Source organism: Polaribacter sp. (assembly GCF_039939415.1).
Taxonomy (GTDB): Bacteria; Bacteroidota; Bacteroidia; order Flavobacteriales; family Flavobacteriaceae; genus Polaribacter.
This window is the reverse complement of the sequence record NZ_JBDVJE010000064.1, coordinates 1-57,671: the sequence shown is the minus strand read 5'-3', so window position 1 is coordinate 57,671 and position 57,671 is coordinate 1. Positions and strand designations below refer to the sequence as shown.

The 57,671-nt window shown below is 27.3% G+C and carries 63 protein-coding genes and 1 riboswitch (1 of these 64 running past the window's edge); of the genes, 33 read left to right on the top strand and 30 right to left on the bottom strand.

Annotated elements, in window-relative coordinates; genetic code table 11:
- The 4 genes from ABJG40_RS10640 to ABJG40_RS10625 all read left to right on the top strand — a co-directional run.
- Nucleotides 1–316, top strand: the final stretch of a protein-coding gene (locus ABJG40_RS10640) for an ion transporter (RefSeq protein ID WP_348024594.1). 518 nt of this gene lie to the left of the window's left edge; 316 of the gene's 834 nt are visible here — the last part of the coding sequence; its start codon lies beyond the left edge, outside the window; the stop codon is at nt 314–316.
- A 3-nt stretch (nt 317–319) separates the two neighbouring features.
- The gene (gene miaA, locus ABJG40_RS10635; protein ID WP_348024558.1) at nt 320–1,243 is read left to right on the top strand and encodes a tRNA (adenosine(37)-N6)-dimethylallyltransferase MiaA; all 924 of its coding nucleotides are present in this window, start codon (nt 320–322) and stop codon (nt 1,241–1,243) included.
- Nucleotides 1,244–1,299: 56 nt separating this feature from the next.
- Nucleotides 1,300–1,818 carry an OmpH family outer membrane protein gene (locus ABJG40_RS10630; protein WP_348024557.1) on the top strand — a complete coding sequence of 173 codons (519 nt, stop codon included), beginning with the start codon at nt 1,300–1,302 and terminating at the stop codon, nt 1,816–1,818.
- Between the two features lie 278 nt (nt 1,819–2,096).
- Nucleotides 2,097–2,930 carry a hypothetical protein gene (locus ABJG40_RS10625; RefSeq protein ID WP_348024556.1) on the top strand — a complete coding sequence of 278 codons (834 nt, stop codon included), beginning with the start codon at nt 2,097–2,099 and terminating at the stop codon, nt 2,928–2,930.
- Nucleotides 2,931–3,317: 387 nt separating this feature from the next.
- Here the strand turns inward: ABJG40_RS10625 and ABJG40_RS10620 are convergent, their stop codons facing one another.
- From ABJG40_RS10620 to ABJG40_RS10595, 6 genes are all read right to left on the bottom strand, one after another.
- Nucleotides 3,318–5,384: a hypothetical protein gene (locus ABJG40_RS10620; protein WP_348024555.1), complete on the bottom strand. Its 2,067-nt coding sequence runs from the start codon at nt 5,382–5,384 to the stop codon at nt 3,318–3,320.
- Nucleotides 5,385–5,461: 77 nt separating this feature from the next.
- Nucleotides 5,462–6,244, bottom strand: a complete 783-nt coding sequence (locus ABJG40_RS10615) for an MBL fold metallo-hydrolase (protein ID WP_348024554.1) — start codon at nt 6,242–6,244, stop codon at nt 5,462–5,464.
- Nucleotide 6,245: 1 nt separating this feature from the next.
- Nucleotides 6,246–6,659 (bottom strand): thioesterase family protein, encoded by a 414-nt coding sequence (locus ABJG40_RS10610; protein ID WP_348024553.1) that lies wholly within the window; start codon nt 6,657–6,659, stop codon nt 6,246–6,248.
- 59 nt (nt 6,660–6,718) lie between these two features.
- Nucleotides 6,719–7,105: a NifB/NifX family molybdenum-iron cluster-binding protein gene (locus ABJG40_RS10605; protein ID WP_348024552.1), complete on the bottom strand. Its 387-nt coding sequence runs from the start codon at nt 7,103–7,105 to the stop codon at nt 6,719–6,721.
- Between the two features lies 1 nt (nt 7,106).
- The gene (locus tag ABJG40_RS10600; RefSeq protein WP_348024551.1) at nt 7,107–7,280 is read right to left on the bottom strand and encodes a DUF5320 family protein; all 174 of its coding nucleotides are present in this window, start codon (nt 7,278–7,280) and stop codon (nt 7,107–7,109) included.
- A 3-nt stretch (nt 7,281–7,283) separates the two neighbouring features.
- Complete coding sequence (locus ABJG40_RS10595; protein WP_348024550.1) at nt 7,284–7,691, bottom strand: DUF134 domain-containing protein; 408 nt, start codon at nt 7,689–7,691, stop codon at nt 7,284–7,286.
- A gap of 169 nt (nt 7,692–7,860) precedes the next feature.
- Between ABJG40_RS10595 and ABJG40_RS10590 the strand changes: the two genes are divergently transcribed.
- Nucleotides 7,861–9,096: a DEAD/DEAH box helicase gene (locus tag ABJG40_RS10590; RefSeq protein WP_348024549.1), complete on the top strand. Its 1,236-nt coding sequence runs from the start codon at nt 7,861–7,863 to the stop codon at nt 9,094–9,096.
- Nucleotides 9,097–9,182: 86 nt separating this feature from the next.
- On the opposite strand, the gene ABJG40_RS10585 is transcribed toward ABJG40_RS10590, so the two are convergent.
- The 5 genes from ABJG40_RS10585 to ABJG40_RS10565 form a co-directional block, all read right to left on the bottom strand.
- Nucleotides 9,183–10,706 (bottom strand): ATP-binding protein, encoded by a 1,524-nt coding sequence (locus ABJG40_RS10585; protein ID WP_348024548.1) that lies wholly within the window; start codon nt 10,704–10,706, stop codon nt 9,183–9,185.
- A 6-nt stretch (nt 10,707–10,712) separates the two neighbouring features.
- Nucleotides 10,713–11,198, bottom strand: a complete 486-nt coding sequence (locus ABJG40_RS10580; protein WP_348024547.1) for a Rab family GTPase — start codon at nt 11,196–11,198, stop codon at nt 10,713–10,715.
- A gap of 19 nt (nt 11,199–11,217) precedes the next feature.
- Nucleotides 11,218–12,027 carry a cell envelope biogenesis protein OmpA gene (locus ABJG40_RS10575; protein WP_348024546.1) on the bottom strand — a complete coding sequence of 270 codons (810 nt, stop codon included), beginning with the start codon at nt 12,025–12,027 and terminating at the stop codon, nt 11,218–11,220.
- Nucleotides 12,028–12,381 (bottom strand): hypothetical protein, encoded by a 354-nt coding sequence (locus ABJG40_RS10570; RefSeq protein ID WP_348024545.1) that lies wholly within the window; start codon nt 12,379–12,381, stop codon nt 12,028–12,030.
- Nucleotides 12,382–12,484: 103 nt separating this feature from the next.
- On the bottom strand, nt 12,485–13,267 hold the full coding sequence (locus ABJG40_RS10565) for an MBL fold metallo-hydrolase (protein WP_348024544.1): 783 nt from the start codon (nt 13,265–13,267) through the stop codon (nt 12,485–12,487).
- A 77-nt stretch (nt 13,268–13,344) separates the two neighbouring features.
- Between ABJG40_RS10565 and ABJG40_RS10560 the strand changes: the two genes are divergently transcribed.
- From ABJG40_RS10560 to ABJG40_RS10545, 4 genes are read left to right on the top strand one after another with little or no spacing between them, the layout of a single operon-like run.
- On the top strand, nt 13,345–14,793 hold the full coding sequence (locus ABJG40_RS10560) for a TonB-dependent receptor (RefSeq protein ID WP_348024543.1): 1,449 nt from the start codon (nt 13,345–13,347) through the stop codon (nt 14,791–14,793).
- 49 nt (nt 14,794–14,842) lie between these two features.
- Nucleotides 14,843–15,391, top strand: a complete 549-nt coding sequence (locus ABJG40_RS10555; RefSeq protein ID WP_348024542.1) for an RNA polymerase sigma factor — start codon at nt 14,843–14,845, stop codon at nt 15,389–15,391.
- Between the two features lie 33 nt (nt 15,392–15,424).
- Complete coding sequence (locus ABJG40_RS10550) at nt 15,425–15,964, top strand: hypothetical protein (RefSeq protein WP_348024541.1); 540 nt, start codon at nt 15,425–15,427, stop codon at nt 15,962–15,964.
- Nucleotides 15,965–15,976: 12 nt separating this feature from the next.
- A complete protein-coding gene (locus ABJG40_RS10545; RefSeq protein WP_348024540.1) occupies nt 15,977–16,438 on the top strand; it encodes a sensor of ECF-type sigma factor in 462 nt (153 codons plus the stop codon).
- A gap of 39 nt (nt 16,439–16,477) precedes the next feature.
- Here ABJG40_RS10545 and ABJG40_RS10540 read toward each other — a convergent pair whose 3' ends face one another.
- The 6 genes from ABJG40_RS10540 to idi form a co-directional block, all read right to left on the bottom strand.
- Nucleotides 16,478–16,675, bottom strand: a complete 198-nt coding sequence (locus tag ABJG40_RS10540; RefSeq protein WP_348024539.1) for a hypothetical protein — start codon at nt 16,673–16,675, stop codon at nt 16,478–16,480.
- Nucleotides 16,676–16,803: 128 nt separating this feature from the next.
- Entirely contained in the window at nt 16,804–17,064 is a 261-nt protein-coding gene (locus tag ABJG40_RS10535; RefSeq protein ID WP_348024538.1) for a hypothetical protein, read from the bottom strand.
- 41 nt (nt 17,065–17,105) lie between these two features.
- Nucleotides 17,106–17,807, bottom strand: a complete 702-nt coding sequence (locus ABJG40_RS10530; protein ID WP_348024537.1) for an HAD family hydrolase — start codon at nt 17,805–17,807, stop codon at nt 17,106–17,108.
- 2 nt (nt 17,808–17,809) lie between these two features.
- Nucleotides 17,810–18,541, bottom strand: coding sequence for a 3-deoxy-manno-octulosonate cytidylyltransferase (gene kdsB, locus ABJG40_RS10525; RefSeq protein WP_348024536.1), 732 nt, complete (start codon nt 18,539–18,541; stop codon nt 17,810–17,812).
- A 46-nt stretch (nt 18,542–18,587) separates the two neighbouring features.
- Nucleotides 18,588–19,001, bottom strand: coding sequence for a 6-carboxytetrahydropterin synthase (locus ABJG40_RS10520; RefSeq protein WP_348024535.1), 414 nt, complete (start codon nt 18,999–19,001; stop codon nt 18,588–18,590).
- Entirely contained in the window at nt 18,994–19,512 is a 519-nt protein-coding gene (idi, locus tag ABJG40_RS10515) for an isopentenyl-diphosphate Delta-isomerase (protein ID WP_348024534.1), read from the bottom strand. Before idi ends, ABJG40_RS10520 begins: the two co-directional genes overlap by 8 nt.
- 116 nt (nt 19,513–19,628) lie before the next feature.
- Between idi and ABJG40_RS10510 the strand changes: the two genes are divergently transcribed.
- Genes ABJG40_RS10510 through ABJG40_RS10495 form a run of 4 tightly spaced genes read left to right on the top strand, consistent with a single transcriptional unit; the run spans nt 19,629 to nt 24,490 of the window.
- Nucleotides 19,629–20,312: a peptidylprolyl isomerase gene (locus ABJG40_RS10510; RefSeq protein WP_348024533.1), complete on the top strand. Its 684-nt coding sequence runs from the start codon at nt 19,629–19,631 to the stop codon at nt 20,310–20,312.
- Between the two features lie 44 nt (nt 20,313–20,356).
- Nucleotides 20,357–21,949: a peptide chain release factor 3 gene (locus tag ABJG40_RS10505; protein ID WP_348024532.1), complete on the top strand. Its 1,593-nt coding sequence runs from the start codon at nt 20,357–20,359 to the stop codon at nt 21,947–21,949.
- Nucleotides 21,950–21,953: 4 nt separating this feature from the next.
- Entirely contained in the window at nt 21,954–23,540 is a 1,587-nt protein-coding gene (locus tag ABJG40_RS10500) for a hypothetical protein (RefSeq protein ID WP_348024531.1), read from the top strand.
- A gap of 20 nt (nt 23,541–23,560) precedes the next feature.
- Nucleotides 23,561–24,490 (top strand): peptidylprolyl isomerase, encoded by a 930-nt coding sequence (locus ABJG40_RS10495; RefSeq protein WP_348024530.1) that lies wholly within the window; start codon nt 23,561–23,563, stop codon nt 24,488–24,490.
- A gap of 93 nt (nt 24,491–24,583) precedes the next feature.
- Here the strand turns inward: ABJG40_RS10495 and ABJG40_RS10490 are convergent, their stop codons facing one another.
- Together ABJG40_RS10490 and ABJG40_RS10485 are read right to left on the bottom strand one after the other, a co-directional pair.
- Nucleotides 24,584–24,808, bottom strand: a complete 225-nt coding sequence (locus ABJG40_RS10490; protein ID WP_348024529.1) for a hypothetical protein — start codon at nt 24,806–24,808, stop codon at nt 24,584–24,586.
- Nucleotides 24,795–26,180: an MATE family efflux transporter gene (locus tag ABJG40_RS10485; RefSeq protein WP_348024528.1), complete on the bottom strand. Its 1,386-nt coding sequence runs from the start codon at nt 26,178–26,180 to the stop codon at nt 24,795–24,797. Before ABJG40_RS10485 ends, ABJG40_RS10490 begins: the two co-directional genes overlap by 14 nt.
- Nucleotides 26,181–26,312: 132 nt before the next feature.
- Between ABJG40_RS10485 and tpx the strand changes: the two genes are divergently transcribed.
- The 6 genes from tpx (at nt 26,313) to ribB (ending at nt 33,020) form a co-directional block, all read left to right on the top strand.
- Nucleotides 26,313–26,810, top strand: coding sequence for a thiol peroxidase (gene tpx / locus ABJG40_RS10480; RefSeq protein WP_348024527.1), 498 nt, complete (start codon nt 26,313–26,315; stop codon nt 26,808–26,810).
- A 3-nt stretch (nt 26,811–26,813) separates the two neighbouring features.
- Complete coding sequence (locus ABJG40_RS10475; protein ID WP_348024526.1) at nt 26,814–27,194, top strand: diacylglycerol kinase family protein; 381 nt, start codon at nt 26,814–26,816, stop codon at nt 27,192–27,194.
- 41 nt (nt 27,195–27,235) lie between these two features.
- A complete protein-coding gene (locus ABJG40_RS10470; RefSeq protein WP_348024525.1) occupies nt 27,236–29,698 on the top strand; it encodes a DNA translocase FtsK 4TM domain-containing protein in 2,463 nt (820 codons plus the stop codon).
- Between the two features lie 5 nt (nt 29,699–29,703).
- Nucleotides 29,704–30,360, top strand: coding sequence for an outer membrane lipoprotein carrier protein LolA (locus tag ABJG40_RS10465; RefSeq protein ID WP_348024524.1), 657 nt, complete (start codon nt 29,704–29,706; stop codon nt 30,358–30,360).
- 62 nt (nt 30,361–30,422) lie between these two features.
- Nucleotides 30,423–31,868, top strand: coding sequence for an LptF/LptG family permease (locus ABJG40_RS10460; protein WP_348024523.1), 1,446 nt, complete (start codon nt 30,423–30,425; stop codon nt 31,866–31,868).
- 6 nt (nt 31,869–31,874) lie between these two features.
- Nucleotides 31,875–33,020: a 3,4-dihydroxy-2-butanone-4-phosphate synthase gene (ribB, locus tag ABJG40_RS10455; protein WP_348024522.1), complete on the top strand. Its 1,146-nt coding sequence runs from the start codon at nt 31,875–31,877 to the stop codon at nt 33,018–33,020.
- Nucleotides 33,021–33,132: 112 nt separating this feature from the next.
- On the opposite strand, the gene pepE is transcribed toward ribB, so the two are convergent.
- Entirely contained in the window at nt 33,133–33,834 is a 702-nt protein-coding gene (pepE, locus tag ABJG40_RS10450; protein WP_348024521.1) for a dipeptidase PepE, read from the bottom strand.
- A 60-nt stretch (nt 33,835–33,894) separates the two neighbouring features.
- Between pepE and ABJG40_RS10445 the strand changes: the two genes are divergently transcribed.
- The 8 genes from ABJG40_RS10445 (at nt 33,895) to ABJG40_RS10410 (ending at nt 42,694) form a co-directional block, all read left to right on the top strand.
- Entirely contained in the window at nt 33,895–34,428 is a 534-nt protein-coding gene (locus tag ABJG40_RS10445; RefSeq protein ID WP_348024520.1) for a lipocalin family protein, read from the top strand.
- A gap of 117 nt (nt 34,429–34,545) precedes the next feature.
- Entirely contained in the window at nt 34,546–35,328 is a 783-nt protein-coding gene (locus tag ABJG40_RS10440; protein WP_348024519.1) for a hypothetical protein, read from the top strand.
- Between the two features lie 9 nt (nt 35,329–35,337).
- Complete coding sequence (locus ABJG40_RS10435; RefSeq protein WP_348024518.1) at nt 35,338–36,144, top strand: carboxypeptidase-like regulatory domain-containing protein; 807 nt, start codon at nt 35,338–35,340, stop codon at nt 36,142–36,144.
- 3 nt (nt 36,145–36,147) lie between these two features.
- Nucleotides 36,148–36,948 carry a hypothetical protein gene (locus ABJG40_RS10430; RefSeq protein ID WP_348024517.1) on the top strand — a complete coding sequence of 267 codons (801 nt, stop codon included), beginning with the start codon at nt 36,148–36,150 and terminating at the stop codon, nt 36,946–36,948.
- Nucleotides 36,949–36,977: 29 nt separating this feature from the next.
- On the top strand, nt 36,978–37,475 hold the full coding sequence (locus ABJG40_RS10425; RefSeq protein WP_348024516.1) for a DUF6702 family protein: 498 nt from the start codon (nt 36,978–36,980) through the stop codon (nt 37,473–37,475).
- A 60-nt stretch (nt 37,476–37,535) separates the two neighbouring features.
- The gene (locus ABJG40_RS10420) at nt 37,536–39,659 is read left to right on the top strand and encodes a M1 family metallopeptidase (RefSeq protein WP_348024515.1); all 2,124 of its coding nucleotides are present in this window, start codon (nt 37,536–37,538) and stop codon (nt 39,657–39,659) included.
- 160 nt (nt 39,660–39,819) lie between these two features.
- Complete coding sequence (locus ABJG40_RS10415) at nt 39,820–42,021, top strand: M1 family metallopeptidase (protein WP_348024514.1); 2,202 nt, start codon at nt 39,820–39,822, stop codon at nt 42,019–42,021.
- 133 nt (nt 42,022–42,154) lie between these two features.
- Nucleotides 42,155–42,694 carry a hypothetical protein gene (locus tag ABJG40_RS10410; RefSeq protein ID WP_348024513.1) on the top strand — a complete coding sequence of 180 codons (540 nt, stop codon included), beginning with the start codon at nt 42,155–42,157 and terminating at the stop codon, nt 42,692–42,694.
- Here the strand turns inward: ABJG40_RS10410 and ABJG40_RS10405 are convergent.
- Nucleotides 42,691–43,509 carry a lysophospholipid acyltransferase family protein gene (locus ABJG40_RS10405; protein WP_348024512.1) on the bottom strand — a complete coding sequence of 273 codons (819 nt, stop codon included), beginning with the start codon at nt 43,507–43,509 and terminating at the stop codon, nt 42,691–42,693. The genes ABJG40_RS10410 and ABJG40_RS10405 overlap by 4 nt on opposite strands.
- Nucleotides 43,510–43,566: 57 nt before the next feature.
- Nucleotides 43,567–44,220: a CoA pyrophosphatase gene (locus ABJG40_RS10400; RefSeq protein WP_348024511.1), complete on the bottom strand. Its 654-nt coding sequence runs from the start codon at nt 44,218–44,220 to the stop codon at nt 43,567–43,569.
- A gap of 71 nt (nt 44,221–44,291) precedes the next feature.
- Here ABJG40_RS10400 and ABJG40_RS10395 point away from each other — a divergent pair, with 71 nt between their 5' ends.
- Entirely contained in the window at nt 44,292–44,555 is a 264-nt protein-coding gene (locus ABJG40_RS10395) for a hypothetical protein (protein ID WP_348024510.1), read from the top strand.
- Here ABJG40_RS10395 and ABJG40_RS10390 read toward each other — a convergent pair.
- The 7 genes from ABJG40_RS10390 to ABJG40_RS10360 all read right to left on the bottom strand — a co-directional run bounded on the left by ABJG40_RS10390 (nt 44,552) and on the right by ABJG40_RS10360 (nt 50,142).
- The gene (locus ABJG40_RS10390) at nt 44,552–44,863 is read right to left on the bottom strand and encodes a DUF6787 family protein (protein ID WP_348024509.1); all 312 of its coding nucleotides are present in this window, start codon (nt 44,861–44,863) and stop codon (nt 44,552–44,554) included. The two genes, ABJG40_RS10395 and ABJG40_RS10390, sit on opposite strands and share 4 nt — an antisense overlap.
- A 20-nt stretch (nt 44,864–44,883) precedes the next feature.
- Entirely contained in the window at nt 44,884–45,729 is an 846-nt protein-coding gene (lgt, locus tag ABJG40_RS10385; protein ID WP_348024508.1) for a prolipoprotein diacylglyceryl transferase, read from the bottom strand.
- Between the two features lie 100 nt (nt 45,730–45,829).
- Nucleotides 45,830–46,063 (bottom strand): membrane protein insertion efficiency factor YidD, encoded by a 234-nt coding sequence (gene yidD, locus ABJG40_RS10380; RefSeq protein WP_348024507.1) that lies wholly within the window; start codon nt 46,061–46,063, stop codon nt 45,830–45,832.
- A 1-nt stretch (nt 46,064) separates the two neighbouring features.
- A complete protein-coding gene (cysS, locus tag ABJG40_RS10375) occupies nt 46,065–47,543 on the bottom strand; it encodes a cysteine--tRNA ligase (RefSeq protein ID WP_348024506.1) in 1,479 nt (492 codons plus the stop codon).
- A 113-nt stretch (nt 47,544–47,656) separates the two neighbouring features.
- Complete coding sequence (locus ABJG40_RS10370) at nt 47,657–49,060, bottom strand: hypothetical protein (RefSeq protein WP_348024505.1); 1,404 nt, start codon at nt 49,058–49,060, stop codon at nt 47,657–47,659.
- Nucleotides 49,041–49,601 (bottom strand): hypothetical protein, encoded by a 561-nt coding sequence (locus ABJG40_RS10365; protein ID WP_348024504.1) that lies wholly within the window; start codon nt 49,599–49,601, stop codon nt 49,041–49,043. Before ABJG40_RS10365 ends, ABJG40_RS10370 begins: the two co-directional genes overlap by 20 nt.
- On the bottom strand, nt 49,585–50,142 hold the full coding sequence (locus ABJG40_RS10360; protein ID WP_348024503.1) for an RNA polymerase sigma factor: 558 nt from the start codon (nt 50,140–50,142) through the stop codon (nt 49,585–49,587). The genes ABJG40_RS10365 and ABJG40_RS10360 overlap by 17 nt, the downstream gene beginning before the upstream one ends.
- A gap of 285 nt (nt 50,143–50,427) precedes the next feature.
- Nucleotides 50,428–50,628: riboswitch (cobalamin riboswitch) on the top strand.
- 118 nt (nt 50,629–50,746) lie between these two features.
- Between ABJG40_RS10360 and nrdG the strand changes: the two genes are divergently transcribed.
- From nrdG to meaB, 3 genes are all read left to right on the top strand, one after another.
- On the top strand, nt 50,747–51,199 hold the full coding sequence (nrdG, locus tag ABJG40_RS10355) for an anaerobic ribonucleoside-triphosphate reductase activating protein (RefSeq protein WP_348024502.1): 453 nt from the start codon (nt 50,747–50,749) through the stop codon (nt 51,197–51,199).
- A gap of 3 nt (nt 51,200–51,202) precedes the next feature.
- Complete coding sequence (gene nrdD, locus ABJG40_RS10350) at nt 51,203–52,993, top strand: anaerobic ribonucleoside-triphosphate reductase (protein ID WP_348024501.1); 1,791 nt, start codon at nt 51,203–51,205, stop codon at nt 52,991–52,993.
- A 510-nt stretch (nt 52,994–53,503) separates the two neighbouring features.
- A complete protein-coding gene (gene meaB / locus ABJG40_RS10345) occupies nt 53,504–54,571 on the top strand; it encodes a methylmalonyl Co-A mutase-associated GTPase MeaB (RefSeq protein WP_348024500.1) in 1,068 nt (355 codons plus the stop codon).
- Nucleotides 54,572–54,586: 15 nt separating this feature from the next.
- Here meaB and ABJG40_RS10340 read toward each other — a convergent pair whose 3' ends face one another.
- Nucleotides 54,587–54,940 (bottom strand): response regulator, encoded by a 354-nt coding sequence (locus ABJG40_RS10340; protein ID WP_348024499.1) that lies wholly within the window; start codon nt 54,938–54,940, stop codon nt 54,587–54,589.
- Nucleotides 54,941–55,098: 158 nt separating this feature from the next.
- Between ABJG40_RS10340 and ABJG40_RS10335 the strand changes: the two genes are divergently transcribed.
- Nucleotides 55,099–56,418 (top strand): ATP-binding protein, encoded by a 1,320-nt coding sequence (locus ABJG40_RS10335; RefSeq protein WP_348024498.1) that lies wholly within the window; start codon nt 55,099–55,101, stop codon nt 56,416–56,418.
- Between the two features lie 6 nt (nt 56,419–56,424).
- Nucleotides 56,425–57,671, top strand: a 1,247-nt coding sequence (locus tag ABJG40_RS10330; RefSeq protein WP_348024497.1) for a cellulose biosynthesis cyclic di-GMP-binding regulatory protein BcsB, incomplete at its 3' end; no start/stop codon positions are given.

Genomic DNA, 57,671 nt, shown 5'->3' with positions numbered 1-57,671 from the left:
AGTAATGTATATGGTAGAAGGAGAAGAAAATGGTTTTACAAGTATTCCTAGAAGTGTTTATTGGGCAATTGTAACACTTACAACTGTTGGTTATGGAGATATTGCTCCTCATACACCTTTAGGACAATTTATAGCAAGTATAATTATGATTTTAGGTTACGGAATAATAGCAATTCCTACAGGAATTGTAACTTCAGAAATGTCAAAATCTAAACTAAGTGCTATAGATACAAATACACAATCTTGTAAATATTGTTCTGCAGAAAACCACAAAGACAATTCTCTATACTGTTATAACTGTGGTAATAAATTATAATAAATGGCCTCTAAAAATTTTCTAATTACAATTGTAGGCCCTACTGCTATTGGTAAAACAGCTTTAAGTATAAAATTAGCAAACTACTTTAAAAGTAATATTATTTCTTGCGATTCTAGACAGTTTTATAAAGAAATGAATATTGGTACTGCTGTTCCTGATGAAAACGAACTAGCAGCAGCTAAACATCATTTTATACAAAACAGAAGCATTTTTGATGATTACAATGTAGGTTCTTTCGAAAAAGACGCGTTAGAAAAATTAGATGAACTTTTTAAAGAAAATCCAGTTCAAATTATGGTTGGAGGTAGCGGTTTGTATGTAGATGCTGTTTTAAAGGGATTAGATTATTTTCCGAAAGTAGATGCTAAAATAAGAGAAGATTTAAATAATAAATTACAAAAAGAAGGTTTAAAATCACTTCAAAATAAACTTAAAGAATTAGATTTAGAAACTTACAATACTATTGCAATAGACAACCCTCAAAGAGTTATTAGAGCCTTAGAAATTTGTGTTGGTTCTGGTACATCATACTCTACCTTTAAAAACAAACCAAAAGCACCAAGAAACTTTCATTCTATAAAAATTGGTTTAGATGCAGAAAGAGAAATTATTTATAATAGAATAAATAAGCGAGTAGATATTATGATTGCAAATGGTTTGTTAGAAGAAGCCAAATTATTGCACAATCATAAAACTTTAAACGCATTACAAACTGTGGGTTACAGAGAATTGTTTTCTTATTTTGATGGAGATTTTACCAAAGAATTTGCCATTTCTGAAATTAAAAAAAACACCAGAAGATTTGCTAAAAGACAAGGAACTTGGTTTAAAAAAGACCAAAATACTTTCTGGTTTAATTACAAAACTGAAATAGAAACTATTATTGCCAAAATTTCTGATAAAATTAACAAAACTAAGCAATAACAAATTTTTGTAATTCATTCACTTTTATATCTTTGTCACACAAAAAAACAAAAAACATGAAATCTAAAATTCTTTTTATTTGTATTGCTTTATTAAGCACATTTGCTATTGCTCAATCTAAAGTTGGTACTATAGACAGTGATTATATTATTCGCTTAATGCCAGAAACTAAAATTGTACTCAAAAGGTCGCAAGATTATGGTGCTAAATTAGATTCATCTTTTAATATTAAATTAGAGGCATATAAAACAAAAGTAGATGCTTATAAGAAAAACGAAAAAACTTTAGGTGCTTTAGCTAAACAAGCAGACATTAAAGAACTTACTGAATTAGAAACAGATATTAAAGCATACCAAGATAATGGAAACAAATTAATGCAGTTAAAAAAGAATGAGTTAATGCGTCCTTTATATAAAAAATTAAATGATGCTATTACTATAGTTTCTAAGGCAGGTAAATACACTCAAGTACTTACAATTTCTGGAAATCAGTTTGCTTACGTAGATCCAAATTTTGATATTACAGAATTAGTTTTAAAAAATTTAGGTATTAAAATACCTGAAGCTAAAAAATAATAACCCTAACTTTAATAAAATTTAAACCTCACAAAATTGTGAGGTTTTTTTGTTTTACATAATTAAATAAAACAAAAATATAGAAACATTTTATAGGTATCATAAATATTTAATACAATTAGAACAGATAAAACTTCACAAAAAAATAGCTTTTGATAATCCAAAATGGAAATTCTATTTTTTGACTTTTTAAAATAAAAACACGAACTTCGCTAATGCAGATTATAAGTCATTAAAACGGACGTCATAATCGTCTTAAGTTGTAAATAATTAGAAAAATGAAAAACACATATGTATTATTGTTAATAATATTATCCCTAATTTCTTGCTCTAAAAATGATTACCTTAATAAAGATAATCAATGTAAGGTAATTGGAACAAATGGCGATTATAAAACTGAATATAATACAGTTACAGAAACTATCGATACTATAGGTGACATAATATATCCTGTGCAGTATGTTTATAACTCTAAAAATCTTCTAATTACTCGTATTCGATATGATAATGTTTATAGTATTTCTGATTTTCACAGAGACATCGATAATATTAATTATGATTCAAATAATAGAATAAATGAAATCTCTACATATAATCGAGTAAAGGACTATACAGCTGTTAAAACTTATGAATACAATGGTTCAAGCACATTACCTACAAAAATAACTAGGCATAAATTAGAAAACAATGGCTCTAAGCAATTAACTTATACTGAATCTTTAACACATAATCATGCTAAACAATTGAGCCGTGTTTTAAAAACACCTAAAGACATGGAATATTCTTTTGAAACTGTATATAGCTATAATGAAGATGGTAATCTTATAGAACTTAAAGTAGAAGAAATTGATATAGATAATAATATTATATGGAGATCTATAGAAACTTATGGAAATTACGATAATCAACGAAACCCTTTTAACGGCTTGCCTTTTTCTGATTTAAGAGGTATTTCAGAGTCAAATAACAATTATTTTAAATATTCTAAAACTGCAGGTTATACTGAGACTTATTTAAACTCAGGACCAACACCGAGTGAATCTTCAGGTTATACTTACACACCAACTGATTTAAACTATCTTAAAAGATCAAAATATCAATGTGATGAATAAACTATTTACAACACCGTATAAAATTAATGTGGGTTTTTATGGTTTTCCCAAAGTTTTAGGTCTGTTTACATGGTCGCTTATTCTTATTTGAGTATTTTTAGGTCGACAAGATAAAAACATAAAATAAGTATAAGCTTAGTGTTAGGCTGAAAATCTCCCGATTTTCAATCCCACACTAACTTTATACAAAACCGTTAGCGAATTAACAATAACGAAAGTTAGCAAACAAGTTTTAGCCCTGATAGAAACAATTGTTTGAGCTCTTTTTTATTCCTTTTTTAGGATAAAAAAAGCGAGTGTGGATAGCAGGAAATAGCTTCAAAAAAATAAAAACAAAAAAGCATCCAATATTTTGGATGCTTTTTTATACTAACTTATTTTTAAAATTTAATCTAATAAATCTGAGTTATTTAGTATTAAATCTATTTTTTTTATAATTACAGTAATTTGATTCAGTTGTAATTCTATATTTCTAAAATACATACTAATATCTCTATTAACCCAACTTTCAGATATTACCCTAGCTCCTAAATTAATTCTTAAAATTGCGCTTTGTAAATCGTTATATTTTACATTTACTGCTTGCCCTATATGACATTTTTGAGCTGCTAATCTAATGGTCTCTATACAAGAACCTTTAAATTGACTAGATAAATCTGAATTTAATAAAACATACAGTTTTTTTACTTTATCTACTGGTAAAGCTTGTTTGTTTTTAAGTATGAAAAAAGGAAAAATTGTACGAATATTTCTAAATCTAAATTCATCGTCATTAAAAGTATTTACTCTTGTTTGCTTACCATAAATTGGTTCTAAAAATGGGGCATCTTTTATAGAATCTTCTACAAAATTACAGAACATTTCTATACCCATATTTCTATATAAAACTGGTGTTTTAAAATACCTTTCCATTTCTACCAAAGCAGTTTTCCAACGCATATAAGAACCGTAGTTATAACCTTCAGATAATTCTTTAGAACAGAACCAAGATGATGGCCAATCTGAATGGTTAAAATATGCTGTTAATCCTTCTGGTAATTTATTATTAGAAGCACGTACAAGTTTGCTAACGTTTTCTGGAAAAATTAATGCTCCAGAATATGGTGGTCCTGTAAAGTATTTACTACCTGTAATACTCATAATATATCCTTTAGATAAATATTTTCTAATATCTGTTGGGTCTAACCTTAGTTGTGCTGCATCTATAATTACTTGCATAGATAAGTCTTTTATAGCATCTAATTTTTGCATCATTTCTTCAGTTGGAGATTGATATCCTAATTTAGAATGGTCCATAACATGCAAAACAATTTGCCTGCCTAATTGGTTTGTTTTAAAAACAGCATTATAAACTTCTGTATCTAATTGATTGGTAGGTTTTAATTGTCCTTTTTCATCTCTAAAAGGTATTTTAATCAATTCTACATCTCTAAATCCTTTAATTTTATCTCCTTTTTTAATAGGATAATTTAAGGCTGTTGTATTCTCAAAATGACAACCTTTTAATGCTGCTGGCACACCACTACCTGTTTCATCTGATGCCACTAAAACATGTGTAATTTCTTTATTGGTAATAATTTGAGTTATTGCCGCAATTTGAAGCGAAGAATCTGTACCTGAAGGCGAAAAAATGATTTCGTTTTTTTCTTTTAAATCAAATATACTTCTAAGGTTATCTTTTAAAGATTCTGCAAAGTCTAAAGTTGTTTTATCAAAGCCATTTTTTAAACTATTTTTTATTAAAATACTTCTAACTTTGTCTGCTTTATCAAAAGAATAATTAGACACACTTGTTGCTGTAGATGATGCAAATGTAAATGCTTCTGGTCTTGGAAAAGGCCTGCAACCATATTTGTTAAGCAAAAGTATTTCATCTATATTTAGCCTTAAATCACCACCATCCATTAATAGATATTCTGTTGGTTTTGCCAAATTTTCTACAATCGATTTCCAAGAATCTTTAAAAATTTTGTTTGCTGTTTTTAAACTATGAATGGCTTCTAATTCTTTATATTTCTCTAAATCTTCTGTATTTATTTTTTCTTCTTTTTTAATTTTATGAATTATATAATAATGAACATCTTGTAATTTTTCTTTATCTTCTTTTTGTAATAACTTATAAAAAATACGTGTTACTTTTAATGCAGCTAAATCGCATAAAATAGTATTTTCTTTATTACTTAATGCTTTATACCAAAGTTGCCATTCTATTCCATATCTTAAATAAACTAAAGCTAAAACTGGGTTTTTTAAATATAACGAACCTAAAATAATTGATTTATTTGGTACTATTTTAAAAATATCTGGCTCACTAATAGAAGTAATAATATTAATATTATTAATTTTAGGTACTGTATTAAATCTTTTTAAAACATGTACTAAGTAATTAACGTTTTCTTTTTCGAATAATCTTGTTCTTTTATATTGATTTTCTAAGGATATGTTATTTGTCATTATTAATTTTATTATAACGTTTTTTAAAACGTAATTCTATATAGAGAGTATTTTTTTCTTATTAATTAGTTTAACTTTTATAAGTTTAATATCATTCCTGTTTTTACTTGAGTCGTATTAAAATTATTGTAAAAAGCTACAAGAGCTTCCATTTGTGTACAATGAGATGGATAAATATTATCTATGTTTTTTTCTTTTAGGTAATTAATTGTCTGTTGGGTTTGTAAATTATTGTGTTTTAAATGAAAACCACCTATTACTGTTTTAACCTTTTTAATACCAGTAATTTTAGTAGCATATTCTATAATATTACAAACACCTGAATGAGAACATGCAGTAACAATTATTAATTCGTTATTTTGAATTATTGCTAAAGCAGAATCATCAATTACAAAATCTGGTTGCCCGTTTTTATCTATAAAATTGGTAGATTTAGATTCAAAATTATTTGTTCTAGGTATTGTACCTAAAAAAATAATTTTGTCTGTAATATAAAAAGGCTCTTTCTTAAGTTTTAAATCAAACTTCTCCTCTACTTCTCTTTTACTGAATTTAAGACCTAAATAAGAGTTGTCTTTTTTTCGATATCTTTTTATAAAACTACCTGGATGCGTAATTAATTTTTTGTTATTTATAAATTGCAAACCATTTCCATGATCCCAATGACCATGACTAAGAACTACAGTTTTTATTTCTGTTTGAATATCTATTGAAAGTTGGTTTGCATTTTTTAAAAAAACATCAGAATTTCCTACATCAAACAACACTTTTTTTCCTTCATGTTCTATTAAATAAGACAAACCATGTTCTGCAATAAAACCAGAACCTGCATAATTTTCTGTTAAGACTGTTAGTTGCATGCTATACTTTTTTAATTTTAGATTCTAATATGTTTTCTATAAAACCAGGAATGCTTTTTGGTAATCGAGATTTATAATCTGCAAATACAACTGTAGATTTTGCTTTACTTAACAATAGATTTTGTTCATTTTTAATTTCGAACTCAAAATGAAAACGGACTTTAGGTTTTTCTTTTATTATTGTTTTTATAGTAATTAACTCATCAAAATGAGCCGCTTTCTTATACTTTATATCAAATGAAATAACAGGTAAAATTATTTGATTTTTTTCTAGTATAATTTCATCTAAACCTAGTTTTCTTAACAATTCATTACGTGCATGATGGCAATAAGTAACATAATTAGCATGGTATACATACCCCATTTTATCTACTTCTCCGTAACGAGGTCTTAATTGAATTTTATCAGTAATCATAAAACTAAATACTGTATTTTTATTTCTTAAATTTATATTCTTTAGAAATCTAAATAAAACTAATGATAACAAACATGTTCTTTATTTTGATGTTGTTTATCTAGCTGAAGACAACTAATTTCAGTGTCAACTATTTTTCCGTCTATAAATTGTAAAATAACGTCTGCAGATTTACCAGAACAACCACGAATTACAGAAATACCAGCAGCATTTAATGTTTTCTTTGCATTGTCTCCAATATTTCCTGCTAACATATTAGTAACTCCTTCTTTAACTAATACGTCTATAATGTTTGATTTACACCCACATTTTCCATCAGATTCTAGCAATTTTAAATCTATAATTTCATTAGTTTCAGAAAAAATATAAACTTCATAAAATTTACAGCGACCAAAATGATCTTCAATTACATTATCATTAGTAATTGGTATTACAATCTTTTTCATTTTAACTATTAATTGTTGTTATACTTCTATTATTCTTCTTTTTTCTTCTTCCTTTTCTATAAGGTCTATCTAAAGAATTATTAATATTATCTAATTTAGATTTTCTGCATTTTCCTAATTTCATTCCAGTTTTTGGACCTAAACCTTCTGGTCCTTGATGATTTAAATTTGGCATATGTTATTCATTTAAATTCACTAATTCATCTTCTTTATCTGCAGGACAATCACCACAAATTGCAGGATCTTTAACACCATCTATTAATTTATAACAAGTTTTACATTTAAACCAATTTTTATCAAATTCAAAATCTCCACCTTTAATTAGTATCGATTTTCCTTCAACAAAACCTTGTCCTATTTTTTTTAATGCACTATTATAAATTCTAGTTAATGTTGGTCTAGAAACCTCCATTTTCTCTGCAGCTTGATCTTGAGAAAGATTATCATAAACCACCAACTTAATAGACTCATACTCTTCATATTGCATAACAATATGTTCTAAATCTTTAAACCTAATACCAAAAGGTTTAAACCCTAGCATTTTTGGTGGATGATTTACTTTTCTTTTCTTTTTTGGACGAGGCATAAAATAATTTTATACAAATATAATGAACTTGCGTTCATAATTAAGCTTAAATATCTTATTTTAATAAAAATTTATGAAAAATATTTTTTAGAAATTATAATTTCTAAAAACAAAAAAAACACGAATAACCATAGTTTGTTTTAAACTACCTTTGCATTAAAAATAATTAATGCAGTTTTCTGAATTACCTTTACATAAATCAATCTTAAAAGCAGTTGCTGAAGAACGTTTTCATAGACCTACTTTAGTACAAGAAAAAGCAATTCCTTTAGTTTTAGCTAAAAAAAATGTTATTGTTTCTGCACAAACTGGTACAGGTAAAACTGCTGCTTTTGCACTACCAATAATTCAGCTTTTAAATGAGCAACAAGAAATTAAAAGCGAAAAAAATAAAATTAAATCTTTAATAGTAACTCCTACACGTGAATTAGCTATTCAAATTTTAGACAACTTTAAAAGCTATAGTAAATACCTAGACCTAACAACGTATGCAGTTTTTGGCGGCGTTTCTTTAGAACCTCAAAAAGACGCTTTAACTAATGGTATAGATATTTTAATAGCAACTCCTGGAAGATTAATTGATTTACAGCTACAAGGAAATTTAGATTTAAGTGCTATAGAAATATTTGTTTTAGATGAAGCTGATTTAATGTTAGATATGGGCTTTATTAACGATGTAAAAAGAATAGAAGCTTTATGCCCTAAGAAAAAACAAACACTACTTTTTTCTGCAACAATACCAGAAAAAATAAACGAATTAGCTAAAACTACTTTAAAAAATCCTGTTAAAGTAGAAATTAATCCAGAAGAAACAACAGCAAAAAACATTGGTCAGTTATTATATTATCTTCCTAAAAAGAACAAAACAGATTTGTGTTTACATTTATTAAGAAACACCATAAATGGAAAAATAATTATCTTTAGACGTACAAAATTTGGCGTAGATAAATTAGAGCAAACATTATTAAAAAACGGTTATAAAGTTGCTAGTATTCATGGAGAAAAAACACAAGCAACAAGAAATAAAGCAATAGAAGATTTTAAAAACAGAAAAGCAAATATATTAATTGCTACAGATGTTGCTTCTCGTGGAATTGATATTATTAATGTTGATGCAATTATTAATTTTGATATACCTAACATACCTGAAACTTATATACATAGAATTGGTAGAACTGGTAGAGCTGGAAAATCTGGAATTGCCTTTTCTTTTTGTTCGCCTGATGAAAATGGATATATAAAAACTATAGAGTTTTTAATTGAAAAAAAAATTAAAGTAATTGATGAACATCCGTATCCAATTACAAAACCCAAACATAAAAAGAAGCAACCTAACACCATTAGCAAGCATAAAAAAGGTAGAAAATCTGAAGCTTCTAAAAAGAAAAAGAAACGTTGGTATTAATAATTAAATTCTTTTCAAAATCTTTTTTTTTGAAAACTTACTAACTCTCAAAGTAAAACATAAAATAACGTTTACGTTAATAAATTTCACAAAACATTTTTTATTTTACTAGTCAAATCTGAAATTGTAAAAGGCTTTGAAATAACTCCAGAAAATCCTAATTCTAAATAACGTTCTATATCTTCATTAGAAGTATTTGCTGTTAAAGCTAAAAATGGAGTTTCTGAATTCAATTTTAAAAATATTTTTCTTTTTTTCATCAACTCTTCTCCTGTCATATTAGGCATATTAATATCTAATAAAACTGTATCAAAAGTTTCTGTTTGTAATTTAGAAAGCGCCTCTAAACCATCACTAACCATAGTAATATTTACACTTTCTTTACCTAAAATATGTGTAACTATTGTTTGATTCATTACATCATCATCTGCAACTAAAATATTTTTTCCTATTAAACTTACCTCTTTATTTTCTTTATATTGAATTTCTTTAGATGTAGTTTGTAAGTTATATTTAGAAAAAGGAATTTCTACTCTAAACGTAGACCCTACTTTTAATTTACTTTGTACAGATATTAAACCATTCATCGCTTTTACCAAACGATTTACTATGGCTAAACCTAAACCTGCTCCTCCATGAATTCTATTATCATTTAGTTCATTTTGCTGATATTCTTCAAATATTTTTGTGCATTCTTCTTCAGACATTCCTCTTCCTGTATCTATAACTTCAAAAACAATATTCACATATTTTTCAGTTTCAGAAATTGGTTTTGCTTTTAAAGTTACACTCCCTTTGTTTGTAAATTTAATAGCATTACTTATTAAATTTACAAATATTTGATTTAATCTTACAGAATCTCCCAAAACAAGTTCAGGAATATTATCATCAACTTTAAAAAAAAGGTCTATTGCTTCATTTGTTTTTAAATACTGAAAATCATTTTTACAATTTTGTAGAACTTCTTTGATTGAGGTTTTTTCTGAAACCAACTCTAATTTACCAGCTTCAATTCTAGATAAATCTAAAATATCGTCTACAATAACTTTTAAATTTTTGCCAGAAATGGATAAGTTTTTTACATATTTTGAAACGGTTTTATTTAAGTTTTCTGATGAAATCATTTCTGTATATCCTAAAATAGAATTCAATGGATTTCTAATTTCATGACTCATCATTGCCAAAAAACGAGTCTTTTCTTCATTAGCTTTATCAGCAACTTTTCTTAATCTATCTAACTCTTTATTTTTCTCTGCAATTTCTCTTTTAATAAAGAAAATGTCATTTCTATTTTGATTAAGTTGATCTACGTATTTGTAAACATTGGTTCTATCGTGTATTAAAATATCTATAGATTTTTCACATTTAAAAAGTTCTAAGTCAATATTATATTCTTTAGAGTCTGAAGTAATAATCATACCTTCTAAAAGAAATGATTCATTTAAAGGTAAAGCTTCTAAAGTTCCTTCTAAAAAAGGACAAGAATCATATATAGATTCTTTTATTGTAAATTCCTTTTTGGTTAATCTACCTGCTACAATGTCTGTTATAACTCCTGTAAAATCAGTAGTTAATTGTAAAAATACATCTTCTATTTTAGCAGGTATCAAATAATACTATTTTAAAGTTTGTGAGGTTAATTTCATAAAGGCATCTTCTACATTTTCTCCTTCTTTTGCACTTGTAACAAGGTCTATATCAACATCTATTTTCTTTAACACTTCTTCTAACTCATTATTAGAAAGCAAATCTTTTTTGTTACCAACTACTGTAACTTCTTTAAGTTTAGAAAGATTTTTAACCATATTTAAATTTTCTTGAATTTTTAAATAAGTTTCTGCTCTACTCAAATCAAAAACAAACATTGCAGCATGAGAGCCTAAAAAATAAGCTTTGGGTATTTTTTCATTACCACTTGTACCAGCAACATCCCAAATCATTAATTTAATAGTTTCATTTTGGAATTCAACTACTTTTTTACTAACTCTTACACCAATAGTACTAATGTAATCTTCAGAAAATTCATTTAAAACAAATCTTCTAATTAAAGAAGTTTTACCAACGCCAAAATTACCAACAAGTAGTACTTTTTTTGCTTTCATAACTTATAGTTGATTTTTTTTACGCTTCAATTAATTCTTGAATTATCAATTTATTTAAACGTTGTTCATCTTCTAAATAAGAACGATCTCTTAAAATACTTTCTGCTAAATTACTTACTTTATCAGAAAATTCTTCTCTAAGTTCTTCTGTTAAAACACCTGAAGTTGCAGTAGCAATATAAATAGTTTTAAAATTTCTTATTGATAATTGAAAAGTTTCAAATTTAATATTTTCTAAATCTTGACCCTCTTTAGAAAAAGCATCTTCTGCAAAAGATTTAATAGCAGTTAACATGCCAGAAATCATGTCTTTGTCTGCAATATTACCTCTAGAATAACTACCAGAAAGCAACCCAGACTCTTCTTCAATAACAAAAACTTCTTCAATTACAAATTCAAAAACTTCTTCTAAAACAATACCTGCATCATTTCTTTTTCCTTTTATAAATCTTTTTAAAATTTGCTGAATAGAAAATTTATCTTTGATGGTTTTATTAATACTATCAGATAATTTGGTAATTTCTGCAACAATAAATTTTTTAACCATTTTACCCATAATTGGGTATAAGGCTTCTACAACTTCATCTTGAGAGTCTCTAATTTGAACTTTTATTGTTTCTGTAATGGTATCTCCAAAGTATTCTGGAAAATTTTTACGAAGATCTAAAATTTTTTCATCTATAAGAGGATCAACACTTTTAGATAATTTTTCTCTTAGAATTATTTCTTGACTCAGAGAATCAAACTTTTCTCTATCATCAGCTAATAAAAGGTCTCTGAGCAACTCAAAACGATTGTCTTTATTGTTATCTGCAGGTGGTTTTTTCATCTATTCTTGCAGCATCAATGCAATTTTCTCTAAAGCTTTTCCTAGTTTTCTTCTATCTGCTTTTTCATCATCTAAATCAGCAAGTCTTTTGTCTAAATCATCATTTAAATCTTGAAATTTATGATCCATTAAACTTTCTAAGTCTGCTAATTTATTTTCTAAATTGGTAACAGATTCTGATAAATCTTTATTTGTTTGGTCTTTAAGAGATTTAATTTTGTCATAAACATCAGCAAACTCAGTGCTATACTGCACCATATTTTCACCAAATATTAATTCTCTTACTGCTGCTATTCTATCTACCTCTTTTTGGACATCTACTGCAGGCTTTTTTTGTTCTGAATTCTTTTCCATTTATATTAAAAGTTGGTTATTATAAGTAATTGTTATGTTATATTAAATATCTTAAAAATAAGTGTTGTTAACAAATATACATTAAAAAACAATTTAGAAAAACCTAAATTGTAATTTTTAAACCATCGTATGCCAAAGATACATTGTCTGGTAAAATTTTAGAAACTTCATCATGAAAACCTAATTTATGACTAATGTGTGTAAAATAAGCTTTCTTCGGATTCATTTCTGCTACAAAATCTATTGCTTCTTGTAAGTTAAAATGCGTAGGGTGTTCATCTATTCTTAAAGCATTAACAATTAAAACATCTAAGTTTTGTAGTTTCTTTTTTTCTTCTGTAGAAATAGATTTTACATCTGTTAAATATGCTACATCTGCAAATCGATAAGCTGTAATTGGTAACTTTCCATGCATCACTTCTATTGGAGTAATTTCTAAATCACTTACAATAAAAGGAGATTTATTTACAATATTTGGCATTACACTTGGTGCACCTGGATATCTATTTTCTAAACTAAAAATATACTCGAACCTTTTTTCTAAACTTCTTAATGTTCTTTTATTTAAATAAATAGGCATCTCTCCTATTTGATAACAAAAAGCACGTAAATCATCTATTCCCCCAATATGATCTGCGTGTTCATGTGTAAAAAAAACACCATTTAATGACTGTACATTTTCTCTTAGCATTTGTTGTCTAAAATCTAAACCACAATCTACAGTATAAGAAACATCATCCCAAGAAATTAAGATAGAAGATCGTAAACGTTTATCTTTTAAATTCTTAGACAAACAAACAGGATCATTATTTGCTATCATAGGTATTCCTTGTGAAGTACCTGTTCCTAAAAAAGTAATATCAAGTTGTTTCTTGTCAAAGTTCATTAGAACAAAAATAACATAAAAATTGACTGATTACTGTCTATTTTAGTACATTTGTTTCAAACCTAAAAATCTTATTTATGGCAATTTCTTTAAAAGGAGATAAAATAATTAGTAGTGTACCTACTACTAAAAACAAAGCACTTAGAATTAACTTAAACTCAGATATTTACGGTACTTTTTCAGAAATTGGAGCGGGTCAAGAAACGGCACGTAATTTCTTTAGGTCTGGTGCTGCTTCTGGTACAATTGCTAAAGCAATGAGTGCTTATGATAAAGATTTTTCTGATGCAATTTATGGTATAGAAGATGACAGACGTTATGTAACACAACCTCGTTTACATAAAATGCTTGTTCATGAAATTGATTTAATGGAAGATAGATTAAGCAGGCAAAAACATCCTGATAAATTATTTTTTAGTTATGCAAATACTGTTACAACTATAGATTTTGCTAAAAAATTTAAAGGTCATGGTTGGGTTGGAATACGTTTTCAGTTAGATCCTTTAGAGGGATATAACGAAATTATACTTCATCTTCGTTTTAAAGAAACAGACGCGCGTTTACAACAAGAAACATTAGGTATTTTAGGTGTAAATTTAATTTATGGAGCATTTTATTTAAATGATAGTCCAAAAGATTTAGTTAAATCTTTTTATGACAATCTAGGAAATGATCAATTAGAAATTGATATGATTAACTTCTCTGGTCCAAGATTTATGTATGTAGACAACCGTTTAATGAGTTTACAATTACTTAAAAATGGTATGACCAATGCTGTTATGTTTGGTTCTGATGGAAATAACCTTTTACCAGCACAAGTACTATATAAAAAAAACATTTTAGCTTTACGTGGTAGTTTTAGACCCGTAACTAAAGTAAACATGGATATGTTTGAGAAGTCTAAACAGATGTTTTTATCAGAAAAAAAAGTAGATGAAGCTAAAACACAAATTATATTTGAAATAACATTATCTAACCTAACTTCTGAAGGTAAAATTAATGAAAGAGACTTTTTAGATAGAGCAGAATTATTATGTTCTTTAGGACAAAATGTTATGATAACTAGCTTTCAAGAATATTATAAATTAGTAGAATATTTTAGTGAGTTTACCAAAGAAAGAATGGCACTTGCAATGGGTGCTCAAAATTTAATTCAACTTTTTGATGAAAAATACTACCGTAATTTAAGTGGTGGAATTTTAGAAGCATTTGGTAAATTATTTTACAAAGACTTAAAAGTTTATATGTATCCTTTTCATGATCAAGAAACAGGTGAATATATAACTAGTGAAAACCTAAAAGTTCATCCTAGAATGAAAGAACTATACAAATTCTTTAATAGTAATGGAAGACTTGTTGATATGGATGTTACAAACAAAGAAATTCTAGATATTTTCTCTAGAACTGTATTAAAAATGATAAATAAAGGAGAAAAAGGTTGGGAACAGATGTTGCCAGAAGGTATTGCAGAAACCATTATACAAAAAAGGCTTTTTGGATACTCTAGGCCTAGGTTAAAAAAATAATTTAAACCATTCAATATTTTTTAAGTCTTAAATTTACAATTTTTTATTCTTGATAGAAGAAACTCTTTTAATAGCACAATTAAAAAATGCTCAAACTAAAGAAAAAGCGTTTAGAGAGTTAATAAAACTCTACAAAGAACGCTTGTATTGGCATATACGTAAAATTGTAATTTCTCATGATGATGCAGATGATGTTTTACAAAATACGTTTATTAAAATATTTAAAAATATAGATAGTTTTAAACAAGATAGTAAATTGTTTTCTTGGATGTATAGAATAGCAACTAATGAATCTATAACCTTTATAAATAAAAGAGCCAAACAAAAAAATGTAGATATAACAGATTATCAGCATCAGCTAACTTCTACACTTAAAAGTGATGATTATTTTAATGGTAATGAAATACAAATTATTTTACAAAAAGCAATTGCAACATTACCAGAAAAACAACAATTGGTTTTTAACATGAAATATTTTGATGAATTAAAATACACTGAGATATCAGAAATACTAAAAACATCTGTAGGCGCTTTAAAAGCCTCTTATTTTCATGCAGTTAAGAAGATAGAAAATTATATAAAAGAACAAACCAATTAAACCTTTTACAAAAAAAAAGGTCTTAAAAGTATAATGGAACAAAAAATTAAAAATAGCGAAGCATATTTAAACTCAGTTTTGGGAAAAGAAAGTGGTTTTTCTATTCCTGAAAATTATTTTAATTCTATTGAAAAAAATATTGAATTAAAATTATCTGAAGATAAATTAACAAAAGAAACTGGTTTTAATATTCCAGATTCTTATTTTTCAAATTTAGAAGACAGTATTTTAGCTAAAGTTTCATTAACAGAAAAAGAAACAAAAGTTATATCTTTTAAAGAACGTGTTCTAAAACTAATACCTATTGCTGCAGCTGCTTCTGTTGTTTTATTTATTGGCTTAAATTCTTTTATCTTTAATAATACAGAAGAATTAACCTTAGATTCTTTATCTGATAATGACATAGAATATTGGTTAGATTCTAAAACTTTAAATACCATTGATATAGCTATTGTTTTAAATGATGATCTTCTTGCTGAAAATGATTTTTATTTTACAACAATTGAAGATGAAAATATTGAAGATTATATGAATTCGATAGATAATACTTCTATTTTAAATGAATTAAAATAAAATTAAAAGATTATGAAAAAATTAATCACTTTTATATGTATTTCTCTTTTTTGCATCTTTTCTTTAACTGCGCAAGAAAAGAAAGGAGGAGAAAAAATTAAAGCTTTAAAAATAGCTTATTTAACAGAGCAATTAAACTTAACTTCAACAGAAGCAGAAAAATTTTGGCCCATTTATAATATTTATTCTAAAGAGCAACATGATTTGCGAAATGCTATTAGAACAGAAATGAAAAATGCTATAAAAAAATCGAAAGATGATATAAAATTAGTTTCTGAAAATGAAGCAGAAAGAATCATAAAATTTAAACTTACTACTGATAAGAAAATTTATGAATCTGAAAAAAATTTTATAACTAAGATTAAAAACATTATTTCTTATAAAAAAATAATGCAACTACAAATTGCTGAAATGGAATTTGGTAGAAAATTAATGAAAAAATATAGACTCAAAAAAAAGGGAGCAGAAAAATAAAGTAAATAAAAAAGGAAGCTTATAATAAGCTTCCTTTTTTTATTCATTAATTAAAACCATACACGAATATAATTCTGGTTTATTTACTGTAAATTGTTTTAACCAAATTGTTAACTCATCTACTTCATAAGGCAACAATCTATTTAAAGCTTTTTCAAGTTCTTTATAAAACAATTCTGAATTAAAACTTACTTTTTGTAGTACAGTTTTAGTGTACTCAAACATTGCTCTAGCCATTTTTTATAATTAAATTATATTAATAGAACGTATACTAATGCTATTTTAGTATGTCTTTTCAAAATTAAGAAAAAAAAACCATCACTTTAAAGTGATGGTCTTAAATTTTCTATAAAAAAATGTTAATCTTATAAAGCATTAATTTTTTCGACTAAGCCTCTAGCTTTTTCTTCCAATTCTACATTAATTGCTTTAAAGTGAGCTTTTTTATTTTCTACTTTATTATCATTAATCTTAGAAACTAAATTATCAAAAGTCTCAATTGCTTCATCAATAATTGCATCACCTTTTTCTGGTGCATTTTTTAAAATAGATACGTCTAATGCATATTCAATAACATCTCCTAAAACGTAATTAATATCTTTTTTTAAGTTTTTAATACTTGCCATAACTTCTTATAAATTTATTGTTGCAAATTTAGTTTATTTATTTAAAACAACGTTAAAACTTCTTTTATATTTAAAACTGTATAATAATCTGATTTAGAAGCTACTTCTTCTGATACTTCTTCATGAACCCAAGTTGTATGAAAAGGAATATGAATTGCAGACGCACCTATTTTTATTAAAGGCAAAATATCTGATTTTAAAGAATTACCAACCATTAATAGTTCTGATGGTTGAATATCTAAATGTTTAATTAGTTTTAAATAATCTTTCTCTTTTTTATCGCTCATTACTTCTATATGATGAAAATATTTTAACAAGCTCGATTTTTCTAACTTACGCTCTTGATCTAGTAAATCTCCTTTAGTAGCTACAATTAACTTGTATTTTCTTTGTAATAATTTTAACACCTCTTCTACCCCATCTAAAAGCTCAATTGGTTCATTTAACATCTTTTTACCAATGTTTAAAATAGCTTCTATTGTTTTTTGTTTTACTTGATAATTAGAAAGTTCTAAAGCACATTCTACCATAGATAAAACAAAACCTTTAACTCCATAACCATAGTCTTTTAAGTTTTCTATTTCTTTCTTAAAAAGTTCTTGATCTATTTTATTTTCGGTTTCGTAATTAGATAATAGTTTTGCAAATTGATGCTCTGCATTTCTAAAATAAGTTTCATTTACCCATAAAGTATCATCTGCATCAAAAGCTATTACTTTTATGCTTTCACCTATTTTATTCATTTTTATTGTTTTAAAAATCGAATTGCTTTTTCTAAATCTTCTGGTGTATCTATGCCAACAGCTTCTACATCTGTTTCTACCATTTTAATTTTTTTACCAATTTCTTGATATCTTATGGCTTCAATTTTTTCTGCAGCTTCTAAGGGTGTCATAGGTGTGTTATAAAAATCTATTAATGCTTGTTTTCTAAAAGCATATACACCTTTGTGTTTGTAGTATTTTACGGTTATATCTTTATCTCTTTGGTAAGGAATTACGCTTCTAGAAAAATAGATTGCTAAATTATTTACATCTGTAATTACCTTAACATTGTTTGGGTTTTCTATATCTTCTTTTTTGGTAATTTGTACCTTTAACGAGGCTAAATCAATTTCTTTTTTGTTGTCTTGTTTAAAAACATCAATTAATTTAGAAAGTGATACTTTGTCTATAAAAGGTTCATCTCCTTGAACATTTATTACTATATCTGCTTCAATGTCTTCTACAGCTTCAGCAATTCTATCAGAACCACATTCGTGTGCTTTTTTACTCATTATTGCTTTTCCTCCAGCATTTACAATAGTCTTAAAAATAACATCAGAATCTGTTACAATATATACTTCATCAAATAATTTTGTAAATAATGCTGCTTCATAAGTTCTTAGAATTACTGGTTTTCCTTCTAAATATTTCATTAATTTTCCCGGAAAACGAGAGGCACTATAACGTGCAGGAATCATGGCAATTATTTTCATAAAACTTATTTTAATACTTTTAAAAATCTACTTTACTTTTGAAATATTAATCTCCTGAATATCGTACAAAATTTCTGCGAGTTTCATATAAAGTTACTTCTATTTCTAAATGAGCAGGAATATGTGGCCTTAATTTATTAAAAATTACAATGGATATATTTTCTGCTGTGGGATTTAAATTTTTAAAATCTTCAACTTCAATATTTAAGTTTTTATGATCTAAAGGCTCTTCTATTTCTTTTTTTATCAATTCTCTTAATAAACCTAAATCATAAACAAAACCAGTAATAGGATCTACTTCTCCTCGTAAAGCAACTATCATTTCATAATTATGACCATGATAATTAGGGTTGCTACATTTACCAAAAACTTCATAGTTTTTCTCATCAGACCAATCTGAATTAAATAACCTATGTGCTGCATTAAAATGAGCTCTTCTGTATACCGTAACTTTAGGCATTTGCTAATTTTTCAAAAGATTTATCAAAAATAATTTTAAACCATTCAGTATATTCTTGAGGCTGCTTTATAATGTCATTTTTAACATCAATTAGGGTCATCCATTTATAAGCTTCTACCTCGTCTTTGTTAATTTCTGGAACATCATTATAATAACCAACCATAACATGATCTAGTTCATGCTCTGTTAATCCATTATCAAAAGGAGCTTTGTAAATAAACGAAAAAACCTCTTTTATTTCTGTTACAAACCCCATTTCTTCCATTAATCTTCTCTTACCTGCTTCTAAATTTGTTTCTCCATCTCTTTGATGCGAACAGCAAGTATTGGTCCATAATAAAGGCGAGTGATATTTACTTGCAGCTCTTTGCTGCAACATTAATTCTCCTTTTTTATTAAATATAAATACCGAAAAAGCTCTGTGTAAAACAGCTTTTTCATGTGCTTCCATTTTTGGCATTAACCCTATTGGGTTATCATTTTCATCAACTAAAACTACTTGTTCTTCCATATTTGCAAAAATAAGAAATCAACTTTCAATATATCACAAAATATATACAAAAACTATGATACCTTTATTTTCTTTACTATTGATGCTATATATTTGTCTTATAAATCTAAATTTTCATGAAATTTTCTAAACTTTTCTACTTTTTTATATTCCTTTTTGTGTTTTATCAATGTAAAGAAGAAAAAAAAGTTGAAGTAACTAAAAAAGTAAATCTAAAAGAAAAGAAAGTAAAAAAAGTAATAAAACGTTGGGATAGTTTAAACAGCAAAAACGTAGAAGCTTTTTTTACTGAATATGAAAAGCAAAACAAGGAAACTAAAGTTATTATTAAAACTAAATTTGGTAACATTAAGTTACTTTTGTACGATGATACACCTATTCACAGAGCAAATTTTATCTTTTTAACAAAAATAAAATATTTTAACACCACAGAAATTTACAGAGTTGCTAAAAATTTTGTGATTCAAGGAGGTAATTCTGATGAAACTTATACAAAACAACAACGAAGGTTGTACGGAAATTATTTAATTAGACCCGAGTTTAGAAAACACAGAAAACATAAATATGGAGCATTAGCTGCAACTAGACATTGGGAAAAAAATCCAAATAAATTATCCAATCCTTTTGAATTTTATATTGTTCATAGCAGAAAAGGTGCTCATCATTTAAATAATGAACATACCGTTTTTGGAGAAGTAATTTCTGGTTTTGATACCATGGATAAAATTTCTAAAGTAAAAGTTGGTGTTGATGAATGGCCAACAAATGACATACATATTACTGTCGAAATTTTAGATTGATAATTCTCTAAGTAAAACCTATCTTTGCACCTCAAATTTTGTAGATGAGTTTTTTAGAAGAAATAGCACGTAGAAGAACCTTTGGTATTATATCGCATCCAGATGCAGGTAAAACCACTTTAACAGAGAAACTTTTACTTTTTGGTGGTGCAATACAAGAAGCAGGTGCTGTAAAGAATAATAAAATTAAAAAAGGTGCAACTTCCGATTTTATGGAAATTGAACGTCAGCGTGGAATTTCTGTTGCTACATCTGTACTTGCATTTATATATCAAGATAAAAAAATAAACATTTTAGATACACCTGGTCACAAAGATTTTGCTGAAGATACTTTTAGAACTTTAACTGCTGTAGATAGTGTTATTGTTGTTATTGATGTAGCAAAAGGTGTAGAACCACAAACTGAAAAATTAGTTGAAGTTTGTAGAATGAGAAGCATACCAATGTTGGTTTTTATCAACAAGTTGGATAGAGAAGGTAAAGATGCTTTTGATTTATTAGATGAAGTTGAACAAAAATTAGGTTTAACAGTAACTCCTATGAGTTTCCCTATTGGAATGGGATATGATTTTAAGGGGATTTACAATATTTGGGAAAAGAAATTAAATCTGTTTTCTGGTGATAATAAAACAACCATTTCAGAAGGTGTTCAGTTTGATGATTTATCAAACCCAGAATTAGATAAAATTGTTGGTGAAACTGCTGCAGAAACTCTACGTGAAGAAATAGAATTGATAAGTGAAGTTTATCCTGATTTTAATAGAGATGAATACCTGAGCGGTTCACTCCAACCTGTATTTTTTGGTTCTGCTTTAAATAATTTTGGAGTAAAAGAATTGTTAGATGCATTTATTGAAATTGCACCTTCTCCACAACCTAAAAAAGCAGAAGAACGTTTAGTAGATTCTAAAGAAACAAAATTAACCGGTTTTGTGTTTAAAATCCATGCTAATATGGATCCTAAACACAGAGATAGACTTGCTTTTATAAAAATTGTATCTGGAACATTTAAAAGAAACTCTCCTTATTTACATGTAAGAAATGGCAAAAAAGTTAAGTTCTCGAGTCCGAATGCTTTTTTTGCAGAGAAAAAAGAAATTGTAGATGAATCTTTTCCTGGTGATATTGTTGGTATACACGATACTGGAAACTTTAAAATTGGAGATACTTTAACAGAAGGAGAACAATTAAACTTTAAAGGAATTCCGAGTTTTTCTCCAGAACATTTTAGGTATGTTAACAACGCAGACCCAATGAAATCTAAACAATTATACAAAGGTTTAGATCAATTAATGGACGAAGGTGTTGCACAATTATTTACTTTAGACATGAATGGTCGTAGAGTAATAGGTACAGTTGGTGCTTTACAATATGAAGTAATTCAATATCGTTTAGAACATGAATATGGTGCAAAATGTACTTATGAAAACTTACAAGTACACAAAGCTTGTTGGGTAGAACCAGAAGATATTAAAAACGAAGAGTTTAAAGAATTTAAACGTGTTAAACAGCGTTATTTAGCAAAAGACAAACAAGGTCAATTAGTGTTTTTAGCAGATTCTGCTTTTACAATTCAAATGACACAAAGTAAATATCCTACTGTAAAATTACATTTTACAAGTGAGTTTAAAAACTAAAGCTATGAAGAAGTTACTTTTAATACTTTTTACTTTTTTAGGATTGCAAAGTTTTTCTCAAACTTATAATCTTTCTGACTTTGAGCCAAAAGAATTACATAATAGCATTCGTTTAAACTACTTATTAGTTAATCAACCAGTAGATAAAGTTAGTTATGATTTAGATCCAAAAATGGGTTTTGTTGGTTTAAATTATAACATCCCTATTAATGATTGGTTATATACTGGAGCAGGATTTCATATGGCTGTTACAGGAGATCAAGGAGGTTTATTTACTTTAGGTGTAAATCTTGGTGTGAATAAACAAATTTATAAAAACCTTTATTTTGATGCTAATGTTCACTTTGGTGGCGGTGGTGGTTATAGAACACTTGTAAATGGTGGTGGAATTTTAATACCTAATATTGGTTTACAATACAAGAAAAAAGGATATTCTTTTGGAGTTCAATATACTTATGTTAACTTTTTCACTGGAATCCAAAAAGATGATAATCTATCGTTTTTTGTAGAAATACCAAGTTTGTTAAGAACAGGATCTTATGCTGATGCTCAAAAGACATTTATCAATAAAAATAAATCAAAAGATGAATTTTGGGAAAAACCAGCTGTAAAAAGTGTACAACAAATTACTTTTGATTATTTCTTTCCTTTTGGAAATTCTAGAACAGACGCAAGTACAACTCCTCAATACAAACCTATAGAACATACTTTATCTGTTTTAGGATTTGAATATCAAAAATATATAAATAGTAATACTTTTATTTATGCACATGTAGATGCTATGTATGGTGGTTTAACTGCCGGTTTTATGGATGTTTTTTTTGGAGCTGGTAAAAATTTAAACCTAACAAAAAGAATCAACCTTTTTGGTAAGTTTGGAATTGGAGCTGCTGGAGGAAGAATTTATCCTGAAGGAGGATTAACGATGTACCCAAGTGTAGGTGCAGATATAAAAATTACAGATAAATTTGGTTTAAGTGCTCATACAGGTCTTCATAAATCTATAGGAGGCATTGCAAGTTTTGAAGCTTATACTGCAGGTTTTAGTTTAAAATACTATGGTTTAAGTGGTGGTACAAAGCATCCATTTACTGATGATAAATTATCAGAAATAAAAACTCAAGGAATACAAATTTCTGCGCAAAACCAAACTTACTTAAAAGTTAAAAGATTTGGTTTAGAGAAAACACCAGATAAAATTTATATGAATTTACAATTAATTGCTTTAAAAGTAAACTACGATATAAACAATAGATTTTATATTGCAGGTGAAGCTTCTTTTGCTTACGAAGGTGAATCTGGTGGTTATGCTCATGGTATTTTTGGATTGGGAATAAAATCTAATAAATTTGCAAATAACAAATTCTCTTTATTTGCAGAAGCTGCTGCTGGAGTTGCTGGTGGAGGAAGAGTAGATTCTGGCGAAGGAGTTTTAATAAGACCAACAGCTGGAATTAATTATTTTGTGAATAACGATTTTTCTTTTCATGTTTCTGGAGGACAAATGTGGTCTCCATTTGGAAATGTGAATTCAACAAATATAAATATTGGTTTATCTTATGGTTTATCAATACTAAATACTAAAAAATAAAAACGATTAAATATTAAACAATGAATAACGGAATATATGCAAAATTCACTACTCCAAAAGGTGAAATTTTAGTACAATTAGAACTTGAAAAAGCACCAGGAACTGTTGGTAACTTTGTTGCTTTAGCCGAAGGAAATTTAGAAAATTCTGCTAAAGAACAAGGAAACCCATATTATGATGGATTAAAATTTCATAGAGTAATTCCAGATTTTATGATTCAAGGTGGTTGTCCACAAGGAACTGGAACTGGTAACCCAGGTTATAAGTTTGATGATGAATTTCATCCAGATTTAAAACATGATGCTCCAGGAAAATTAGCGATGGCTAATTCTGGTCCTGCAACAAACGGTAGTCAGTTTTATATTACACACGTTCCTACTCCATGGTTAGATGGCAAACATACCGTTTTTGGAACTGTAATAGACAGTCAAGATGTTGTAGATGCTGTTGCACAAGGAGATGACATGAAAGTAGAAATTATTAGAGTTGGTGCAGAAGCAGAAGCATTTAATGCTGTAGAAGCTTTTAGAACGTTTGAAGGGGCTAGAGAAAAACGTGAAGCAGAAGCTAAAGCTGCTCAAAAAGAAATGTTAGACAAAGTTGCTGCTGGTTACGAAGAAACTGCTAGTGGTTTACGTTACCAAATTTTACAAAAAGGAACAGGAAAAAAAGCAACAAAAGGAGCTGGAGTTTCTGTACATTATAAAGGACAATTATTAGACGGAACTGTTTTTGATTCATCATACAAAAGAAAACAACCAATCGACTTTAATGTTGGTATTGGACAAGTAATTTCTGGTTGGGATGAAGGAATTCAATTATTACAAGTTGGTGATAAAGCTCGTTTTGTAATTCCATCTAATTTAGCCTATGGTTCTGCTGGTGCAGGAGGAGTAATTCCACCAGATGCTACTTTAATTTTTGATGTAGAATTAATGGATGTAAAGTAACCATTCAAAAGAATTAAAATTATAAAAAACCTCAAAAATTTAATTTTTGAGGTTTTTATTTTATTAAGAACCTTATAAAGCAGTTTTATAAAATTACTCAAATTCTTTCATTTCTTCATCATAAAAAACACCAGCTTTATCCATTAAGTCTGCTAATTCAGTAGCAATATCCTCTTCACTTTCTCCAGTTAAATCTTCAAACCATTCTATTTCATCATCTTTTAAATTAATTAAAAAACGAGGAAATTCTGTATGCAATACAAAAATATCATCTGGTAAACCGCTGTTATCTGCTAATAAAAATTTAGGTAAGTTCATGTTTCTGTTCAATGAGTTTTAAAGTTAACGAATTAAATCTTATAAATAATAAAATAGAAGCTGTAGTTAAGCCAGCTAACAAGCCTAACCAAATACCAAAACTACCATACATTTCTTCTGAACCTAAAAAATAAGAAATAGGAAAACCCACAATCCAATAAGAAATAAAAGTAAGTAAAGTTGGTATTTTAACATCTTGTAATCCACGTAAAGCTCCTAAAACAACAACCTGTAAGCTGTCTGAAAGTTGAAAAAATGCAGCTGCAATTAATAATTTAGATGCTATAGTAATTACTTCTATATTATCATCAAAATTAGCAACATCACTTAAATCTACATATATATTTGGTAAGTTTTTATGAAAAATAAAAAATAGAATTGCAAAAAAAGTTGCAAAAAGTGTACCCAGTAAAAAGATTGAAAACGCTATTCTACGTAAATCTTCATATTTCTGTAATCCTTTTTGATTTCCCACTCTAATCATAGAAGCAACACTTAAACCCATAGCAACCATAAATGTCATCGATGCTAAATTTAGGGCTATTTGATTTGCTGCTTGTGGATTTTTACCTAACAAACCACTTAACCAAATAGCAGCTGTAAAAATAGCTACCTCAAAAAACATTTGCATAGCACTTAAAGATCCTAAATTGATAATCTTTTTTAGCATAAAAAAATCAAAAACAAAGATTTTTATGTCTTTTACAATTTTAGCAGAACGTTCTTTAAATCGTAATGTTAACCACAAATAAATAACCATTATTACTCTTGAAACCAAAGTACCATATGCTGCTCCTACAATTCCCATTTCTGGAAATCCAAATTTACCGAAAATTAATATATAGTTTAAAACAATGTTTACAATATTTGCCAATAATGTAGCGTACATTGGGTATTTAGTCATAGACATTCCATCACTAAATTGTTTTATTGCTTGGAAAATTACTAAAGGAATTAAAGAAAAAGCTACCAAATCTAAATACGGAATTGCTAACTTAACCACTTCTTCTGGTTGTTTCATTAAAAACATTAATGGTTTCGAAAAATAAATACCTAAAAACAACACAATGCCTAAAGTAGAACATAAAAATAAACCACTTTTATAAGTAGACCTAGCTTGTTTTAAATTATTAGAAGAATCTGCTTCTGCAATTAATGGGGTTATAGCCGTAGAAAAACCAATACCTATAGACATTGCTATAAACATAAAACTATTGCCTAAAGAAACTGCCGCTAATTCTGCTGTTCCTAGCTGCCCAACCATAATATTATCTATAAAACTCACAAAAGTGTGTCCTAACATTCCTAACATTACAGGTGCTGCAAGTTTCCAGTTATATTTAAATTCTGATGTATATTGAGAAATATTCAATTTAATAATTCTTTTTTCTAACTGCGAAGATAAGTATTAATGATAGACAATTTAAAGGTGAAGTAATCCATTTTCTGATAAAGTTTTTTCAATAAAAATAGTTACTTTTGAAATTCTAAAAAACACACTATTATGGCAAATATCACTTTAAAAGGAAACACAATAAACACAATAGGTAACTTACCAGAAACAGGCACACAAGCACCTGAATTTAAACTAACTGCAGTAGATTTATCTCAAAAAAGTTTATCTGATTTTATAGGTAAAAAAATTATTTTAAATATTTTTCCGAGTGTTGATACAGGAACTTGTGCAACATCTGTTAGAGAATTTAACAAAAAAGCTGCTAATTTAGAAAATACTGTAGTTTTATGTATTTCTAAAGATTTACCATTTGCACAAGCTCGTTTTTGTGGTGCAGAAGGTATAGATAATGTTGTAATGCTTTCTGATTTTGCTGATGGAAATTTTGGTAATTCTTATGCATTAGAAATTGCAAACGGACCACTAGCCCACTTACATTCTAGAGCTATAGTTATTATAGATGAAAATGGTAATGTTGTTTATACAGAACAAGTTTCTGAAATTGTTGATGAACCAAATTATAAAGAAGCTTTAAACGCAATTTAAAACATGAAGAATCCTAATGATAGTTTTTTAAGAGGAAGACTTCGTAGTTTTAAATTTGCTTTGAGAGGTATGTGGCTTTTAATGACTACTGAAGATAGTATAAAAGCACAATTTTTTATTGCGATTATTGCTACTATTTTAGGCTTTTATTTTAATATTTCTAATATAGAATGGATGTTTCAGTTTTTAGCAATTGGTATTGTTTTAGTAGCAGAAGCTTTAAATACTGCTGTAGAAAAAGTTGCAGACTTTATACATCCAGAATATCATGAAAAAATAGGATTCATTAAAGATATTGCTGCAGGTGCTCCTAGTTTTGCAGCATTTACATCATTAATTATTGCCGGTTTTATATACATCCCTAAAATAAATTTATTATTTTAGGTAAATATGTATATTTACTTTTAAAATCTCTAAAATCATTAATGGCTAAAAGAAAAATAAGCACAAAAACTAATTTAAAAAACTCGGAAAATAAACCGAGTATTTTTGCTTTTCTTAAAACAAGACAAGCAAAAACAATTTTAGGAACTTTCTTACTTTTATTTTCTGTTTTTCTATGTATTGCTTTCATTTCCTTTTTCTTTAATTGGCAAGAAGACCAAAGCTCAATTACAAAATTAACAGATAAAACCATTAGAAGTAAAAATTTATTAGGTAAAATTGGCGCAAATTTAAGTCACTTTTTTATATATAAAAGTTTTGGTATTGCTGCTTTTATAATTGCTTTTCAAGTATTTTTAACAGGCTATTCTATCTTATTAAAAAAGAAATTTTCTAAAATTATTATTTCTTGGAACTGGGGAATAATTGCAATGTTATGGATTTCTATTTCTATGGGATTTATAAATAAGAATTATGCATACACTTCTGGAATCATAGGCTTTGAAATAAATGAATATTTACAAGCCTTTATAGGAAAAACAGGTTTAGTCATTCTTTTAAGTTTCTTTTTAATTACTTACATTGTTTTAAGATATAAAGTAACTTTTGATAAATATATAGAGAACTTAAAAATAAAAAGAGAAGTAAGAAAAGCAAAAGAATTAGAAAAAACTGAGTCTAATTCTATAAATAAATCTTCTGAATATATTGAAAAATTAGAGAAAAAAACCAACGATACTATACCTTTAAAAACAGATAAAAAAGAAAAGTCTGGTGTAGAACTTTCTTTAGAAAACTTAAAACCTACAATTTCTAAACATTCAGATGTTTCTGCTAAAAAAGAAGAAATTACACTTAAGGTTGAAAAAGATTTAGAACCTGTTTTAAAAGCTGAAATAGCTAAAGATGAAGAAAAAGAAGTAGAAATTGATGTAGAAGAAACTAAAGAAGAAGAACATTCTACAGAAAATTTATCTAATCAATTGGTAAAAGATTTTGGAGAATTTGACCCAACATTAGAGTTAGGTAACTTTAAATTTCCAACTTTTAACCTTCTTAAACAATACAATGAGTCTATATCAATAGACCCTGTAGAATTAGAAGCAAATAAAGATCGAATTGTAGAAACTTTAAAGAACTACAAAATTGGTATTGCAGAAATTAAAGCTACAGTTGGTCCTACAATTACTTTATATGAAATTGTTCCAGAAGCAGGAATTAGAATTTCTAAAATTAAAAATTTAGAAGATGATATTGCACTTTCTTTATCTGCTTTAGGTATAAGAATTATTGCTCCAATACCAGGTAAAGGAACTATTGGTATAGAAGTACCAAATAAAAAATCTACCATAGTTTCTATGCATTCTGTTATTTCATCTAAGAAATTTCAAGAATCTACAATGGAACTTCCTATTGCTTTAGGTAAAACAATTTCTAATGAAACTTTTGTTGTAGATTTAGCTAAAATGCCTCACCTATTAATGGCTGGTGCAACAGGACAAGGAAAATCTGTGGGTTTAAATGCTGTTTTAACATCACTCTTATATAAAAAACATCCTGCAGAAGTTAAATTTATTTTAGTAGATCCAAAGAAAGTAGAATTAACTTTATTTAATAAAATAGAACGACATTATTTAGCGAAATTGCCAGATTCTGAAGATGCCATTATAACTGATACAACAAAAGTTGTACATACGTTAAATTCTTTATGTATAGAAATGGATCAACGTTACGATTTACTTAAAAATGCAATGGTTCGTAATATTAAAGAATACAATGCTAAATTTAAACAACGTAAATTAAACCCTAATGATGGACATCAATTTTTACCATACATTGTTTTAGTTATTGATGAGTTTGCCGATTTAATTATGACTGCTGGTAAAGAAGTAGAAACACCAATTGCACGTTTAGCACAATTAGCCAGAGCAATAGGTATACATTTAATTGTAGCAACACAAAGACCTTCTGTAAATGTAATTACAGGTATTATTAAAGCAAATTTTCCTGCAAGAATTGCATTTAGAGTAACTTCTAAAATAGATTCTAGAACCATTTTAGATGCTGGTGGTGCAGACCAATTAATTGGTAGAGGAGATATGCTTTATACTGCTGGTAATGATATCAACAGAATTCAATGCGCCTTTGTAGATACGCCAGAAGTAGAAAAAATTACAGATTTTATTGGTTCTCAAAGAGCCTATGCAGAAGCACATATGTTACCAGAATATGTAGATGATGAAAATGGCACAAGTATTGATATAGATATTGCAGATAGAGACAAACTCTTTAAAGAAGCTGCAGAAATTATAGTTACAGCTCAACAAGGTTCTGCTTCCCTACTACAAAGAAAATTAAAATTAGGTTACAATAGAGCTGGAAGATTAATAGATCAATTAGAAGCTGCTGGCATTGTAGGTGGCTTTGAAGGCAGTAAAGCAAGACAAGTATTGGTAGCAGATTTTATTGCACTAGAACAATTATTAGAAAACGAAAAGAAATAATAGAAATGAAAAAAATAGCAGTTTTATTTTTAAGTATATTTTTAACAACATTAACTTTTGCTCAAAATTCAGAAAAAGCAAAAACCCTTTTAGATGAAGTTTCAACAAAAATGGGAGCATATGAAAATATGGCTATTAGTTTTAGCCAAACATTAAGTAATGAAGATGCTGGTATTATGGAAGGTGATGAACCACCAATTAGAGGTAAAATTACCTTACAAGGAGAAAAATACAGTTTAAATTATTTAGGGAATAATTTTATTTTTGATGGAAAAAAACTATATGTTATCAATAATGATGAAAAAGAAATAAATATTACTGATGGAGATATGGGAGAAGATGATGGTTTTATCTATCCATCAAAATTATTAACGTTCTACAAAGAAGGATATAATTTTGAAATGGGCGTTATAAAAAACATCAATGGAAGAAAAATTCAATTGGTTACTTTAAATCCTATTGACAGTAATTCAGACATCATTAAAGTAGAACTAGCTATAGATGCTAAAACAAAACACATATATAAGCTTATACAAACAGGTTCTAATGGCTCTAAAACTACTTTTACAATTACAGAATTTAAAAGTAATCAAGCCTTATCTAGCAGCTATTTTTCTTTTGATGAAGCTAAATACAAAATGCTTAATTTTACTATAGACTAACTTTTTTTCAATTAACACAAAATTAGTAGCTTCTTTAACATTAAGAAACTATTTTTGCCAAGATGAAAATTTTAGATAGATACATCTTAAAAACATTTTTAGTTCCTTTTGTAGCTACATTTCTAATTGTGCTTTTTGTTTTGGTAATGCAAGTTTTATGGCAAACCTTCGAAAACATAGCTGGTAAAGGTATTAGTTTACCTTTTATCTTAAAGTTTTTATACTACACAACCTTAATTATTACACCACAAGCATTACCAATTGGAGTACTATTATCTTCTATAATGGCATTAGGTAATTTGGGTGAAAACTACGAATTTGCTGCAGCAAAATCTGCAGGTATATCTTTACAACGTTTAGTAAGACCTTTGGTTTTCTTAACCATGCTTTTAAGTGGTATCAATTTTTTGTTTTTAAATAATATTTATCCATATGCTGTTCTAAAACAAAAAAATTTATACTTAAATATAAAAAAGAAAAAACCAGCAATGGCTTTGGTTCCTGGTAGTTTTAATAGTGATATTCCTGGATATCAAATTAAATTTGATGAAAAATATGGAGAAGAAGAAAATTTATTAAAAAAAGTTTTAATCTATGATTTATCAGGAAACAAAGGAAATCAAAAGGTAATTACCGCAGAAAGAGGTAAAATTATTTCTGAAGAAGGAAGCAGGTACATGACCTTTATTTTATATGATGGATATTATTATGAAGAACATGTAAAATCTGCCAAAACAACTTTAAAAAAGAAAAAAATGGCAGCTTCTAATGCCACTTTTAAAGAATATGAATTTAACATAGATATTTCTGAGGTTTCAGGAGAAAAAGGTTTAACAGAAGAAAAACACACTAAAAACTTCATGATGTTAAGTTTAAACCAATTAGGAGACACTATACCTAGCTTAAAAGAAAACTATGATGAAGTTTTATTGTTAAAATCTAAAAACTTACTAGCTACAGTTTCTCAAAAAGATTTGTATGAATATCCAGACTCTTTAAAAACAAAAGATATAAACCCAGCTATTTTAGAAAACTTCGAATTAAAAGAAAAGGTTAGTATTCTTAATACAGCTTCAACAAAAATAGGTAGAGCACAAAGTTCGTTAAGAAACAATCTAACATCCATAAAATGGAAAAGAAAAAATCTAAATTTTTTTGATACAGAATACTATAACAGAATTGCCTTCTCATTATCATGTTTAATACTCTTTTTTATTGGAGCGCCTTTAGGTTCTATTATTAGAAAAGGTGGTTTTGGTTTACCAATGATACTTGCAATAGCAATTTATGTTACCTATTTTTTTAGCAATACATTTGGTAAAAACTTAGCAGAAGAAAGTTCTATTACATCCTTTTTAGGGTCTTGGATAGCAGCAATTATAATGGTTCCTATTGGTATTTTATTAACTAGAAGAGCCACAAAAGATAAAGGAATTTTTAATATAAATGTAATTACACAACCAATTTCTAATTTCTTTAAAAAAATATTTTCAAAAAAAGAAGCATAATTAAATATGACAGCTCAAAAAACAAAAACAAACACACAATTAAATTCTATTTCTGAAGCGATTGAAGATATAAGAAATGGTAAAATTATTATTGTTGTTGATGATGAGAATAGAGAAAATGAAGGAGATTTTTTAGCTGCTGCAGAAAAAGTTACTCCAGAAATGATAAATTTTATGGCTACTCATGGTAGAGGATTAATTTGTGCACCTTTAACAGAAACTCGTTGTAAAGAGTTAGAGTTAGGAATGATGGTAAACAACAACACAGATCCTATGGAAACTGCTTTTACTGTTTCTGTAGATTTACGTGGAAAAGGAGTTACAACCGGAATTTCTGCTTCAGACAGAGCTTTAACAATTAAAGCTTTAATAGAAAAAAACACAAAACCTTTTGACTTAGCAAGACCAGGTCATATTTTTCCTTTAAAAGCAAAAGAAGGTGGTGTTTTAAGAAGAACTGGCCATACAGAAGCTGCTATAGATTTTGCAAGATTAGCTGGTTTACAACCTGCTGGTGTTATTGTAGAAATTATGAATGAAAATGGAACAATGGCACGTTTACCACAACTTTTAGAGGTAGCTAAAAAGTTTGATATTAAAATTGTTTCTATTGAAGATTTAGTTGCTTATAGAATGGAACATGATTCTTTAATTGAAATAAAAGAAGATTTTGATATAAAAACAAGATTTGGCGATTTTAGATTAAGAGCCTACCAACAAACAACAAATAACCAAGTACATATTGCTTTAACAAAAGGTGCTTGGTCTAAAGATGAATCTATATTAACTAGAGTTAATTCTACTTTAGTAAACAACGATATTTTAGGAACATTAACAAATGATGCTGATAAAAAATTAGATAAAATGTTTCAAGTGATTAATGAGGAAGGAAAAGGAGCTATTATTTTTGTGAATCAACAAAATCAATCTCAAAACTTATTGAGTAGATTATCTGTTTTAAAAGAAAACCAAGCAAATGGAAACATTAAAGCTCCTGATATTAAAATGGATAATAAAGATTTTGGAATTGGAGCTCAAATTTTACATGATTTAAACATCAGGAAATTAAAACTAATTACAAATACACAACAATCTAAACGTGTTGGTATGATTGGTTACGGTTTAGAAATTGTAGATTATGTAAATTATTAATTATGATTTGGGTAGCGTTTTTAATTTCAGTTTTCTTTTTTGTAAAATATTTAAATAAAACAAAATCGAGAGATTCTCGAAAAATAAAAAGTGGTTATTTTAAACGTAAATTTTAAATTTTTACTTCTACTCCACTTTCTAATTCAATTGGTTTTTTATTTTGCTGAAACAAACGTGCTGTTAAACTACCTTGTAACATTATTATATTGTTATTTACTTCAAGCCAACTTCCTTCACGTAAACCCAAAACAGGAGTTTCATTAAAAACATGAAACTCTTTTATACGTGTTTCTCGTGTTTCCCCCATATGAGTAGAACCTTCAATAGGATCTAAGTAATGGGCATTAATGTTAAATGGAATTGCTGATAAAGTTTTAAAACTTGGTGGATAAACAATAGGCATATCATTCGTATTTTTCATGTTTACACCACAAATATTACTTCCTGCACTTGTACCTAAATATGGAATTTCGTTTTCTAAAACTTCCTTTAAAATACTTAAAACATTATTTTTATATAATTGATTTACTAGTTCAAAAGTATTTCCTCCTCCAGTAAAAATAGCTGATGCATTTTTAATTGCTTCAATAGGGTTTTCAAATTCATGAATTCCTTTTACATCAATATTAATCGTAGAAAAAGCATTTTTTGCAATAGAAGTATATTCATCATAAGAAATTCCACTTGGTCTTGCATAAGGAATAAACAGTAACTCTTTAATACCTTTAAAATGAATTTTTAAAGTAGGCAATAAATAAGTTAAATATTTAGTTCCATGAATAGTAGATGTACTTGCAATAATCATTTTTTTCATATACCAAAAGTAGTAATTTTATAAATATTTTTTTTTGTATTTTTGATTAAAACGCAAACTATGAAAACAAAAATTTTATTACTATTAGCAGTTGTTACTTTTTTAACAGCTTGTGAAACAAATGACAATGCAAATATTGATATTACAAGTGCAGATTTAATTGGAACTTGGAATTTAACACAACAATCTATTGATGATGGTAGTATGACCATTACGAGTGAAGGACAAACACAAACAGTCACCTATTCTGCTCTAGCAAAAGATCTAGATATTACATACACTTTTTCAGTAAACCCTAATGAATTAAATTTAAATGGATCTTATACTTTAGTTGCTACCGCAAATTTTTTGGGGCAATCTGAAACTGAAGAACAAGAAATTAATACAAGCTTATTTCCTATAAAACCTGTTGCATGGTCTTTAAACGGAAATGCATTAACGTTTACAGAAGAAAATGATTTCCCTGCAGTTTTAAATGTGGTTGAATTTTCTGAAAATTACTTAAAACTAGTAGGAGAAATAAATGAAACAGAAACTGACGGAGGAGAATCTTACAATATAAAAGCAACAATTACTTTTGTTTTAGAAAAGTAAAATGATAAGTAAATCTTAATAAAAAGGCATCATTTTTAATGATGCCTTTTTATTTTAACACAAGTTTACAATTCTATTAATACAGTTTTAAGAAGCACTTCTATTTACTTTGTATTAATGAAAAAAAACATTATTCTATTTACTTTTATACTATGTTCTATAACTATAAATGCTCAAAAAAAGAACATTTATGTTATTGGTAAAACAACTGTTGGTAAAACTTCTATAAAAGATGTTCATGTTATAAATAAGAACACAAAATTTGGAACAATTACAAATGATGAAGGTGAATTTGAAATTCCAGTAAAATTAGGAGATAGCTTGTTTTTTTCTCATTTAAATTTAAAAGACAAAATAGTTATTATTACAGATAAAATTATTACAGATAAAGCTTTAAAGGTAATTTTAGAAGAAAAAACCATCGTTTTAAATGAAATGGTTTTAGAAAAACAACGCAGTATTTTTTATCAAGACCCAGAAATAACAACATATAATGGTCCTATTGTTTCTGCCAAAACATTAAACTTACCGTTTGCAAATACAATTGTAAAAGAAGATAAATCTATTATTAAAATTCGCTCTGGTGGTGTTATTAGCTTAGACAATCTAATAAATAGTTTAAATGGTAATAATAAAAGATTAAAACAATTAAAAAAAATGTCTGAAGAAGACGTACAACTAGAAAAAATTAGAAAGCATTTTACCGACGATTTTTTTGTAACAGACTTAAAAATTAAAAAAGAATATATTAATCAATTTTTAAATGACTGTATTGATAAAAATATTATTAATATCTTTAAAAGAGATGAAAAAATAAAATTATCAAAATTATTAATGGATGAGAGTAAATTGTATCCTAAAAAAATAGTTAACGAAGATTTATATTTATCTAATCATTAAAAAGACTGAATGGCAAAAAAACTACTCCAACTCTTTTTATTGCTTTTCATTAGTATTTCTTTATCACAAGAAAAGGGAACCTTAATTACTGGACAAATTGTAGATTCTTTAGGTATTGTTAAGAACGCAAACATCATCAACTTAAAAACAAACCAGGGTACATTTTCATCAGACAATGGAAATTTTCAAATTTATGTTTCTATAGGAGATTCTCTGCAAATATCATCTATTCAACACATTACAAGAAAAATAACTGTTTCTAAAAATAGAATAAAAAATAAATCACTAAAAATTAAACTAGAACAAAACACGTATGTTTTAGAAGAATTTGAATTAAAAAAAAATCATTTAAGCGGCATATTAGGAGTAGATGTTAACACAGTTCCTACAAATAAAAAAGATTCATTATTAAGAAATGTAATGGATTTTTCTAACGTAGATTTTACACAAAAAGATTATAGAATAGATGAAAAAAATCGATTAGAAGCTGGAGTTGTAAAAACAGTTTCTAACTCTTATGAAGGTCTAAAAATTGGATTTGGAACTTTATTCCGTTCTAAAAAATCAAAAAAAAATAAAGCATTACTCAAAAAATTAATAGAACAAGAAGTTATACCAGAAAAAATATTGACTGAATTAGGTGAAGATTACTTTTTTAAAACATTAAAAATTCCTGTTGAAAACTACTCTCATTTTATAGAGTATTGTAATCCTTATATTCTTGAAAAACTTTATAAAGAAAATAAAATATTAGAGCTCATAACAATATTAAAAAAAGAAAGTACAGGATATTTAAAAATCATAAAAACAAAGTAATTTATGGAAAAAAAACTACTTCAATTCTTTTTATTATTTTTCACAGGTATTTCTTTATCACAAGAAAAAGGAACGTTGATTACTGGACAAATTATAGATTCTTTGGATATTGTAAAAAATGCCAACATCATTAATTTAAATACTAAACAAGGTACATTTTCTTCAGATGAAGGTATCTTTAGAATGTTTGTTTCTATTAATGATACACTCCAAATTTCATCAATACAGCATGTCAGCAAAAAAATTAAAATCACTAAAAAAATTATAGAAAATAAATTTTTTAAAATTGAATTAAAATCAAATACTTATGTTTTAGATGAATTTGAATTAAAAAGACACAATTTAACAGGTAGATTAGGTATCGATTTAAAAGAGGTACCAACTAACAGAAAAGATTCAATTTTAAGAGAGGTCATGGATTTTTCTAAGGTGAATATGAAAATTGTAGAAGGAGATGATTATATCGATAAAAGAGTAAGACCTCAAATTGTAAACACTATCTCTAATTCTTTTGTTGGAGCTGGAGCAAGTGTTTCTATGCCTTTTAAACATTCTGAGCGTTTATGGGCTTTACGTAAAAAATTAGCTCGTAAAAAAGCATTTCCTTATAAAATATTATCAGAGCTTGGTGAAAAGTTTTTCTTCGAAAAATTAAAAATACCAGTAGATAGGTATTTCCATTTTTTAGAATATTGCAATCCTTTAGATGTAGAAAGATTACATAAAGAAAATAAAATATTGGAAATTATAAAAATACTACAGAAAGAAAGTATAACTTATTTAGAAATCATAAAAAATGAGTAATTTGGCGCAATAATTGTTTTAATCTTTATATGAAATTTAAAAAAGCTTATTTATTATTATTAATCATTCCTCTTCTCTCCTTCTCTGCTCATAAATATTACTTAAGTTTAACGCAAATAGAATACAGAAGCGAATTAAACTCTGTACAAATAACAATTAATGTTTTTATGGATGATATAGAAGAAGCTTTAAACAAAGACAATTCTATAGATTTAATGTTACATACCAAAAAAGAGCTTCCTAATAACGATGTATATTTTATTAAATATTTAAAAGAAAAACTTCATTTTAAAATTGATGGTGTAACAAAATATTTTAATTATATTGGTAAAGAGTATGATGATGATTTAGTGTATTTCTATTTAGAAATTGAAGATATTAAACAATTAAAATCTATAGAAATCAAAAATACGATTCTTATTAATCATTTTCCAGAACAACAAAATTTAATCAAATCTAAAGTAGATAAAAAGCATAAAACTATCTTATTAGATGCAAAAAATGATAAAGGTTTGTTAATATTTTAACTCTTTTTAACTTTTTCAACTACTTATCCGTAATTTGTAGGCTAATTCAAATACCTACAAATGAAAAAATTTACACTGCAATTTTTAACTCTATTTTTTGTTGTTGCATCTGCTTTTTCTCAAGAAAAAAGAACTACGCAACAAGGGCATACCAACCAAAACAAATTTAGGCAACTTAAAGATCAACTAGCAACACCTAATAGTCAGCATACAGCTTCTGGAGCTCCAGGTGTAAATTATACCCAACAAAAGGTTGATTATGTGATGGACATTGTTTTAGATGATGAAAATCAAAAAATAACTGGTAAAGAAACAATTGTATATCACAATAACTCTAAAGATGAGTTAACATATTTATGGGTTCAGTTAGACCAAAATATGAGAGCAAAAGATTCTAAAACACCAGATATTAGTACTAGTAAAGTGCCTAAAAAATTAGATAAAAGATGGTTAAAAAGAGTTTTACCAGATAATTCTTTTGATGGTGGATTTAAAATTACAAGTGTTACAAACACAGATGGCAGTAATTTATCTCATACCATAAACCAAACAATGATGCGTATTAACTTACCACAACCTCTTGCTTCTGGCGAAACTTTTTCTTTTAAAATAGCTTGGTGGTACAATATTAATAACCACAGAACACAAGGTGGTAGATCTGGTTACGAGCATTTTACAGAAAACGGAAATAATAATTATGTTATTGCCCAGTTTTTTCCAAGATTGTGTGTTTATGATAATGTAGAAGGTTGGCAAAATGACCAATTCTGGGGAAGAAGTGAATTCGCCTTAGAATTTGGAGATTACACAGTAAACATTACTACTCCAGATGATCATATGTTAGGCGCAACTGGTGTATTACAAAACGAGAAAGAAGTTTTAACTAAAAAAGAATCTAAAAGATTAGCAAGTGCTAGAACTACTTTTGATAAACCTGTAATTATTCGTACACAAAAAGAAGCAACAAAAATAGAAAAGAATAAATCTACAAAAACTAAAACCTGGAAATTTGTAGCAAAAAATGTTAGAGATTATGCATTTGCTACTTCAAGAAAATTTATTTGGGATGCTCAAGCTGTAGATATTAATGGTAGAACAGTTATGGCGTATTCTTTATACTCTAAAGAAGCAAACCCTTTATATGGAGATCATTCTACAAGATCAGTTGTTCAAACTTTAAAAACATATTCTAAATATACATTTGATTATCCTTACCACAAAGCAATTTCTGTTGATGGACAAATGGGAATGGAATATCCACAAATTTGTTTCAATCCTGGAAGACCTGATTTAGAAGATGGTGGTTATTCAGACAGACAGAAATACAGAACAATTGGAGTAACTATTCATGAAGTTGGACATAACTTTTTTCCTATGATTGTAAATTCTGATGAAAGACAATGGACTTGGATGGATGAAGGTTTAAACTCTTATGTACAAATGTTAGCAATGATGGAATATGAAGAAGACTACCCTTTACGTAGAGGTTTACCTAAAAATATTGTAAAATATATGGCAGGAGATCAATCTAAAATTGCACCTATTATGTCTAAAGGAGATAATGTATATAGTTTTGGTAACAATGCATATGGTAAACCAGCAACAGCATTATGGATTTTAAGAGAAACTATTATGGGAAAAGAATTATTTGACCATGCATTTAGAACATATTCTCAAAGATGGATGTTTAAACATCCAACACCTGCAGATTTCTTTAGAACAATGGAAGATGCATCTGGTATAGATTTAGATTGGTTTTGGAGAGGGTGGTTTTACACTACAGATGTAACTGATATAGGTATTAAAAGTGTAAAAAAGTTTTCTATGAAAGAAAATGAAAATGATGTAGAATTTATAGAAGATACTTCTAAAGGTTTAGGTTTTTCTAAAAAACACAAGAAATATCACTACGAAATTACTTATAATAAACCTGGTGGATTGGTTATGCCAATTATTGTAGAATTTACTTACAAAGATGGTTCTAAAGAAAGAAAAACATATCCTGCTCAAATTTGGAGATATAATGATAAAGAAATATCTAAAATATTTTCTTCTACTAAAGAAATATCTAGCATAACTATTGATCCAGATTTAGAAACTGCAGATGTAGATACTTCTAATAACAGTTGGCCAAAACAACAAAAAAATGAATTTGAGAAATTTAAAAACAAAGTAAAAGGTTAAGTCTTTACAATAATTTTAAAAAAGCAATATCTCTTGATATTGCTTTTTTTTATTCATTCTTTTCAGATTTTTGATAAAGGTTTGTTAAAATTTTAACATCCTTTAACTTATTAATATAGTATTCACTAATTTTATCGATAATTAACTCAAATCTATTCAAATGAAAAAAATATTTTTATTAGTATTCTCTCTATTCTTTGTTGTAACAGCAAATTTAGCTCAAGAAAAAAAGAAAGAAAAGAAAGTACAACAAGGTCATATTGATCAAAATAAGTTTAGACAGCTAAAAGATGTTTTGGCAACACCTAATGATCAACATACAGCTTCTGGTGCTCCAGGAAGTCAATATAGTCAACAAAAAGTTGATTATGTAATGGACATTCGTTTAGAAGAAAGCACTAATAAAATTTATGGTGATGAAACCATTACTTATCATAATAACTCTAAAGATGTATTAGAATATTTATGGGTACAGTTAGACCAAAATATGAGAGCAGATGACTCTAAAACTCCTTTAGCTAAATCTACAGGAGCTTCTGCATTTATTACACCAGAAAAGTTTCAAAGCACTTACATGAAAGAAAGTAAAGGTTTTGGATTTAAGATTGAAAAAGTAGAAACTAATGGTAAACCATTGTCTCACTTTATCAACAGAACAATGATGCGTATTAATTTACCTCAACCATTAGCTTCTGGAGGTACTTTTACTTTTAGAATTAAATGGAATTATAAAATAAACGACATTAATAAAGATGGAGGGCGTTCTGGTTTAGAATCTTTTCCTGATGGAAACAACAACTATACAATTGCTCAATTCTTTCCAAGATTAGCAGTTTATAACAATGTAGAAGGATGGCAAAACATGCAATTCTGGGGACGTTCTGAATTTGCTTTAGAATTTGGAGATTATGAAGTAAACTTAACTGTACCTGCAGATCATATTGTAGACGCTACAGGTGTATTACAAAACGAAAAAAATGTTTTATCTAAAACACAACGTAAACGTTGGGAAAAAGCTAGAAAAACTTTTGACAACCCTGTAATGATTGTTACACAAGCTGAAGCTGAAAAAGCTGAAAAAGGACGTTCTACAAAAACTAAAACTTGGAAATTTAAGGCTCAAAAAGTTAGAGATTTTGCTTTTGCAACATCAAGAAAATATATTTGGGATGCAATGGCTACTAACGTAAATGGTAAAACTATTATGGCTGTTTCTTTATACCCTAAAGAAGGTAACCCTTTATGGGAAGAACATTCTACAAGAGCAGTTGCCCATACTTTAATTGAATATTCTAAACTTACGTTTGATTACCCTTACCCAAAAGCAATTTCTGTACACTCAGAAAGACAAGGAATGGAATACCCAATGATTTGTTTCAATTTTGGTCGTCCAAATCCTGATGGAACCTATTCTGATAGAACTAAAAAAGGAATGTTAGGTGTAATTATTCATGAAGTAGGACACAACTTTTTTCCTATGATTGTAAATTCTGATGAAAGACAATGGACTTGGATGGATGAAGGTTTAAATTCATTTGTAGAAATTTTAGCAGAATTTACTTATGACAAACCATTATTTGACAAAAACCCTGCTAAAAATATTACAAGATATATGAGTGGAGACCAAAGTAACATCTCTCCTATTATGTCTCAAGGAGATTATGTAAAGCAATTTGGTCCAAATGCCTATACTAAACCAGCTGCTGGGTTATATATTTTAAGACAAACTATTATGGGGCCAGAGTTATTTGACCATGCATTTAGAACGTATTCTAAACGTTGGATGTTTAAACACCCAACACCTGCTGATTTCTTTAGATCTATGGAAGATGCTTCTGGTATGGATTTAGATTGGTTTTGGAGAGGATGGTTTTACACAACTGATGTAAATGACATTGGAATTAAAGAAGTTAAACCATTATATTTAACTGATAAACCTAGTGAAAGAGTTGCTAAATTAAAAGAACAATACAAGCAGTATTTTGATGGTTTAGGAGATTTAGTTTACATTACTGATAAAAAAGAAGATGCAAACCCAAAAGCAATGGATAAATATGCAGAAGGTAAAGAAATTCCTACTTACATTTATTCTGTTGAGTTTGAAAAACCAGGAGGTTTAATTATGCCTTTAATTGTAGAATTAACGTATGCAGATGGTTCTACAGAAAAGCAAACTTTTCCTGCACAAATCTGGATGAAAAACGACAATTCTGTAAAAAGAGTTTTTGCTTCTACTAAAGAAATTACAAGTATAAAAGTAGATCCAGATATGGAAACTGCAGACGTAGATACTTCTAATAATAGCTGGCCAAAGAAAGAAACTAAGAAATTTGACAAGTTTAAAAATAAAGTAAAAGGATAGACAATTTTTAGTTAATTTGTTTTTAAAAAGTCTCACATTTATGTGAGGCTTTTTTATTTTAGAATCTACCAAAAACAATTTTTAAGTAGTTAAATATTAATTCACTACCTTATAAAAAAAACAAAGTATATTGTTGAAAACAAACAAGAAGAATTCCCTCCTCTTTTTCTTGCTACTATTTACCTGTAGCTTATTTTTCTATGGACAAAATTCATTAAAAATCTCATTACATCAAGATTTAAAATTACTTGTAACTGGTGATAATTTAGGAAATAAGACTGGAACTTTAGATTTAATTACTAGATTAAAACACGAAAACAAACAGTTAAGTTACGGCTATTTCAATTATGGATTTGAATTAGAAAGAGCACAAATAGCATATGGTTTTACTAGATATGGCGCAATATTTGGATTCACATTTAATAGAATTATAAATGATTCAAATTTTCATATTACGCCTTTAATTGGTTTAGGTAACATTTATAGAAAGGGTCATAACTCTTCCAGTTGGTCAGGATCATTAGAATTTAATTACAGTATTAACAAAAAAATTAAAATAAGTACTTTAAACCAAATTACAGAAAGAACAGATTTAGGACACTTATATACTAAAACCGTAAATAGGTATAGTTTTTTTATTGGATTAGAAATTAATCTTTATAGTTTTAATTAAGAACTCCAAAATTCTCTTTTCTTGTTTAAAGCTGCCTCTTCTTTTGTTAGTTCTTCTAATTCTTTTACAGATAAAACTTTTAAAAATGAAGGATGCTGTTCAATTGCATATTCTATCTTAGTAACAATATCTGCAATTTCTTCGTTTTCGTAATCTATTTCTAAAGGTTCTTTTATAACCATAGACTGCAAAACATTTCTTTTTTTTATCTGTAATCCTTTTTTATCAAAAGAACGTCTAAAACCGTCTATTACAATTGGTACAACTAAGGGTTTGTACGTTTTAATAATATGGGCAGTTCCTCTTCTAATTGGTCTAAAAGGTGTAGTTGTTCCTTGAGGAAACGTAATTACCCAACCATCTTTTATAGCTTTACCTATATTAGAAATATCAGAATTTTTTACTTGTCTGTTTACATTTTTACCTGCACTTCTCCAAGTTCTATCTATAGAAACAGAACCTGCATAAGCAAATAACTTTGGTAAAAAACCTGCACTCATAGTTTCTCCTGCAGCAACAAAATAAATGTTTAATTTAGGGTTCCAGATATAGCCTACATTTTTAATTGTATCATCTCTTCCTTTTAATGAAGCATTAAATACATGAAACATTGCTGCAACATCTGCAAAGTATGTTTGATGATTAGAGATAAACAATACATTTCTGTCTGGTAAATTTCTTAATATTTCAGAACCTTCAATTTGTAAGTTATTGAATTTGCGATATCTACCATGAGATACTAATCCGAATATTCTAATAATTATTTTCTTTAAAAATAAAATTTGACCAAATATATTCCTTTTAAATAAAGGCATTAAATTTATGTTTTAAGTTGGGTTTTAGCAAATTTACAAAAACAATTAATAAAGATACTATTTTAAGAGTTCTTTAATTTCTGAAAGCATCATTGCTGTTGCCCCCCAAACCACGTAACTATTTAATTTAAAACATGGTACCTCTACATTATTCATATAAGAAGTATTCATATTTATTGAACTAATATTTATATCATTTAAAAGATCTTTTAATAAAACTTCTATAGTATTTTCTACTTCATAATTTAACTTAAAATTTGGTTTTTCATTTCTAAAACCCATAAAAGGTGTTGCTAAAAAATTACTTGGAGGAATATAAACATCTGTTAATTCTCTTATAATTTCTATAGATGAATCTTTTATACCTACTTCTTCAAAAGTTTCTCTTAAAGCTGTATTTTTTAGATTTTTATCTTTTTTATCTATCTTACCTCCTGGAAAACTAATTTGTGCAGAATGTGTGCCTTTGTAACTTGCTCTTTGTGTTAATAAAAAACAAGTTTCATTATTTATATTTGGATAAAATAATGCCAAAACAGCAGCTCTTCTTGGGTTTTTAGCCCTAATTTTATCTACGTCATAATTTAAACGCATTTTAGGTGCTAATTTAAACTGAGCATCTAAACCACCAAGTTTTGCTTCTTTTAAAAGTTCTATTTTATTTTTAAAGTTGTTAAAATTCACAAAGAATAATTTACTTTTAACAAACATATTCATTCTACTTTTAAATAAATATTATTTGGCAAGAATTTTGATTAATTTAGTGTAATTAAAAACATTATATGGATAAGAAATACAAAAAATTAATTTTAAGCATTATTTTAGATGTTATTGGTTTTATACCTTTTACAGATATAGTTTGGGCACCTTTATCTGCCTTTTTAATGACTAAAATGTACAAAGGAAAAGAAGGAAAAATTGCCGGAATTATTAGTTTAATTGAAGAAGCAATTCCTTTTACAGATGTAATACCTACATTTACAATTATGTGGTTTTACAGTTATGTAATTAAAAAAGAAAAGGTAGAAAATGTAATAAAATTCTAGTTTTCTTTTTTAAATAAAAACCCAAAACCTAATCTGGTTAAAAACTTTTTTTCAAAAGCCCAAAAGAATTTAAATTGCCCAAACAACCAGCCAACTATTGGCAGTGTTAATTGATAAATTGGAAAAATCAGTATAATTCTTAGAGGCCAATAAATCCAACCTGAAATAGTATCAGGATCTAAGCCTATAAAATTTGTAATTGGTTTTGCAACCCAAGCAGCAAAAGAACCATTAACAGCAAAAGCGCAAAAAATAAGAACGATAGCAATATTACTTTCTATTCCCCAACGTTGTTTTAATTTCTCCATATAAACTTAATACAATAATACTATTTATTTTTTCTAAACATCAGCCATAAACCAATAATCACCAATGGTATACTTAATATTTGACCTGTGTTAAGAGAATTTAATACCCAATCTTCTCTACCTTCTACTTGTGCTTCTTTTAAAAATTCTATAAAGAAACGTAGAGACCAAAGCACTACCATAAAAAGACCAAAAAGAAAACCAATTTGTTGCTTTTTATTTGTTTTCCAATATAAATACCACATTATAAAAAATAATGCTAAATAACTAAATGCTTCATATAATTGAGTGGGATGTCTTGGTACTGTTTCTCCTGCTGTTTTAAAGATAACTCCAAAATTTGAGCCTGTTGGTTTTCCATAAATTTCTGAATTAAAAAAGTTTCCAAACCGAATAAAAAATCCTGCTAAGGCAACCATAATTGCTAGTCTATCTAAAATAAATAGCCAAGGTTTGTTTAAATGTTTTTTGGCGTAAAAATACATTGCAATAGGAATCCCTATTGCTGCGCCATGACTTGCAAAACCTGTAAAACCGGTAAATTTCCATCCTTTTATAATTCCAAATAATGCATCATTTGCACTCTCTTTTATTGGTAAAAATATTTCTAATAAATGATTTTGATAATAAGACCAACTGTAAAAGAATACATCTCCTAAACGCATACCTATTAACATAGAAATAAAAACATACATAAATAATACATCTAGTTTTTCTGCAGGAATTTTATCTTCTATATAAATTTTTTTCATCAATCTTAATCCCAACAAAAATGCTGCAACAAACATTAAGCTATACCATCGTACAACAAAAAAACCTAAATCTATTCCTATTGAAGGATCCCAAGTAATTGCTAAAAAGCTCATATTTTTTATATTTTTTTGTCATTGCGAAAGTAGTGAAGCAATCTCTATTAAAAAACAGATTACTTCGTCATTCTTCCTCTTAATGACGACTTTTATTTATTTATTCTTTCTTATCTGGCACAGGGTCATAACCACTTCCTCCCCAAGGGTGACAACTAAATATTCTTTTTAATGCTAACCATCCTCCTGAAAACAAACCATGTTTTTGCAAAGCCTCAATTGTATAATGAGAACATGTAGGATTATATCTACAAGTAGCGGGTGTAAATGGTGATATTGCTACTTGGTAAAATCTTACCAATAATACAAAAGGATATGATAGTATTTTTTTCAACTTAATTTATTGAGAATGTTGTGCCTTCTCTACCGTCTTTTAATTGAATTCCTAAAGCAATTAACTCATCTCTAATTTGGTCTGACAATGCCCAATCTTTGTTTTCTCTTGCTTCTTTTCTTAGTTTAATCAATAACTCTACTACTCCATTTATTTTTTCTGAATTGTCTTGAGCATTTTCATTCATCAAACCTAAAACATCAAAAACAAAAGCATTTATTGTTTCTCTAAATTCTTTTAAATCAACAGCAGTTAAACTTGCTTTTTGCTCTTTAATTTGATTGATCACTTTTACAGCTTCAAATAAATGAGCTACTAAAATTGGCGTATTAAAATCGTCATTCATGGCAGCATAACACTCTTTTTTCCAGTTTTGAACATTAAAAGTAGATGTTTTACTCGCTTCTATTTTTTCTAAGAAATTAACTGCTTCCATTAATTTAGCATGTCCTTTTTCTGAGGCTTCTAAAGCTTCTCCAGAAAAATCTAAAATACTTCTGTAATTAGCCTGCATGTTAAAGAAACGCACTACACTTGCAGAAAATGCTTTTGGTAAAATAGTATTTTCTCCTGTTAAAATTTCGTTAGGTAAAATATAATTCCCAGTAGATTTAGCCATTCTTTGACCATTTAAAGAAAGCATATTTGTATGCATCCAATAATTTACAGGAGTTACACCACTACATGTTTTAGATTGTGCTATTTCACATTCGTGATGAGGGAATTTTAAATCCATTCCTCCTCCATGTATATCAAAACTTTCGCCTAAATATTTTGTACTCATTACAGAACATTCTAAATGCCAACCAGGAAAACCATCACTCCAAGGAGAAGGCCAACGCATAATATGGCGTTCATCTGCTTTTTTCCAAAGTGCAAAATCTTGTGGGTTTTTCTTATCTGATTGTCCGTCTAAAGTTCTTGTATTATGTAACAAGTCTTCTACTTTTCTTCCAGATAAAATTCCGTAATTTTCTTTTTTATTGTATTCATGTACATCAAAATAAACAGAACCATTTACCTCATAAGCAAAACCTTTTTCTATGATTTCTTTAATCATTTCTATTTGTTCTACAATATGACCAGTTGCTGTTGGCTCTATACTAGGTGGTAAAAAGTTATATTTTTTTAATACTTCATGAAAATCTACAGTATAACGTTGTACAACTTCCATTGGCTCAATTTGTTCTAAACGTGCTTTTTTGGCAATCTTATCTTCACCTTGTTCTGCATCGTTTTCTAAATGACCAGCATCTGTTATATTACGCACATAACGTACTTTATACCCTAAATGCAACAAATATCTATACACAACATCAAAAAACATAAAGGTTCTTACATTCCCTAAATGTGCATTACTATAAACTGTAGGTCCACATACGTACATACCTACATATCCGTCTGTTATGGATTTAAAATTCTCTTTTTTCTTAGATAAAGAGTTGTATACTTTAAGTTGATTTTCTTTGTAGAGTTCCATTAAAAATTTGACTATTTACAGGCGATAAATATAGTCACTTTAAAAAGAATGACGAAATGGAATTTGTTAGAAGTTTGGTAAATTTAAAAGTAGTTTTTTTATCTATAAAAATTTTATTTTTTTAGAGTTAATTGACTGTATTTACCTTGAATTAATAATGACTCATCTTTTGTTTTAATAATAAAGTTTCCATTAATATCTTTTGAACTTATATCTAACAAATTAAATTTCATGGAAGCTTTATTAAGCAAATGTGAAGATTTATTACCAATAACAAATACTAAATTATCTGAATTATTACTTAAGTTGATGTTTGCATCTGAATAATCTAACAAAAGTTTAAATGATTGATGATTTGGTATAATTTTATCTATAGTAAGTTCTCCAAACTTATTATGCAAATCTACATTTTCATTTACTAATTTGATCACTAAACCAGATGAATTGCTAGACATTTTTGTATTAGTAACTGATGCAATTTTTGCATCAGTTACATTATTTAAAAATAAATTACATCCATTTAAATCGTTTATAGAAACTTTAGAATAATCTATGGTTAGTTTCCCTCCATTTAAAAAATCTGCATTAAAACCACCATAACTAACTTTACCTGATGCTTTTGTGTTAGGTAACTTTACTTTACAGTGACGTGTATTCAATTTAAAAGTAGCCTTTTTAGGTACTTTAATTTCTAATCTTTTTTTAATTTTAATTTTCTTACCATTAATTATAATATTATCTGAATCTGAATTATAATTAAACTTCATCTTCATAATATGTTCTTTAGCTTTTGCTAAATCATTTTTAAGTTTTTCTTTATCTATTTTTTTTATTTCAAGTTTTGCTTTTGCAAGTTGTTTCTTCATTTTTTCTTTAGATATCAAAAAGTCTTTTCTCATTTTTACCTTATCTATCTTCATTTTCTCTTTTAACTCTTTGTACTTTTTTGTTTTCTTAAAAGCTTCCCAGTCTTTTTTAGACTTAATGCTAATTTTATCTTCTCCGTCATTCCATTGAAAGGAATAATTACCATTTTTTTCAATGTTTTTATCAAAATCTTCTAAATCTTCAAAAATGTTTTCAACGTCAAAATCGAAATCAAAATCCATTTCTGGAATAACAATGGTTTCTATGTTTGGAATTTCTATATCCGGAAAAGTAAAATCTGTATCATTAAACATGATAAAATCGTTCTTAAAATGTAAAGAGTTATTTCCTTTTGCAGTAATTTTAACTTTAGTTTTATTCCCTAGTGCCTCAAAACTCCAATCTTTAAAATACTTTTCTGCATCTTTTTTAGACAAGCCTTCTATTTCTATAAAAGCCTGTACTTCTACTTCATTTTTATTCCAAGTGGTAACATTAATATCTGTATTAGAAGCATTAATTGCAACTTCTACATCTTTATTTACTTTAAAATTTTCAGTAAATTTTTTATCAAATTTTTGCGCAAATATGGTTCCTAAAAAACAGATTGCAAAAAAGGTAATTATAAGTTTATATGATTTGTGATTCATTTTGTTTTGTATTTAAATTTTTAAGTTGTTTTAATTGCTTTTTCAAGCGTTTTAAAAGCTGTAAGCGTAATTGTAAATTACTAATTAATGCATCTATTGTAGAATCATTAACCCCTTTAATATTGAGCTCTTGGGTTAATAATTTGTATTCTTTTGTTAATTCTGCTATTTTAATTAAATAACCATCTACAAGTTCTTTATTCTCTTCTGTCATTTCTAACTGACTAAACTCTAGATTAATACTATTTCTATAATACTTTTCTATAGTTTGAAACTCTGGAGATATACTACCTAAACTAATTTCTTTAGCTGAAGAATTTGAATCTATTTTGATAGTTTTTGTTGGATACATTGTAACCCCTATACTTATTAATAATACTATAGAAGCAGCAATAGACAACCATTTATAATTTTTCTTTTTCGCCTTTTCTTGATGCATTTCATTCTTCAATAAATTTTCAAATTTATTTGAATGATTAGAAGATAATTCTATACTTTCTTCCTTAAAATTCTTCAACAATTCTTTAATATCTTGTTGCATAACACGTATTTTTTAATTGTTCTTTCAATAATCTTTTTCCTCTTAACAAATGTGTTCTAGAAGTTGTTTCTGTAATTTTCAATATTTCAGATATTTCTTGATGATCAAATCCTTCTAACAGATACATCGTTAAAACCAACCTATATTTATCTTTTAAGCTATTAATTACCTCAACAACTCCATCTATAGAAATAGTAGTACCTATACTCCAATCTTCTTCATCTGTTTTTGCTATTACCTCCTCGTTAATAGAAACTAATTCTAATTTATTTTTCTTTAATTGATCTATACTTTGGTTAATTACAATCCTTTTTAACCAAGCACCAAAAGCAACTTCATTTTTATATTTATCAATATTTTTAAAAGCTTTTATAAAAGCTTCTTGCATTACATCTTCTGCTACAAATCTATCTTTTACATATCTATAAGCCACTAAAAACATTGTCTTACAATACAAATTATACAACTGCATTTGCGCTTTGCTACAGTTATTTTTGCATTGATCAATGATGGGTTGATGTATTTGTTTGGTTGATCTCATTGAAACTTTCTTGCACTAAAGACGATACATTTTAATCTATGTTGCAAAATGTAAAAATATTTATGTTTAAATTTACATATTTACTTTTACAATGGATAAAAAATCTTCCGAACAACATAATTCAAAAAAGAAATTACCCACTAAAACCTTAAATAATTCCTAGATCCATAAAAAAGAAACTATTCTTTTTATTAATTATTTGATCTATTCTTTTTCTCAGAAAAGCTGTTCATAAGTTTCTTAACAAGTTCTTTTAAACTTTTAAATTTAGAGTAAAATCATTTTTAAATTTGAATAGAATTTGGTTTCATGAACAATTATAATTGTCATAATTAAAAGGGAAATAGGTGTAATTCCTATACTGTTCCCGCAGCTGTAAGCTCTCTTAAAAGTTTTACATTCTTTGTCACTGTTTGTCTATTTGTAAACGGGAAGACGTTAAAACCAGAGTAAGTCAGAAGACCTGCCAATTTCTAAATCGTCAAGCTTTCGGGATAAAAGTTATTGGCACGATGTATCTGCATAATTAGGTTATCGTACCTTTTTTTGACACTTTATAAATCTTCAATAAGCAACGTCTTATTGAGTATAATTTACGTGAATAATGAATTATTATAGTATTCAGGTAGCTTTACAAGAAGTTCCTGGTGAAATTAGTATTTGTTTTAGTATTTGTGGTTGCCAAATTCGCTGCAAAGGATGTCATTCTACTTTTCTCTGGAAAGAAGAAAACGGACTAAAATTATCTAAAAAAGTATACATAGAAACTTTAAATAAATACAAAGGTTTTGCTACTTGTGTCTTATTTATGGGAGGCGAATGGCATCAAAAAGAATTAATCAACTACCTTAAATATGCTCAAAAAGAAGGTTATAAAACCTGTCTATATTCTGGACAAAAAAACATCCATAAAAACATTTTACAACACCTTACTTGGGTTAAAACTGGCAAATGGATTGCTAAAAAAGGCGGATTAGAAAACCCAAATACAAATCAGCAATTTATAGAAGTACAAACAAATAAAATATTAAATCATTTATTCTTAAAAAACTATTAAGCTATGATTCGGTTAACACAAAAACAAGTAGATCAAAAAATTAATTTTATCAGTAATTACATCGATGCAAACAATGCTGCAGACGGTTCTAAATTAGATGCCAATGCCAATGTTTCTTCAAAAAACATAGCCACTATGGAGGCTGAATTAAATAAAGATATTAATGTACAAGTTAATAGGCAGTTGGTAAAAAATAAAATTGAACAGTTATTTGATAAAGAACTAGCCAACGAATATGTAAGACAAATAGAAGCGCATGAAATTTATGTACATGACGAAACTTCTTTAAAACCTTATTGTACTTCTATTAGCATGTATCCATTTTTGTTTGATGGATTAACAAAACTTGGTGGAGAAAGCAAAGCGCCTCAACATTTAGAAAGTTATTGTGGTGAGTTTGTAAACCTTGTATTTGCTGTAAGTTCTCAGTTTGCGGGTGCTTTGGCAACGGTAGAGTTCTTATTGTATTTTGATTATTTTGCCAGAAAAGATTTTGGTATTGATTATCTTAAAACACATACAAAAACAGTTTCTAATCACCTGCAACATGCGGTGTATGCTATAAATCAACCTGCTGCTGCTAGAGGATATCAATCGGTTTTTTGGAATATTTCTTTGTATGATGAAAAATATTTTGATAGCTTATTTGGTGAATTTGTTTTTCCGGACATGACAAAACCTTCTTGGCAGAGTCTTAAAAATTTACAACATTTTTTTATGCAATGGTTTAACAAAGAAAGAGAAAAAGCCGTACTTACTTTTCCTGTTGTTACTGCTGCAATGTTGGTAAAAGATGGCAAACCTGTAGATACCGCATTTGCCAATATGTGTGCTACCGAATTAAGCGAAGGCAATTCTTTTTTTATCTATCAATCTGAAAGTGCGGATAGTCTGGCTTCTTGTTGCCGATTAAGAAATGAAATTAGCGACAATACATTTAGTTATTCTTTAGGAGCAGGCGGAGTTTCTACAGGATCAATCAATGTGATTACTTTAAACATGAATCGCTTAATTCAGCAAAAGAAAAACCTGAAAGTAGCAATTAATAAAATTCAAAAATATCAAATTGCTTATCGAAAATTAATTGAAGAATATAAAACAGCAGGAATGTTACCTGTATACGACGCTGGTTTTATAGCATTAGACAAACAATTTTTAACCATTGGTATTAATGGTATGGTAGAAGCTGCAGAAAGTTTAGGTATAAAAGCAGAAAACACTCCTATTTACAAAGAGTTTGTAACTGAACAATTAAAAGTGATTTTTGATGCAAATAAAGAAGCTAAAAAAGAACATGGCTACCTCTTTAATACAGAATTTGTACCTGCTGAAAATTTAGGTGTTAAAAATGCAAAATGGGATAAAGAAGATGGTTTATTTGTTCCTAGAGATTGCTACAATTCTTACTTTTATCCTGTAGAAAATGATGCTATAAATACTTTAGATAAAATTATTTTACACGGTACAGATATTATTAAATATTTAGACGGCGGTTCTGCACTTCATTTAAACCTAGAAGAAGCACCAAATAAAGAAGGCTTTTTAAAGTTGATTGAAGCTACCGCAAAAGCTGGTTGTAATTACTTCTGCTTTAATATAAAAATTACCATTTGTAATGAATGCGAACATATTGAAAAGAAAACACTGCAAAAATGCTGTAAATGCAACTCAGAAAATATAGATTACGGAACGCGTGTTATTGGTTATTTAAAACGAGTTTCTAACTTTAGTACAGAAAGACAAAAAGAACACAACTTAAGATTTTATCATTTAGAAAAATCTGAGGTTTCTTAATTTAGAAAACAAACCACTATGAATTAAAATACCCATAGTGGTTTTTTTTTTGGTTTTATAAGACTTCTCTTACAATTGTTAACTTACTATTTTTCCCGTTGATAATAAACGAATTATTAGACTCTAATATTTGTATTGATCCATTAAATACTGATGTTTTTTTTATAGCAAGACTTATTTTTGGTAAATAAATATATTTGCTCTCAATTTAAGTTTATCATTCTCTATAGATAAATGCAACAATGTATTAGAGTTATTTAAAATCAATTGAAATGTATTTTGTTTTGGTATAATACTCAGAGTCTTAATTAGCCAAACATTGACTTACAATACAAATTATACAACTGCATTTGCGCTTTGCTACAGTTATTTTTGTATTGATCAATGATGGGTTGATGTATTTATTTGGTTGATCTCATTGAAACTTTCTTGCACTAAAGGCGATACATTTTAACCTATGTTGTAAAATGTAAAAATATTTATGTTTAAATTTACATATTTACTTTTACAATGAATAAAAAACAATCTGCTTTACATGAAAAAAAGGGAATTTCTCAACCAGAAACTACTAGTAAACCTGCTGCAGAAATCATAAAAAAAAATAGAGCTAAACAAAACTCTGTAGACACCTTTATATCTGAAATTTTAAAAGGAAATATCACTTTTTTAAGTAGAGCAATAACATTGGTTGAAAGTACTAATGTAAAACATCAACAAAAAGCAAATGAAATTCTAGAACGCTGTTTGCCTTATGCAAACAACTCAATAAGAATAGGAATTACAGGAGTGCCTGGTGTTGGAAAAAGCACGTTTATAGAAGTTTTTGGTAAACATTTAACTTCTCAAAACAAAAAAGTAGCTGTTTTAGCTGTAGACCCTAGTAGTTCTATAAATAAAGGATCTATTTTAGGTGATAAAACTAGAATGGAACAATTAGTTACGGATAAAAATGCTTTTATTAGACCATCTCCTTCTGGAACTTCTTTAGGTGGTGTTGCCCAAAAAACAAGGGAATCTATTATTCTTTGTGAAGCTGCTGGTTTTGATACAATTTTAATTGAAACTGTTGGAGTTGGGCAGTCTGAAACTCTAGTACATTCTATGGTAGATTTCTTTTTATTGTTAAAGTTAGCTGGAGCTGGAGATGAATTACAAGGAATTAAACGCGGAATTATAGAAATGGCAGACTCTATTGTTATTAATAAAGCTGATGGAGATAATGAAAAAAACGCAAAAATTGCTAAAGTAGAATTTAATAGAGCTTTACACCTATACCCTTTAAGAGAAAGTAAATGGCAACCAAAAGTGTTAACAGCAAGTGCTCTACAAAATACCGGAATTAATAAGGTTTATGAAATGATTCAAAAATATTTTGAGTTAACCAAAGACAACAACTATTTCAATCAAAAAAGAAACGAACAAAATAAATATTGGTTACTTTCTACTATTGATCAACAATTAAAAAATAATTTTTATCAGAATCCATTAATTAAAAAAGCCCTTTCTAAAGAAATAAACAATTTAGAAAAAGGAAAAATAACTCCTTTTAATGCTGCAAAAAGATTATTAGAATTGTAGTAAAATAAATTAATTTTATTTGAACCTTTCTATTCGAGAACATAAATCATCATAATCAAATGGTTTTGTAATAAAATCATCTACACCTAAAGAAAAAGCTTCTAAAACTACCTCTTCATCTCCTAAAGAAGTTAAGATAATTATCTTAATATTGTCATCAAAATTTTCTTTTATCCAAGATACTAATTCTAAACCAGATACAAAAGGCATCATTATATCTGTTATGACCAAATCTGGTGTATCTAATTTCATTTTTTTCATTGCATCACTTCCATCAATTGCAACAGTAATTTTATAATCATCTCTTTTAAGGGTCTGAATTAACATTCTTCTAGATAATTGGCTATCTTCTACAATTAGTATTTTCATATTTTTTTTTACTGTTAATTTAAGAAAAAAATAGAAAACATTATCTTAAACATAGATAATTTATTAAAATTGAATCATTTACAGTATTATTTAATATCATTTTTCTTTATTTTTTTATTTATTTTATTTATTTTTAGAAAAAAGAAAAAGAAAGTGTCTTGATAAAAAAAAATCAACCAGAAAAAGAATTAGAAAAAGAACTTTGGAAAACTGGTCAAACAATTTTCTGGACTTTAAATGCTGTAATTTTATTTACAATAGCAATAGATCTTATTTTATTAAGTGAAAATTGGTTAGAATTTGTTTTATTAAAACTATTTCTAATTCTATTTTTTTATTTTACCTACATTTTTTTTAAAAAAAAATATGCTAACCCTAATCTTCTAATCCATTTAATATTATATAGTTTTAATTTTTTAACCTTAATATCTATTTCACATACAGGTACAATAAACAGATTTATCTACTTTACTATAATTGTAATTTTGTTTATCTTATTTAATACAATTGTTATTTGGAAAATTATTAATAGTGTTGTACAATACCTACTTGTAATTATAACTTTTATAATTTTAGTTTATCTAGATATTATTACTACACCTGAACAAATATTAAAAGAAGGAGGATATATATTCTTATCTATAGGTTTTTTAAGTTTATTTTTTCCAAGAATTAAAGAAACTGTATTGAAAGAAAGAATATTAAATGAGTTAAAAACCTATGAAAATATAGATTATTTACAAAAAGAACTTTCTCAAACTAAAATTAAATACAAGTTATTAAAAGAAAAAGTAGTAAAAAAGGAAAATGAATCCAAATTTCTTTTTCAACAAATTAGTAATGATTTAAATAAAATAAATGAGTTCGTTGCTAATTTCGAAAACCAAACAAAGCAAAATATCAAAATAAAATCTAATGAATTGGTTTTACTTATAGAAAACTTAAGAAACCAAAGTTCTGTATACTTTAAACCAATAAATTTAAACACAAAAAACACTGACAATTATATTACAGACCTTGTTAATATTACTCAAGTTTATATAAATGTTATTAAAACCTTTAGAAATCAAATAAAAGATAAAGACTTAGAGTTTATAGAAAATTTAGAGAGTTCAAATTCATTAATTATTGGTAATGAAAAAATGATTAAAACCATTTTATACAATATTTTAAATTTTATGGTTATTTTTTCTAACAAACATGATGAAATAGAAATACAGGTTAAAAATTTAAAAAACAACACTGTTTTTAGTTTAATTAATAAAACTAACGGACTAAATACTAATGAAATAGAATCTTATTTTAGAGATTTAGAATATGTAAATTACGATTACAAAAAACATAGTGATAGTGTAAAAATTGGTTTACGAATATCTAAACAATTAACACAAAAAATGAATGGGTATTTTAGTTATGTTTCTTCTGAAAAAATGGGATTTGAACTTAAAATACAATTTAAAACTTATAACAAAAATTAAATGAAAATGAAAAAATTTTATTTTATTATAATTGCCATTTTATTGGGCATGCATGTAAGTGGATTTAGCCAAACAGTTGATCATTTTAGCGTATATGATTATGAAGATGAAATTACTATAAATGGCTCTGAAGGAGAACAAAATATTTACATACCTGTAAAAGAAAATATTGATTTTTTAAACAGTTATTTAAATTTAGAATTTACGAGTTCTAATGTTCTTGATTTTGATCATAGTCATATTTCTTTACTAATAAATGACATTCCTATAAAAACCGAATTATTAAAAAATCAAAATCAATTAATCAGTTTTAAAATACAAATAAGAAAAAAACATATTGTTTCTGGGTTTATTAAAATTTCTATTAAAACTGATTTAAAAATACCAAACGCAGTCTGTAAAAGTAATAAAGAGAGTAGCTACTGGGTTAAGCTTACAGAAAATTCGTTCTTTTCATATAAAACATTACCTATAAAAGAAAGTTTCATCAAAAAAACAATAAGTTACGCTATACTAGATATAAAATACATTGTTTTATCTGAACAAAACAACATTAAAGACATAGAATATGCATCTTTTATAAAATTTTATTTAAAAAGAGTTTATGGTTTAGACATTACAATTAAAACCATAAATAGTTTTGAGAACGATGTTATAAACAACGCTATTATTTTAATTCCTTTTAATAAATTAAATCAAAAAATTAAAGATAAGCTTCCAAAAATAAAAACAGAAAACACTGGTTTAATAACCGTATATAAAGATGAGTTTAAAGATAAAAAAGGATTAAATATTGTTGTAACTGGTAAAACTAATGAAGGATTTAACAAAGCTGCTTATTTTTTATTACAAAAGCACTTAATAAACTCATCTTATGTAGATTATATATTTGTTAATAAGCAAGCAAAACTTTTTGACATTCCTAAAAGAAAAGATTACGAACCTATTTATTTTAATCAATTAAATGCTCCTAATATTATTTTAGAAGGTATTGGTAATTTACAATCTAATATTTTATTACCTAGATCTAATTTTGGATCAAATGTAAAAAATATGGAAGTTAAGATTAATGGTAAATACAGACCATTAGAAGATGAAGAACAAGGCTTTTTTAATTTATTTTATAATGACAAATTTTTAACTTCATACAAATTAGACAATACTGGTGAAGTAAACATAAATTTTAGTTTTGATGATATTGTTATGCAACAAGATAACAACTTTAAATATGAGTTTTATTTTGTACCTAAAAA

Coding starts and splice junctions, on each gene's coding strand:
- ABJG40_RS10565 (WP_348024544.1), bottom strand. CDS start 13,267: ATGAACTTTGACAAGAAACAACTTGATATTACTTTTTTAGGAACAGGT.
- ABJG40_RS10390 (WP_348024509.1), bottom strand. CDS start 44,863: ATGGAGAAATTAAAACAACGTTGGGGAATAGAAAGTAATATTGCTATC.
- ABJG40_RS10590 (WP_348024549.1), top strand. CDS start 7,861: ATGCAGTTTTCTGAATTACCTTTACATAAATCAATCTTAAAAGCAGTT.
- ABJG40_RS10500 (WP_348024531.1), top strand. CDS start 21,954: ATGAAGAAGTTACTTTTAATACTTTTTACTTTTTTAGGATTGCAAAGT.
- idi (WP_348024534.1), bottom strand. CDS start 19,512: ATGGAAGAACAAGTAGTTTTAGTTGATGAAAATGATAACCCAATAGGG.
- ABJG40_RS10435 (WP_348024518.1), top strand. CDS start 35,338: ATGGCAAAAAAACTACTCCAACTCTTTTTATTGCTTTTCATTAGTATT.
- ABJG40_RS10370 (WP_348024505.1), bottom strand. CDS start 49,060: ATGAATCACAAATCATATAAACTTATAATTACCTTTTTTGCAATCTGT.
- meaB (WP_348024500.1), top strand. CDS start 53,504: ATGAATAAAAAACAATCTGCTTTACATGAAAAAAAGGGAATTTCTCAA.
- ribB (WP_348024522.1), top strand. CDS start 31,875: ATGACAGCTCAAAAAACAAAAACAAACACACAATTAAATTCTATTTCT.
- tpx (WP_348024527.1), top strand. CDS start 26,313: ATGGCAAATATCACTTTAAAAGGAAACACAATAAACACAATAGGTAAC.
- cysS (WP_348024506.1), bottom strand. CDS start 47,543: ATGGAACTCTACAAAGAAAATCAACTTAAAGTATACAACTCTTTATCT.
- ABJG40_RS10505 (WP_348024532.1), top strand. CDS start 20,357: ATGAGTTTTTTAGAAGAAATAGCACGTAGAAGAACCTTTGGTATTATA.
- ABJG40_RS10550 (WP_348024541.1), top strand. CDS start 15,425: ATGGAACAAAAAATTAAAAATAGCGAAGCATATTTAAACTCAGTTTTG.
- ABJG40_RS10420 (WP_348024515.1), top strand. CDS start 37,536: ATGAAAAAATTTACACTGCAATTTTTAACTCTATTTTTTGTTGTTGCA.
- ABJG40_RS10460 (WP_348024523.1), top strand. CDS start 30,423: ATGAAAATTTTAGATAGATACATCTTAAAAACATTTTTAGTTCCTTTT.
- ABJG40_RS10475 (WP_348024526.1), top strand. CDS start 26,814: ATGAAGAATCCTAATGATAGTTTTTTAAGAGGAAGACTTCGTAGTTTT.
- kdsB (WP_348024536.1), bottom strand. CDS start 18,541: ATGAAAATAATTGCCATGATTCCTGCACGTTATAGTGCCTCTCGTTTT.
- ABJG40_RS10490 (WP_348024529.1), bottom strand. CDS start 24,808: ATGAACTTACCTAAATTTTTATTAGCAGATAACAGCGGTTTACCAGAT.
- ABJG40_RS10470 (WP_348024525.1), top strand. CDS start 27,236: ATGGCTAAAAGAAAAATAAGCACAAAAACTAATTTAAAAAACTCGGAA.
- ABJG40_RS10615 (WP_348024554.1), bottom strand. CDS start 6,244: ATGCAACTAACAGTCTTAACAGAAAATTATGCAGGTTCTGGTTTTATT.
- ABJG40_RS10405 (WP_348024512.1), bottom strand. CDS start 43,509: ATGCCTTTATTTAAAAGGAATATATTTGGTCAAATTTTATTTTTAAAG.
- ABJG40_RS10395 (WP_348024510.1), top strand. CDS start 44,292: ATGGATAAGAAATACAAAAAATTAATTTTAAGCATTATTTTAGATGTT.
- ABJG40_RS10580 (WP_348024547.1), bottom strand. CDS start 11,198: ATGAAAGCAAAAAAAGTACTACTTGTTGGTAATTTTGGCGTTGGTAAA.
- ABJG40_RS10595 (WP_348024550.1), bottom strand. CDS start 7,691: ATGCCTCGTCCAAAAAAGAAAAGAAAAGTAAATCATCCACCAAAAATG.
- ABJG40_RS10510 (WP_348024533.1), top strand. CDS start 19,629: ATGAAATTTTCTAAACTTTTCTACTTTTTTATATTCCTTTTTGTGTTT.
- ABJG40_RS10520 (WP_348024535.1), bottom strand. CDS start 19,001: ATGCCTAAAGTTACGGTATACAGAAGAGCTCATTTTAATGCAGCACAT.
- ABJG40_RS10600 (WP_348024551.1), bottom strand. CDS start 7,280: ATGCCAAATTTAAATCATCAAGGACCAGAAGGTTTAGGTCCAAAAACT.
- ABJG40_RS10610 (WP_348024553.1), bottom strand. CDS start 6,659: ATGATTACTGATAAAATTCAATTAAGACCTCGTTACGGAGAAGTAGAT.
- ABJG40_RS10465 (WP_348024524.1), top strand. CDS start 29,704: ATGAAAAAAATAGCAGTTTTATTTTTAAGTATATTTTTAACAACATTA.
- ABJG40_RS10530 (WP_348024537.1), bottom strand. CDS start 17,807: ATGAATAAAATAGGTGAAAGCATAAAAGTAATAGCTTTTGATGCAGAT.
- ABJG40_RS10360 (WP_348024503.1), bottom strand. CDS start 50,142: ATGAGATCAACCAAACAAATACATCAACCCATCATTGATCAATGCAAA.
- ABJG40_RS10400 (WP_348024511.1), bottom strand. CDS start 44,220: ATGTTTGTTAAAAGTAAATTATTCTTTGTGAATTTTAACAACTTTAAA.
- ABJG40_RS10415 (WP_348024514.1), top strand. CDS start 39,820: ATGAAAAAAATATTTTTATTAGTATTCTCTCTATTCTTTGTTGTAACA.
- nrdG (WP_348024502.1), top strand. CDS start 50,747: ATGAATTATTATAGTATTCAGGTAGCTTTACAAGAAGTTCCTGGTGAA.
- ABJG40_RS10630 (WP_348024557.1), top strand. CDS start 1,300: ATGAAATCTAAAATTCTTTTTATTTGTATTGCTTTATTAAGCACATTT.
- ABJG40_RS10540 (WP_348024539.1), bottom strand. CDS start 16,675: ATGGCTAGAGCAATGTTTGAGTACACTAAAACTGTACTACAAAAAGTA.
- ABJG40_RS10365 (WP_348024504.1), bottom strand. CDS start 49,601: ATGCAACAAGATATTAAAGAATTGTTGAAGAATTTTAAGGAAGAAAGT.
- ABJG40_RS10560 (WP_348024543.1), top strand. CDS start 13,345: ATGGCAATTTCTTTAAAAGGAGATAAAATAATTAGTAGTGTACCTACT.
- ABJG40_RS10620 (WP_348024555.1), bottom strand. CDS start 5,384: ATGACAAATAACATATCCTTAGAAAATCAATATAAAAGAACAAGATTA.
- ABJG40_RS10445 (WP_348024520.1), top strand. CDS start 33,895: ATGAAAACAAAAATTTTATTACTATTAGCAGTTGTTACTTTTTTAACA.
- ABJG40_RS10535 (WP_348024538.1), bottom strand. CDS start 17,064: ATGGCAAGTATTAAAAACTTAAAAAAAGATATTAATTACGTTTTAGGA.
- ABJG40_RS10430 (WP_348024517.1), top strand. CDS start 36,148: ATGGAAAAAAAACTACTTCAATTCTTTTTATTATTTTTCACAGGTATT.
- ABJG40_RS10545 (WP_348024540.1), top strand. CDS start 15,977: ATGAAAAAATTAATCACTTTTATATGTATTTCTCTTTTTTGCATCTTT.
- ABJG40_RS10425 (WP_348024516.1), top strand. CDS start 36,978: ATGAAATTTAAAAAAGCTTATTTATTATTATTAATCATTCCTCTTCTC.
- ABJG40_RS10575 (WP_348024546.1), bottom strand. CDS start 12,027: ATGAAAAAACCACCTGCAGATAACAATAAAGACAATCGTTTTGAGTTG.
- ABJG40_RS10340 (WP_348024499.1), bottom strand. CDS start 54,940: ATGAAAATACTAATTGTAGAAGATAGCCAATTATCTAGAAGAATGTTA.
- ABJG40_RS10625 (WP_348024556.1), top strand. CDS start 2,097: ATGAAAAACACATATGTATTATTGTTAATAATATTATCCCTAATTTCT.
- ABJG40_RS10570 (WP_348024545.1), bottom strand. CDS start 12,381: ATGGAAAAGAATTCAGAACAAAAAAAGCCTGCAGTAGATGTCCAAAAA.
- ABJG40_RS10440 (WP_348024519.1), top strand. CDS start 34,546: ATGAAAAAAAACATTATTCTATTTACTTTTATACTATGTTCTATAACT.
- ABJG40_RS10495 (WP_348024530.1), top strand. CDS start 23,561: ATGAATAACGGAATATATGCAAAATTCACTACTCCAAAAGGTGAAATT.
- lgt (WP_348024508.1), bottom strand. CDS start 45,729: ATGAGCTTTTTAGCAATTACTTGGGATCCTTCAATAGGAATAGATTTA.
- nrdD (WP_348024501.1), top strand. CDS start 51,203: ATGATTCGGTTAACACAAAAACAAGTAGATCAAAAAATTAATTTTATC.
- pepE (WP_348024521.1), bottom strand. CDS start 33,834: ATGAAAAAAATGATTATTGCAAGTACATCTACTATTCATGGAACTAAA.
- ABJG40_RS10605 (WP_348024552.1), bottom strand. CDS start 7,105: ATGAAAAAGATTGTAATACCAATTACTAATGATAATGTAATTGAAGAT.
- miaA (WP_348024558.1), top strand. CDS start 320: ATGGCCTCTAAAAATTTTCTAATTACAATTGTAGGCCCTACTGCTATT.